The organism is Paenibacillus sp. FSL R5-0744, assembly GCF_037972555.1.
Taxonomy (GTDB): Bacteria; Bacillota; Bacilli; order Paenibacillales; family Paenibacillaceae; genus Paenibacillus_AQ.
This window is the reverse complement of sequence record NZ_CP150228.1, coordinates 230686-288356: the sequence shown is the minus strand read 5'-3', so window position 1 is coordinate 288356 and position 57671 is coordinate 230686. Positions and strand designations below refer to the sequence as shown.

The following is a 57671-nucleotide window of genomic DNA, read 5'->3' as shown; positions in this document are numbered from 1 at the left end:
TCATCTGCCCTACCTCCGTGCTGGGCAACTGGCAGAAGGAATTGCAGCGCTTCGCGCCTTCTTTGAATGTGATGCTTCACTACGGAAGTCGCCGTCTGGACGCAGGATTCTTCTATGGCGCTGCTTCGCAAGCTGACGTGGTACTCACCTCTTATGCGACTGCAGCGCTTGATCAGGAGTTGCTGAAGGAATTCACTTGGGCGGCGATTTGCCTGGACGAAGCACAGAACATCAAAAATGCTCAAACGAAGCAGTCGGTAGCTGTGCGCAGCTTCCCCGCTTTACACCGGATTGCGCTGACAGGAACACCTATAGAGAACAGATTATCCGAGCTGTGGTCCATTTATGATTTTATAACCCCAGGTTATCTGGGTAGCGCCAAAGCCTTTAACGACCGATTCAGTAATGCCATTGAGAAGGAACGCGATGAGAAACGTACAGCGGACTTACAGAATCTCGTGAAGCCGTTCATGCTACGCCGTAAGAAAAAGGATCCTAACATTCAGCTCGATCTTCCAGATAAAAACGAGATGAAGACCTATGTCCATCTGACAGCTGAACAAGCTGCGCTCTATGACCAGACCGTAAACGGACTGCTCGACCGTATGCAGAAGTTGGAAGGTATTGAGCGTAAGGGCGCTATTCTTGGGGCTTTGACAGGACTTAAGCAGCTATGTGATCACCCGATGCTTGTGACTAAGGAGGCCCTCCCTGAAACCGATTCGGATAATAAACTGGATACCAGTCTACTCATTAACCGTTCCTCTAAACTTGAAAGACTGCTGGATATGGTTAAGGAACTGCGTGCAGAGGATGAGCGCTGTCTCATCTTTACGCAATATGTCGGGATGGGAAAAATGCTTCAGGCTGTTCTACAGCAGGAGCTTGGGGAGCCTGTCCTTTATTTGAACGGAAGCACCTCCAAACAGGCGCGTGACCGAATGATTGAGCGATTCCAGACGCCTGCACCTTCCGCGGACGAAGGGTCCAGACGTCCAGATGCACCACCGTCTGATCAGCCGAATGTATTCATCCTTTCTCTCAAAGCCGGAGGTGTCGGTCTGAACTTAACCGCAGCCAATCACGTATTTCACTTCGATCGCTGGTGGAATCCGGCCGTTGAGAATCAGGCGACAGACCGCGCCTATCGGATGGGCCAGACGCGTGATGTACAGGTGCATAAGTTCATCGCTCTCGGGACGCTCGAAGAAAAGATTGATGAGATGCTGGAGAGTAAGCAGCAGCTAAGCGATAATGTCATCTCCAGCTCCGAAGGCTGGATTACCGAGCTGTCTACTGAGGCTTTGAAAGACCTCTTTACATTACGGCGAGGCTTAACAGACTAATCTTAACGCTTGCAACGACCATCAAAAGGAACATTCGCATCTACGCGGATGTTCCTTTTTTCAATCACTAGAATTTATCTTCATTACTGGATTAAAGAACGCTCACCATTGCTCGGACATCTTAAAGGTGACTGCGAGATCATCATCACCTGAAAGTGAGTTAACCACCAGAGTAACCGGCTCATTCTGAAGCTCGTAAGAGAGTCGCTCGTTAAGCAAATTAACAGCCAAATTCGCATAAGCACCGGAGATTCCCGATCCTGTACCTTGCATAATCACCTTTCCACCCGTGACCGTAGTGCAGGTGTAATTCACCAGCAGTGCCGTGTCCGTGACAGGAATATCCGTAGTTGGTGTTGGGAAATTTTCGAATGTCCCATCCAGAGTGCCACCTGCGATGACCATATATCGCACAGGTCTTTTGGATAGAATATCTAAAGCCGCCGGTCTAATCTCAGCCGCAAGACCTTGTGGAATAGTAAAGGCAGAACTCCTCATAAAGCTAATCGCCGCGAAGTCAGTCGATGTAACCGATACGTTATCACGGATTTCCGAGGTTATACGGCTTACTTGAAACACTTCCAGATTAACAGCCGTCCAGACACCGTTCACATCCACAAGAAAAACCTGAATCTTCAATTGTTCCTGTGAATACACAAAATTAAATTGGAATAAATCCTCTACAATCGTGTAGGTCTTGCTTGACGTTTCCTGATATTGCAGCTCAAATAATTCTTCAATAAAGACTGTCTGAGGACTTGCACTATTGGCTAAACCCGTTAAATAACAAGCCGCGCCAGCTAATCCATTGTTAACCACTTTGATCACAACTTTATCTATTGGACGAGTACCGTCGACAGGTAAATTAATGATGGTGTTTGTAGAGAGGACAGGCAATGTCTTCACACCTCCTATTCATATCAAATTATATATATATGGTATGCAATCATTTTTTAGAATTCTTGGATTGATATTAAAATAGAGATGTGCTCCACCGAGCATAAAATATAGATTTGCCACCAAATAAAGGATGTGGTAAACTCGACTTAACTTTTTATGAACGGAGGGTTACGTGTGATAGACTTTATCCGAGTTAGAACTTTGCGCGGCTAATTGAATAGCGCTAAAGCTCTGCCCATGTGCAGAGGACTCAGGATAGGTCTACCCATTTAACTCCATAGAAGCCAACAAACCAACTGCTGCTCGTAAGGGATTAGGTTATCATTTCCCTACGCCCCAGCCGTTGTTTAATTCGATATATCTATGGAAGACCCTAATGTCGTAATGGAGATTTCTCCTTACACATTTGTTCTGACGTCCTCTAACGAACCGTAAGCACAGGCAGATGTCCTGTGTTTTTTTGCGTTTACTATTTACTACTGGAGGATGAATAAATATATGGAACAACTACGAGAAAAAGCTATTATAGTCGGTGTCCAGCTACAAAACGAAACAAACTTCGATTATTCGATGGAAGAACTCAGTAATCTGGCAGCTGCCTGTGACCTAGAAGTTGTCGGAGAACTTAGTCAGAAGGCAAGCCGGATCAACCCTTCCCACTATATCGGCACAGGCAAAATCCAAGAAGTATCTGCGCTCTTAGAAGCACATGATGCTCCTATTGTTATTTTTAATGATGAGCTGTCTCCTTCACAGATTCGCAATTTGGAGTCTTCTCTAGGCCGTCAGGTCATTGATCGAACGATTCTGATCTTGAATATTTTCGCAGAAAGAGCGAAGACCAAAGAAGCACAACTGCAAGTAGAAGTAGCCAAGCTGCAGTATATGCTGCCCCGCCTGACAGGTCTCCGAGAATCCCTCGGAAGACAAGGCGGTGGTGCTGGGCTGAAGAACAGAGGCGCTGGTGAAACGAAGCTGGAGCTGGATCGCAGAAGAATAGAAGAACGTATTTCAGCGTTACAAGTTGAGCTTCAACAGCAAGTAGCAAGGCGCCAAATTCAGCGGAAGCAGCGGCATAAGAATGAGATTCCGGTCGTCTGTCTCGTCGGCTATACGAATACCGGCAAGTCCAGCTTAATGAATGTGATCGTGGAGACGTATCATCCCGGCTCTAATAAGCAAGTGTTCGCCAAGGATATGTTATTCGCTACGCTGGAGACATCCGTTCGGAGCATTGAGCTACCGGATCACAAAACCTTTTTATTAACAGATACCGTCGGATTCGTCAGCCAGCTTCCCCATCATCTGGTCAAAGCCTTCCGCTCCACGCTCGAAGAGGTGACCGAAGCTGACTTATTGATTCACGTAGTCGATATTTCCGATCCGCAGCATGAGCAGCATATGGCCGTCACTGATGAGACTTTGAAAGCGCTCGGCGCGGACCAAATTCCAACGGTTTATGCCTACAACAAGGCTGACCTAACTGACTTGCCTTACCCTCACCTTGAGGGTGACAATGTCTATCTCTCTGCCAAACAAAATAGCGGAATAGCTGAACTTACAGATCTGATTCGCAGCCATGTGTTTACGGATTATGTACAGTGTGAAATTCTGATTCCATTTGATCGCGGCAATGTGGTCTCCTATTTCAACGAGCATGCCCATGTTCAATCCACTAGCTATGAAGAAACAGGCACACGGCTTGCGCTAGAATGTAGAAAATCTGATTTCGAGAAATTCCGCAACGACTTTGTTGAGCTTTAGGCTATTAGACACAGCAAAGGGGCTGTCCCATAAGTCATAAATGACTCAGGGACAGCCCCTTCTTTTTCTTATTGGTGGAGCTGAATCCGGTTAACTACCCAAAACATTTCACTTAGTGTGCAAGTAATTTATCCAACAAACGAATGATCATCGCAACCGACTCCGCACGGGATGCAGCATCATTTGGTTTGAACAATTCGTTGCCTTTACCAGTTACTATGCCAGCAGTTGCAAAAGCATTAATTTGTTCTGAAGCCCAGTTCGTAGCTACATCCAAAAATAGATTGGATGCGTTAGGAACATAGTTTGTCAGCCGAGCAAGCATTGCAACGATCTCAGCGCGGGAAATTTCTTGATTCGGATGGAAAGAACCATCACTATAACCTGTGATTACCCCTTTAGCTTGTAATGCTGCAATCGATTCTGAAGCCCAATGTCCTTGCGTGTCAGAGAAGGATGAAACACTTGAATTCGGTAGACCAAAAGCTTTTGCTACCATTGTGGCGAACTCGGCGCGAGTTACCTTTTGATTCGGATGGTAAGAACCATCACTATAACCCGTTACAATCCCCATCTTAGCTGCACGCTCCACTACAGAGGCACTCCACGATGATGCCGGAACATCCGTAAAGTTTATAGCGGGAGCAGACTTCTCTTTTTCCACGATAGCTTTAACTGCATCTAGATTTACCTTGTCGTTGAATACCGGTTTCGACGCTGTTGGCTTCGATGTCGATGTTGGCGGTGTTGGCATCGCTGTTGGCTTCGATGTTGATGTTGGTGGTGTTAGCGTTGCTGTTGGCTTTAGTGTAGATGTTGGTGGCGTTGGTGGCGCTGTCGGTGTTGGTGTTGGTGTCGGTGTTGGTGTTGGTGTTGGTGTTGGTGTCGGCGTTGGTGTCTCAGTTTCCGTTGTTTTCTTGACAGAAAACTCATCGATTAATGCACCCGCACTTGTACGTGCCTCCACATGAATCGCATCCTCAGTAATTTTAATAGCGGAGTATACAGGAACGTCTTCATCAAAAATATAATTCAAATAATTATATTGGGTGCCATCATAGAATTTCCAGCCTGAAGCACCACCATCAAGGTATACAGTACCCTCATTGGTAGCTTTATTTGGCTTACCATCCATCATTGGATAGGTGCGCGCATATACATGATCATGACCAACCAGAACCAAATCGACTTTTTTCTTTTCTAATATGGGTGCAAAATAGGTTTGGGTGTACTCAACAAGGGATTCTCGGCCATTCTCTGTATGATAAGCTGGACGGTGGAACATAATGACAGTCCATTTTTTATCATTCTGATCCAAATCGTCCTTTAACCATGCTGCTTGAACAACCATCTGTTCCTCTGTGCCTTCTGAGTTCAATACGACAAAATGAGTATCATCGACTTCATAGGAGTAAGCATATTGCAGTTGGGATTCTGGTCCGTTTTCCGGGAAATTCGCACCTTTGGTGAACACATCCTTCCCTTCACTCTTCACATCATGGTTGCCCAGTGTTAGTGCAGTCGGGAGTTTTGTTGCATAAACAGAAGATGCTAGCCAGAACTTTTGCCATTCTTCGAATGCGCCGCCCACATCAACCATATCTCCACCATGCATAATAAACTGTGTTGATGGATATTGTGTCAAAGCGTTAGTCATTAGCTCTTGATAGATTTGTAATCCTGGTAGTTGATTCGTATGGGAATCCGTAATAAACAAGAATGAGGTCGGTGTTGATTTATCCTGATCGACAGTAGAATATTCATGCCACTCCGACCATTGGTCTTCATAGCCTACACGATATTTGTAAGTGGTATCTGCTTTCAAGCCCTTAACCAGGACATTATGAAACCGGATTTCACCCTTCGTTCCATTTTCCTTCATACTAAGCACCTGCAGCTCACTCTCAGCTTGCTGCTGCTTTACTTTATTGTTGTCTGGGCTTGCACCTGCTCCCCATTCACCAGTTTCGATGTATTGAATATACGTAGAGGTTTGATCTGGTTTTGTTTGCCAGGCAGCACTCAGTTGTGAAGACATATCCTCTGCGACATAGGTTTGAATATATTGCGGTTCATTTATACCATACTGCTCTACAACTTCATAATTGACAACCTTACTGTTCTGATCACCGATGACTGCTTGTACCTGATAGGTTCCAAGTGCCAATGTAGTGAGGTCTGTTATTAACTGTCCTTTGGCATCTGTTTTACCAAGGCTGCCGCTCAATAACTGACTACTAACATCAGCTTCAGGGATATAACCTGTTGTTTGTCCGTCTGCGAGAATAACCTCGTAAAATCCATTCTTAGCTGCTGTTGAAGCATAGTAACGTTCACCATCATTTGCAACCATGATTACATTAGAAGATGTATCATCATCCTCATATACACTAGACGTAACAGTGTTAACTGTAGCGACTGAGCTTTGCTTTAATAATCCAGTGAAAACAATATCCGCACCTTCAAACGGCTTGCCTCCATGGTCTAACACTGTAAAGGTAGAAGGTGTACCCAAACCAACTCCCGTCATTTTCAGCTGATAGGGGAAACCGATTGTATAATGAATAGGCGCAGCTAATGGTGTACTCGTCTGAACGCCGCCAGCAATAAGACTCGCATTACTCATTGTTATGGTTTTATACGCTTCGCCACGCTCTAAAACGGCATGAGAGCTCACTCTGAAGTTAACAGTAACGACATTTTGAGCTGCTGCTATTACGTTATCAAGTGCTACTTGAACCATGCCGTGCTCATTATCAATATCTGAGGTTAGGGAGACTCCAGCCGCCTGAGTAATGCTTTCAACTTGAAGGGTGCTTGCATCATAATTTAAGCTGAATTTTGCCTGCTCTGCTTTCAAGTAATCTTTAATATTAATATGAACAGGATAGATTTCATTACTTATTGCTTCTTCGTCTGCAGTCATGAACAAACGCTCTCCTGCATTTATTGTGAAGGTGAGTTTTTTTGCTGCCGGGTTACCATCCTTGTCCTTCACTTCAATCACAAGCTCATGATAACCGCCATCTACATATTCTCCTGGGTAAGTTAATAAATTTGTATCTGGAGAATAGTGCACTTCATCCGTGATATCCGTTCCATCTAACTGAACAGATAAGGTACCCAAATCCAGACCTGATCCGTTATCTGTCAGCTCAACCTTCAATTCATCAAGTGGAGTGTTTAAGACTTCATTTTCAACAGGGGCTATAGGTTTAATGGCAGGAACGTCCTTATCCTCATCAACTTCATCATAGATAAAGGTAATATCATCTACCCAAATAGAGCCCTTGTTTTTCTTGCTCATATTCGATTGCTTCAATTGGAAAAACAATTCAAGAACAATCGGATCCGGTTTACCCTGCGGAATATCTGCCTCGATATATTTCCAGCCGGACCAGTTGATACCCACTTGATTTACATCATAAAATTCTGCCTGGAAAGAAGATCCGCCTATATCTCTAAATTTTGTCGTCAGTAAATGTCCTTCATTGTTTGCATAAACCCACATGCCTACTTTAGTAGGGTAACCTGTAACTGGGATATTCCCCGTTTTATACCCGACTTCAATTTGAGAGGGGTTATCTACTATGCCGATCATATCGTAATCAATTCTAGCCGAATATTGCCCATTTCTTACAAGCTTCTTGTTATCTTCCAAATGCAGCGTAGCATTATACATACGTTTAGGATTGAATTTCACATCATTGATTCCATCTTCAAAATCTTCGACCAGGATGGATGGCATAGTATCATCTGCTGCGTAGACATAATTATTCTGACTAAAGCCTGTATTAAACCCTCCTCCTAGCAACGTTATCGCTGATGCAATCACTATTGTCTTACGTAATGTATTCATGCGCTTATCCTTCCCCCTTGTTAGTAAAGCATTGATCAATGAGTACTATAACAGTTCAATGTAAAATTAAACCTTTGCTATTATTAAAGATTTAAATTGTATGCATGACGTAATATGCAAGAGTCACAAAGAGGTGCAATACAGCTGCTCAAGCTTTAATGACTACGAACTAGAACTATTGAATCCACACGAAAAAAAGACACCCTAGATGGTGTCTTTACTGAAACTACGTATGACGGATAAACGGATGGTGAAGTGATTTTTCAGGAAGATTACTCTTCTTGGGACCCTCTTAGCTGTTAAATCTTATAAATGTAACTTCTAGTCCCAATTCTTGAAAAGACAGTGCACTCAGAGCCTCTATTTTCCGCTCCGGGTAAGACAGAACCTGTAGATAGTCGCTGTAAATAATTAAAATCAGGATGTATCGACTCATTCGTAAGAAAAGCTGAGGTATTGCTTCCGGGCGATCTTTCCTCATTAAGTGAGGCTATGATGACTTCTGCAGTGGTTATCCCAATGCCGTGGCCATAATACAGGTCTTCTTCAAGCTTAACAGCATTCTCACCCTGCCATTCTGGCTTGCTAGGCGCATGATCTGGATTCCTGAAATACACAATATCTCCCCGCAGCATCTGATCCTTATTATAGTTCGTAACTAAGCGCAGATTCTCGTCGTAGTTCCAATCCCATAAGAATAAATCCTTAAAATACCTATTAAAGGCTTCTTCACCTATAGCTTCAATTGTCGCCCTGTACATAACAATGACCATCGCTGTCGCGCATTCGAAGGCATATAAATGTCCGTTCTGAAAAATGTCTTTAATCCCCACCGAAGGCGCCACACCAGCGTTCAGCTGTAGTCCTCCAATATCTGTACGCGTCCAAAACTGCGGGTTGCAGCGCGACTCATCAAATGTTGCAAAATCCGCTCCACTGTTATTTAAAGCTTCCGCCGATTCCACGATGCTGTCTCTCATTTTCCGTTCAAAGTCAAGGGCATCGGGTGAACGAACTTCCTTCACCATGCTTAGTCCCTCCAATATTATAGGTTCTAAATATAGGTTATTGTACGTGTTCGCTGCCCAGTTGGTGCTTAATTCATTTTATTCCCCTGACTCAACAAACCACTGATTGAGCTGCCTGGTCTCTTCCGTCAAAATATCCAAATATAAAGAAGTGCGGTATCCCGTATCCTTTAAGCTTTTTCCCGTAATCTCTGCTATGCGATTTAATCTGTACAGCAATGTGTTGGTATGAATATGTAAAAAAGCGGCGGATTCCTTCAAGTTTCCACTGAGTGATAAATAAACGGCAATGGTTTTTAGAAAATCACTTTTATGCTCGCGATCATGCTCTTTTAGGGGATACAGTAAAGGACTTTTACGGGTCCGACTACGTTTTTGCTCTATAATAGCCGGAACATACGCCCAAAATCCAATATCCTCATACAATAGTAACTCTCGGCCATGAAAAGGCAGCAGCTTCTTGATTTCCAGAATGGAACCCGCTTCCCAGTACGCAATGGCTGCCGACATATATTCAGTGTAATCCAGGCTACAGCCTGCAGCCAGCATACAGCTCTCACTCTTACGCATATCCTCGATAATTTTGTGCATGAACGAATACAGACCACCCGTACCTTCCATGCGAAAGCTGAATGAAAACAATATAATTAACCGATTGTGCTCAGCAGTCAGAAATAATAATTTCAGCCCCGGATAGGAGGTCATAGTTTGCCGAAACCGAAGTACGAAGTGGTCATTGATGACCTTGTCACTCTCAAACACGCTAATATAATATTTGTCCGGCAAAAGAATCGACCAAACTTCCGCGTCCTGCTTGATATTCGCTTCATTGTCATAATGGGAGGTGAGCAGCTTCCAGAAAAAATCCTCCTGCGTTTTCTCCTGCTTCGTCTTCCAACCCCGTTGCTTCAATATATAACGACCAACGATGGCCGCCGCTTTCTCTACAATATTCTCTGCGTGTCCTTCAACTAGATTGCCTGCATCTACTACCCATATGTACCCGAGAATTTCCTTCTGATGTTTGATGCAAATAGCGAGTCGGGGGCCAAGACCTACCTCCATGACCGCAGGAATCCGAATCGGACGTGTAGCGCTCTCAAGCTGCTGCATAATCCCCTTCTTACGCAAGCCAATAATGACAGCGTTAGGTACACGCTTTCCAATAATGGTCGAAATTCTCGCGGAATCACTCTCAAATTGATGGGAGCTGTATCCGATCACATGATGATTGCTGTCCTCAATCGTAACTTGGGATTGAAGAGATTCACTAATCGCATCCGCCAACGATTCCATACTATCGAAGAAACGATCAAACAATGGATCCTTTTCCGTCACTAGCCCCACCCCTGCCTGAAAAAATAGCCGAACCTTGTACTCTAGAGTGATTTTATTATAGTATGCGTGCTCCCAGCTGACTATAAGATAATGGGATGGGGCGAGATGGCGGGGTTATGGAATGGCGTGGGACGGAGTTGCAGGTTACGTTGCTGCGATTACGGGAAGCGAGGTGACGGAGTGGCGCGACAACACTTAAACCGCTACTTGATAGAGCCCCTTTAGAGTTTTTAGGGAATTCCTCCCTAAAATTCTGTATTTCAGGCTTGATATACTACTAATCAGGGAAAAACTCCCTAATATTCAACCGATCAGGTTATTATTGGGCATATTCTTCGTATTTTTAGGGAGAAATTCCCTAATTATAGCGTTTCAAGCTATTTTCGCGTAATTTTTAGGGAGGATTTCCCTAAAAATCTTCTTCAACAAATCTCTCACCGTAACAAAAAACCAAATACTAACTAAATTAAGCAGTAACTAGCCAAATCAAGCTGCACATAGTTGAAACTAGCTAGTTTTGATCGAATTCCAACCAACTTCTACGTTGTCTATCCGCCTTTAGCACAGCGCTAGTAACATCCACTGTATCTAGGCACACCACTATACAAACTCAGCTACTTTTAACACCCACCAACACACATCCACCCGATCCAACCATCTTCATAACGCAGTCCTACAACCTTTAACACCGAACTAGTAGACTTCTGCTGGATCTCTAGCCACACTGAAGCCGATTCTAGCTACCTCCTGGATCGAACTAGCAAACTTCTACCGGATCTCCCCCACATCGAAAGGAGCCAAAAATATTACTCCCAGAAACAACAAACAGCAAACTCCCATAGCAGGAATTCGCTGTCTATTGGTTCCCAAATATCACCACTCATTTGGAACGCATCTATTCATCTCAATTTAGCTCTATTTAGCTCATCGTGAACGTCTGCTCCATAGCTTGTTCTACCGTAAAATGTTTCTCGCCAAGTGCTTCAGCCACGGCTTGGCAGGTGATTTTACCGTTGGCGACATTTACGCCGCTTCTTAGGCCGGCATTATCCTGAATCGCCTTGATCACGCCTTTATTGGCAATTTGCAGGGCATATGGAACGGTGACATTGGTTAAAGCGATCGTCGAAGTTTTGGCCACAGCGCCCGGCATATTAGCAACAGAATAATGCAGCACGCCGTGCTTGATAAATACAGGATTATCATGTGTTGTCACTCTGTCGATCGTCTCTACGATACCACCTTGGTCAATGGCCACATCGACAATCACCGATCCCGGCTTCATGGTCTTGACCATTTCTTCTGTAACCAGCTTCGGTGCTTTCGCACCCGGAATCAACACCGCACCTACCAGCAGATCTGCCTCAGCTACCACTTTGGCAATATTATAAGGGTTAGAGATCAGCGTATTGATCTGTGCCCCAAAAATATCATCTAATTGACGCAATCTTTCAGCACTGAGGTCAACAATTGTAACATCAGCACCCAAACCGATAGCCATTTTTGCAGCGTTTGTACCTACTACTCCACCGCCGATAATGCTAACTTTGCCACGACTAACCCCGGGAACACCGGAGAGAAGAATCCCTTGTCCGCCATAGTTTTTTTGCAAAAACTGAGCGCCAAGCTGAACAGACATCCGGCCCGCCACTTCACTCATCGGTGTTAATAACGGCAAGGTACGTTCATGAACAACTGTCTCATACCCGATGGCAAAGACACCCTTGTCTTTGAGCGCAGCGGCCAGAGAAGGTTCAGGCGCAAGATGCAGATACGTGAACAAAATAAGGCCTGGACGGAAGTAAGGGTACTCGCTTTCGAGCGGTTCTTTCACTTTCATCACCATTTCGGCAGAGCTCCAGACCGTAGCTGCGTCCTGAATCAGCTTCGCTCCGGCAGAAGCATACTCTTCGTTCGGAAATCCACTTCCCACACCAGCCCCAGCTTCCACCAGCACTTGATGTCCTTCTTTAATAAAGCTAACTACACCCGCAGGCGTTATGGCTACACGATTCTCATTATTTTTAATTTCTTTAGGCACTCCGATAATCATCATTCATCTCTCCCGTCTAATGTAGATCCCTTATGTAAAGAATGATAACATACGTTTAGTATTCCCAATTTGGTAAAAAATTAAAATATTATCTATCATCATTGTGTTTTTACACAAAGGATTCGACTTAAACCGCCCAGTAACTTTATGTCATTTGGTACCCAACACAACCCTAATCATTATCTCATAAAAAAAGACACTGCTTAAAGTGTCTTTTTGACGATTTTGTATGAAATTAAAGCACTACTTCCATATTGGAATGTTATGTTTGGTGACGCGTATTACTTTGACAGTAATAACAACACCGTTTCTAGGATTACATTTACCCCTTTTTCACAGTCTTCATAGGAGGTAAGCTCCTCTTCACAATGACTTTTCCCCCTCACACTAGGTACAAACACCATCGCGGATGGCAGAAAGCTGGCTACGAACTGAGCATCATGCCCTGCGCCACTTGCGATCTTCCGTTTTGAATAACCCAAGGCTTGTGCCGCTTGCTCCACTAAATCACATATACCCCGGTCAAACCATACTGTTTCTCTGCCCCAAAGCTTGGTCTTACTCACTTTGCAGTCCTTTAGCATCTCCGGTAAACCATGGATAATATCTTCTACCTCATGAACAATCTCCATATCCTTATGTCTAGCCTCGATCGTGAAGATCACTTTATTGGGAATGACAGTATGAATATTAGGAAGAACGTTCAATCTGCCCATGGTATACACTAGCTCAGAGTCGAGCGCACTCAGCGCGCCTCGCAGCTCCGTGATCAGATCTGTGGCAGCGAACAAGGCATCCTTGCGCATCGCCATAGGTGTGGTGCCCGCGTGATCCGATTCACCCGTCACTTCTATCTCATAACAGGCCATACCAACTACACAATCAACCAAACCAATCGATAGTTCCTCTAATTCCAGCACAGGACCTTGCTCGATATGAAGCTCCAAATAAGCAGTGGCTTCGGTAATACGATTGCTCATTTCTCCCTTATACCCACTTTTCTCGAGCGCTTCTCCAAAAGTAATGCCCTCTGGATCTTTTTTATTCAGCATTGTCGCCTTATCGAACTTCCCGGACAGCACACCAGAGGCCATCATCGAAGGCTCGAAGCGAGCTCCTTCTTCATTTGTGAAATTCATAATGGTCACTGGTAACCTCGGCTTTATTCCGTGATCCACGAGTGTGCGGACTACCTCTAGTCCAGCGATTACCCCAAGGATACCATCGAATCTGCCTCCTTTTTTCACAGTATCCATATGCGAACCAATTACGATAGGAGGCCCAGATGCTACACCCGCAAGCGTAGCGTACATCGTGCCCATGTCGTCCATCTTCACAGACATCCCCAGCTCTTCACAGCAAGCGCAAAAATAATTCCGAACCTTAACATCCTCTTCCGTCAGCGATAACCGGGTCACGCCATCTTTATCTGTACGCCCAAAATTCGCAAATGCCTCAATCGTATTCTTTAATCTCTCACCGTTCACGAATATTTTTTGCAATTGCATCGTAGGTCCCTCCGCTTCGAGCGTTCATGATTTTATAGACTTTCTATATATGTTATACCAATCGATATGATTGTCATTTTACATACTGTAATAATTATTATTCGCGTAATGTTACAACAAAATAGAGGTAGCAATAAGTAAACTAAAGTAGTATATACAATCTTTTGAGACGGAGGGTAAGCTTAAGATAGCTATTTATCCAGTTCTACCAAGGAAAGGAGCAGCACATGAATCTAAGCATTGTGGTCCCAGTATACAATATAGAACATTATATAACCCCTATGTTTAATTCACTCCTTACCCAAAGTGAACCGCATTTCGAGGTTATTATCGTTGATGACGGATCTACGGATAACACTTACAACGTTATAGCAAATATTCTCGCACTTCACCCCACCCTTTCCTGCAAAGTCATTCGAACAGAGAATCAGGGGGTTAGTTCGGCTAGAAATAGAGGCCTAGCAGAAGCCACAGGGAATTATGTGTTGTTTCTGGATGGAGATGATTATATTTCTGCAGACTTAGTGCGGACTATTCATACCTATATCCATGACGCTGGCCCCGAGATTATCTGCTGGGGTTATAACCATGTTTCAGAGGATGGAGTCACTACTTTGAGTTATACATCCGCTTATAGCGACATAACAGGCAGTGAAGCGCTGACTCATATTTTTGTGGACAAAAGCTTACGAATATGGACAGGGAGCATTGCGTACAAACGGGAATTGTTACTCCTTCATGATCTCCAATATACGGAATGCTGTGTGAATGGAGAAGATCAGGAATTCATCTACAAAGCCTTATCCAGAGCCGCCAGAGTTGTCACGCTTCCGGATATTCTATCGTTTTATTTACAAAGAAACACGTCAATTTCCAACAGCTATAATGTGAAAAAATTTGATGTCGTCGATGTATTCAAACGGGTCGATGCCTACTTTCAGGCACATCCCTTTGAGCAGTTGGATACGATATCCCCTTATATAAGAAATCGTGAGCTGATCGAGAATTACTTTTTCAACATAAAGACCTGTCTAAATGAGACAGAAGGGGTAAGCATTCAGGAGTTACTTCGTGACATCGATCATACCTATCCTGAACTAAATCAAGAAATGTATGAACTCATAAGATGTTATAGGGGCAATGATCGAAGATTAGCCCTTTATATCCGAGCATTCTTAATCTCCCCGCTTCTATATCACAGATTCATTTCTGTGGAGAGAAGCTTATCCAGGTTCAAGCGAAGGGAATCTAGAATATGAAAAAGATGCTGATCTATGCCTATACCGAATTTAATTTGGGCGATGATTTATTCATAAAGGTGTTGTGTGAGAGATATCCGGATACGGAGTTCAGAATCTGCGCTCCACGCCTATACAAGCTATGCTTCAAAGAGATCAGGAACCTCAAAGTGTATCCTTCCGATTCCATTTTCTTAAGAGGCATTGCCTATATTTGCAGAAGGTTAAAGATACATAATCTGGCGCAAAAATTCATGGCAAATCGCTCGGATGGTGTTGTTCATATCGGCGGCTCGATCTTTATGCAGGCAGAGCATTGGGAGGAGCATTTTAAGAACGCAGAAGCCATCCGGAATAAGAATAAGCCCTACTATTTATTAGGATCGAATTTCGGCCCTTATACAGATAAAGAATATTATGAGGAACACAGGCGGATATTTAAGGACTATACAGACATCTGTTTTAGAGAAAAGTACTCTTATGATTTATTTGAGGATCTGGATCATGTCCGTTTAGCACCCGATATTATTTTTCAGCTTAACCCGTCAGATCTTCAAACCGAACCAGAGGATTATATCGTCTTATCCGTCATTAAGCCTTCTGCTAAAGGTCTGAACGGTTTTGACAACCTCTATTATGAAAAAATGAAAGAACTCGCAATTTATTTCATTGAAAAAGGCTACGCTGTTCATTTTATGTCATTTTGTGAACACGAAGGAGATCAGCTGGCGATTGAGGAAATCCGGAGTCTTATGGGTCCCTCCTATGAGGATGCCACCCAAGTGCATTTATATAAAACGAATATGGAAGAGGTCTTGGCCGTTCTAGCCCATTCCAGCTTTATCTTAGCTTCAAGATTCCATGCGATGATCCTCGGCTGGGTATTGGGTAAACCAGTGTTTCCCGTCGCTTACAGCAAAAAAATGATCAATGTAATGGAAGATGCCCAGTTCAAAGGGCTATATACCGATTTCACTACACTGGAGCAGCTCCAGCCTGCGCAGGTTTTTGAAAGTATGACTACTCACTATATGGATGTCACGCCGCAAGCCAAACATGCCGAAAGGCATTTCGAGCATCTGGATACGTATTTATCGCTTTACGAAAGGAGGATACGTTATGAGAGCCAAGCGGAGCATTCTTAACTTATCTTTTGGACTCGGGAGCCAGCTCATCACGATCATCCTCGGTTTTTTTATCCCCCGGCTGATTATGGTCAACTATGGCTCAGAGGCCAATGGTTTAATCGCTTCTATTGTACAAATTATTAGTTATTTGGCACTGCTGGAGGCCGGCGTAGGCGCCGCTTCGATCCAAGCCCTATATAAGCCAGTAGCTTCGGATGATAAGAACCACATCAACTCTATTTTGGCCGCCACCTCTAGCTATTATAAAAAAACAGGCATTTATTATTTCTTCGCCGTCCTTCTAATCGCCACCGTGTATCCATTAGTGATCACTTCTGACATCGATCGATTATCGATTATGCTCATTATTTTACTTACAGGGATGGGCGGAGCGATCAATTATTATTTTCAAGGGAAATTCAAAGTGCTTCTCGCTGCAGAGGGAAAAAGCTATGTAGAGACTTCTATAGTCACCGTAGCTAATATTCTGAACAATGTAATTCGGATTCTGTTATTACTTCAAGGCGTTAACATCATTGCTGTGCAAGCTTCCTATTTCATATTGACCATACTTCAAATCGTCGTCTTCTATATTTATATCAGTAAGCATTACAAATGGATCAACCTAAATCTTAAACCAGACTATGAAGCCATTGGTCAAAAAAATTCCGTCTTAGTCCATGAGATCTCCTACTTAGTGTTTAGAAATACCGACGTGCTGATCCTGACTATATTTACGAACTTAAAGATCGTCAGCATTTATGTCATGTACAACATGATTTTTACGATTGTAGATAACATCGTCCAAACCATAAACGGAAGCGTGAAGGCTGCTCTCGGTCAGAGCTTTCACGAGAGTAAAGAAGCCTTTATTAAATTTTATGATGCTTACGAAGTATATTTTATGGGGCTCATTTTCTCGATTCTAACGGTAGCTTACATTCTAATTCTACCTTTTATGAAACTGTATACTGCTGGGGTAAATGACGTGAATTATATCGATATGTGGCTGCCGATCCTGTTCGTAGTCATCAAATTATTAACCAATGCCAGAGCTTCCTCCAATAATGTGATTACGATCGCCGGACATTTCAAGAACACACAGAACCGTTCCATTCTAGAATCCGCTATCAATCTAGTCGCTTCTATTGTCTTCGTTATCTTTATGGGGATTTACGGTGTATTGATGGGGACGATAGCCGCTCTCTTGTACCGTTCCATAGATATCGTGGTCTATGCTAGCAGACATCTGCTGGATCGGAGCCCTTGGGTCACTTTTAGAAGATGGCTAACGAATGCAGTAGTTTTTGTGGGCATTATTCTGGTCTCCAGCGCCATCGACATCCCTATCCATTCCTATGCAGGAATTATGTTGTGGGGTGTACTGTTAGGGCTTGTGATCCTGCCCGTATATTTCGTAATTGCCTCCTTAATGGAACGGGAAGTATTCCTATATACATGGGGGCATCTCAAAACGTATCGATATAAACTCAAAAGTAAAATTGCAGCTAGACCTAAGGTAAGTGGTTTATCCAAATAACACAGCAGGAGGCCCCCAAATGGATCATAGCGAGGTTTTGCAGCAAGCCTGTTACGTCTTTCTAAATGACCTTAATGATGAAATCAACCATTCATCTGCCCTTCAATTGGATGATCAAGAGATATTCCAACGATGCCGCATGATCATGGATAAAGAACAAAATCCGCAAGTTAAAACCTATCTAGAAATCTTATCTGAGGTGATCCGTGCTTATCTCACAGGGAGAGCTTCAGAAGATGCATTAAGGTTCTATCTGTCAGAGCAATTCAGTATTGTGAACGAAGAAATTGACGGGTTAATCCATGGGATCGTTGCAATCAAACATCAGTCCTCCCATACGGATACTTCACACTCAGCACTCCTTTCCTTTGCCGATTATCCCAAGGTTAGTGTCATTATCACTACTTACAATAGAAAGGCATTTCTATATCAAGCGATCCAAAGCATCTTAAAGCAAGACTATCCTTATATAGAGATCACAGTTATTGATGATTGCTCTACAGATGGCACGGAAGAGTTAATGCATCAAAGCTTCGGAGGCGAGTCACGGGTAATCTACATGCAGAACGAAAAGAATAGCGGGCCGGGAAATAATCGCCGTAAGGCTTTTGCTGCTCATGGTGATGGTGAGTATGTTCTTTTTCTCGATGATGATGACTATCTGATTGACATGAATTATTTAAGTAAGGCTGTGGACTTTCACAATCACCATCCCGAAATAGCATTCGTGGCTGCTAATGTGTTTCTTGAATTTTCAAAGGCCAAGCAACTGAAGATCAGTAGCCTACAGCTAAGCAGGATTATTAAGAAACAGGATTATTTCATGAATTTCGAGAAAAAAGGATATCCGAAGCCCTCCTCCACCTTAACAACTGTCTTTAAGCGTGAGGCTTTAATGGCTATGGATATCCTGAATATGAACATGGTTAACGATGCTTCTATTTATCTGCGTTCCTTGCTCATCGGTGATGCTGGCTTCATAAATACCCTTGCCGGTGTGTACAGATTACACGGGGACAACATTACTTTTAATTTGAGTCAGAGATTCTTAATTGAGAATCTGGAGGAGAAGCTGTTAATTAAGAATATGGCCGTTCAGAAATATGGCTATCACGAGCAGGAAATGACGGAATGGTTTAACCATAATGCATATGATACGATCTCATACTATTTATTAAATTCTGCGAAAGACGCCACAGACTTTAAATTCATGTATCATTGGGCCCTTAACCATTGCCCGCCGATCTACAATCAATTAAGAAATGAATTCCGTACAAAGCTTATTAAAAAAAAATTATTACAGATCTCATTACTTCGAACGCTGCTCGGAAGATGATTCATGCATTAGCTTATCGAGCAGCAGTAAAAATCCTTTTACCTCTTCTTTAGGGATGTCTGCGTACTTGTCTCCAATACTGATCTCGCAATAAGAACTATGTTCTCCCGTTGGTCTTATCGCTGCGCTTAAACCGATTCCTGTTGCCTCATATGCAGAAGACAGGATCGGTTCAATGCTCTCCCTAGACATTTGAAAATGCATATGAAACATGTTGGAGACAGGCTCAGCAGGTAACGTAGACACCGCATGACATTGATTAACTAAAGCAGCAAGCTCTTTAGCCCCTTCATAATACTGCTGCATCTTATCTACTCTTTGCTGGTAGTAATAATCAGAGGAAATAATGTATGGATACAGACTGATTAGGTCGCCACCATGCCGCCGTTTCCATATCTTCGATTGCTTCGTAAACTCCTCACTGCCTGCAAGAATCGCGCCAGCAATTCCTCCGATTCCTTTATACAGTGAGATATAGACACTATCAAAGAGGGCGCAGATCTCAGCAGCCGTCTTTTCATAATAGGGAAGCGTCTCAAGCAATCTTGCGCCATCCAAATGCAGCTTAATTCCCCGAGCACGGCAATGTGCAGAAATCGCTTCAAGCTCCTGATACTCTGGTAACTGTCCGCCAATCTCACGCTGTGGCAATTCAAGCAGCAGACAAGCAATATCATCCTTCATTTGTAATACATCATCCAAGGTAATTAGTCGATTCTTATCCGCAAGTAGGACAGGCTCGATATGATGCAATTCCTTCAACCCATCCTGCTCATGGATCTCTAAATGACATAAAGGGTGATAGGCGACGCTCTTGAGTCCTTTTTCATCACACCATATTCTTAAAGCGATTTGCTGTGCCATCGTTCCACTCGGAAAGAAGACTGCTGTTTCTTTTCCCAAAAGCTTCGCCATTTCCGACTGGAAATCCTCAATCACCTTTCCCGATCCATAAATATCAGATGGTGTACTATTCTCTACAGCTTCAAAGGCTTCCTTCAAGACTTGAACATCTCGATCCCCATGACCTACGATTCGATAAGTCGTTTCATTAAACGCCTCTTGCACTGATTTTTTTCCGTTCATTGGTAGAATTGCCCCTTCCGTGTTTGCCTTGTCCCTAATATAGACGAATTTCAAAAAATCCCATCTTAATTTTACCCGATCTAAGGTGAAAAAACATGAGCGCTGTGCTACAATATTGGAATTGCAACGGCAATCTTAGGGAGGGTTATTGAATCACATGCTCATCATTGGTATCGCCGGCGGCACCGGCTCGGGAAAAACAACCGTAGCCCGCTCCGTCATTGACCGTCTTGGAACGGGAAAGGTAACTTTCATATCTCAAGATAACTACTATAAAGATCATTCACACCTCAGCTTCGCTGAACGTGAATCCATCAATTACGATCATCCTTTCGCTTTCGATAACGAGCTGCTTATTGAGCATCTTAAATGTCTGCGAGAAGATCAGACTGCATATGCACCGGTGTATGACTTTACAGTTCATGCCCGCTCCACTACGGAGACTGTAGAACTGAAACCCAACAATATTGTAATCATCGAGGGACTCCATGTTCTATCCGACGAGAACCTCCGCGATATGCTTGATATCAAAGTCTTTGTTGATGCTGATCCTGATGTACGCATCCTCCGCCGGGTACTCCGCGATATCGAGGAACGCGGTCGGAGCATTCAATCGATCCATCATCAATATTTGAGCACGGTTAAACCGATGCACGAAGCTTTTATTGAGCCATCCAAAAAATACGCCGATTTGATCATCCCTGAAGGTGGCCATAATGAGGTCGGTATCCAGTTGTTGTCCATCCTAACTGAGAAACATTTATATAACGACTGGACGTCCTAAAGTTCTTAAATACCTAGTTCTAACCCTAGCTGTCGAGATTCTCTCGACGGCTTTTTTGCATGTTCATCCCCAAACCTGCAGTTGACTATTCAAAGAATAATCCCACCGCATTTTGGTAATAGCTAATTTCACAGCAGTTTGCGGAAGAGGGATAACAACTATGGGATTTCTAAACAGAACAATAACTAAAATATTCAAAAACCCTACATTAGGGCACCCCAACCCCACTAGAGAATTACCTAAAGAACCTCTCAAAGAAAACCTTCAAGATAATATTGAACATATAAAAAAGACGCTCGGCAATAGCACAGACCTTGTGGTCAGAGATTTCTTCATTGGCTCCAAACATAAGATTAAAGCCGCTATTTTCTATACGGATGGACTTGCTGACAGTAAAGCTATTCAGGATTTCATTCTGGAGTCTCTTGTCTTAGAAATTCCAGATTTGAGCTTAGTACCTGAGAATGACAACTATTCCTTATTAAAAAATCACATGCTTACCGTAGGTGATATCAAAGATGCGACCGAGTTCCATTCTTTGTTAACCTCCTTATTATCCGGAGATGTGATCCTTTTACTAGATGGATACGCTAAGGGTTTCACGATTGGCATGCGTGGATGGAAAGATCGAGGTGTATCAGAAAGTGCCACCGAAACGGTGATCCGCGGACCTAAGGAAGCCTTCACAGAAAGCTTGCGTACCAACACTGCATTAATCCGGCGGAAAATAAAAGATCCAAATCTGTGGTTAGAAACACAACAAATCGGACGTATGACCCAAACCGATGTATCCATTATGTATATCAAAGGAATTGTAGATGATGGGATTGTACAAGAAGTACATACACGTTTAGATCGAATCGACATCGATGGCATCTTGGAGAGTGGTTATATCGAGGAATTAATCGAGGATGAAACCTATACTCCATTTCCAACGATCCATCATACCGAACGACCTGATGTTATTGCAGCTGCGCTAATGGAAGGAAAAGTAGCTATTTTAGTAGATGGAACGCCTATAGTCATGACGGTTCCTACTACATTCGTTTCCTTCATGCAGACCGCTGAGGATTACTACCAACGTGCAGATGTTGGTACCTTAGTTCGGATGCTCCGTTATTTCTGTATATTCATTTCTCTTCTAGCCCCATCCTTATATGTAGCTATTACTACTTTCCATCAAGAGATGTTGCCTACAACCCTACTTATTAGCTTAGCTGCTCAACGGGAAGGCGTACCGCTTCCAGCATTTATTGAAGCCCTCTTAATGGAGCTTGCTTTTGAGATTCTAAGAGAAGCTAGTGTACGCATGCCCCAAACCATAGCCCAATCTGTCTCTATAGTAGGAACGCTAGTCATTGGAACAGCTGCAGTAGATGCTGGCATTGTTTCTGCCGCCATGCTCATTGTCGTTGCTGTTACGGCGATCTCCAGCTTTGTTCTGCCGGCCTTTGATCTCGCCTTGACGGTCAGAATGCTTCGTTTCCCAATGATGTTTCTAGCGGCTTCCTTTGGATTGTTCGGTATCATCATTGGTGTTATCGCAATAGTGCTTCACATGTGTAGCTTGCGCTCCTTTGGAGTTCCTTATATGAGCCCCTTTGCTCCGTTTAATCTTGCTGATCAAAAGGACACCTTTTTCCGAATGCCCCGTTGGGCTATGTTTACCCGCCCTAAGCTGATCAATCAAAAAAATATGGTTCGGGTAAAGAGTACACCACCGGAAAAACCGGGAGATCTAACGGAGGAATAAACTATGAAACGAAGAGCACTTCTGCTGTGTGTAGTTATACTTATACAACTATTCGTAACAGGCTGCTGGAGTCGCCGGGAATTAAACGATCTTGCGATTGCTGTAGGAATCGGAATCGACAAAATCGGAGATCAATATCAAGTTTCTGCTCAAGTCGTATTACCCAGTCAAATCGCAGGCTCAAAGGGTGGTTCTCCTCAATCACCCGTAAACCTTTATAAGGCAACCGGAAATACCGTATATGAAGCTCTTAGGAAAATCACGACCCTTAGTCCACGTAAAATTTACATCTCTCATCTGCGAATCTTGGTCCTCGGCGAAGATTTGGCTAAAGAGGGAATCAGCAGTGTTCTTGATTTCATGTCAAGAGATACCGATACGCGAAACGATTACTTTATTGTGGTGGCAAAGGATACCAAAGCAGAAGACACTCTGAAAATATTAACCAGCCTTGAAAAGATTCCTGCTGTGCGATTGTTTTCTAGTCTGGAAACATCGGAGAAGCAATGGGCACCCACCTCTACTGTGACATTAGGAACACTAATTACAGAACTTGTGAGTAAGGGTAAGAATCCAGTCTTAACAGGGGTTGTCATCAATGGAAATGTAGATGTAGGACAAACCCAGAAGAATGTTGAAACGGTAGACTCTCCAACAGAATTGAAATACTCCGGATTGGCTGTATTCAAAGAGGACAAATTAATTGGTTGGCTAAATCCAGAGGAATCAAAAGTGTATAACTATTTAACCAATAAGGTAAAGAGCACCGTTTTCTATATCCAATGTCCCGAAGGAAAAAAGGTTTCGCTTGATGTATTTGAAGCCCATTCCAAAATAAAAGGCAGCATGCATAATGACAACCCAGAAATCAGTATTGAGCAACATATAGAATCAGATATAGGAGAGGTTCAATGTAGAAATCTAGACCTGACCAATCCAAAGACCATCACCGAATTAGAACAAATCGCTAACCAGAAAGTAGTACATTTATTCGAGACTACGATTAAAAAAGTACAACAAGAATTCAAATCCGATATTTTGGGCTTCGGTGAGGTCATACATCGCTCAAACCCACAGGCATGGAAGAAACTGAAAGACAATTGGGATCAAACCTTTGTAAACCTGCCTGTAAGCGTAAAGACGGACATTAAGATTCGCCAATTAGGGAAAGTGACTAACTCTTTCTTAGAAGAGATGAAGTGATACATTGGAGGGAACGAAGCTATGCTCGAAAAAGGTAAACTAAGTACTCGTCAGCTAACCATATTGGTTATGCTTCTTACCATCGGGGATTCCATTCTCGTAATCCCCCCTTCCACTACACACTACGCCAGACAAAATGCTTGGATTTCCACTTTAATTGGGATGGTAATAGGTTTGCTAGCCATCTATATGTACAGTAGGTTCATAAAGTTATATCCCAAATTAACGCTTATTGAGGCTATTCAAAAGGCTTTTGGAAAATGGCTAGGTACGGTTCTATCGCTTATGACTTTAATGTTTTTTCTTATCGTTACCGTTGGAAGTATGCGTGAGGTCAGTGATTTTGTGATTGCAGAAATGTTGCCAGGAACCCCTATTCCGCCCATTTTAACCCTATTTATACTTATCGTGATTATGGCAACGCGACTTGGTATTGAGGTCTTAGGACGAACTGGTGAGATCTTTACTCCAATGATTATAATCCTATTCCTGATCCTGACGGTTGCCATTGTTCCTCAGATGGATATTGTCAGAATCCTGCCCATTTTGGAGGACGGAATAAAACCAGTACTGAGAGGATCTATCTCCATTACGGCTTACACCTTTTTAGAACCGGTTGTCTTTCTAATGGTACTCCCTTATGTAAGCCAACAACAGAAGATAACAAAAGGCTTACTACTGGGCTGTTTACTAGGTGGTACTATCATCTTCCTGACACTGACTGTTTCCATATTAGTGCTAGGTCCGGATCTGACGACCAGAGATATATATCCCAGCTACAATATAGCAAGACGTATATCCATTGGTGGGTTTTTCGAGCGGGTGGAAGCCCTGATAGCTCTACAGTGGATGTTAACCCTATTTATAAAAGTAACTTTGTTCTTCTATGCTTTCATTCTGGGTTTATCCCAATTATTAAAATTAAAAGAGTATCGCGTGTTAACCTTACCCACAGGGTTGATTTTGGTGTCACTAGCGCCTATTATTGCCCCCAATTTCACATATTACAACACAGTTTTCGATAATTATTGGGTGTATTATGTTATAACCTTCGGGTTAGTTCTACCCTTGGTGTTGTTAGGTGTGGCAATGTTTCGAAGAGCACTGAGTAAGGACTTGAAATCTCAAAACTAAAGATGGTTTGGGAGGTCGTAAATATTGGATTTAGTAGTGATCCTCATCGTTGTGGCTGTTATTATAGCTGTTGAAGTACCCCTTATGTGGAGGAAAAAATTAATCAAGGAGCTGTGGGTGTTCTCATTTCTTCTGTTGTTGGGAACCTTTTTTGGCGTAATTAACGCATTCCATATCCCAGTCTCTAACCCTTTAGGCTGGATGATATTTATCTATAAACCCGTAGCCGACATGGTAAATGCCTGGTTAACTTAACAATGAGACTAAACCCATTTAACATATCAATCCGAATCCGAGTAAGGTCACCGAATGCGGCGAGAGACCGTGTGATGTTGCTGATTCATTAAGTTTAATCTCCTGCGGCTCTATCTCCCCACCCCGATTCGTAAATAAACATAAACCTATAAAATTTTTTGACACTAAAATATAGATCTCGTAGATTCTCTAACGATTAATTCTGCAGGGAAAATCTGATGCGCATGATTTACCTTCTTATTAATGAGATCAAACAAAATCTTAATCGACGCTTCCGCAATTTCTACTACTGGCTGTTTGATGGTAGTAATAGAAGGATTATAATAGAAGGAAATATCCAGTCCGTCATAACCTGCCACAGAGTAATCTTCAGGAACTCGCTTGCCTGCTTCAAATATGGCTTTACAAGCACCGATGGCCATACTATCTGACAAGGTGAAAATAGCAGTAAACTCTTCCCCTGACTCTAGCAACTCTTTTGTAACCGCATATCCATTTTCCATACTATAGCTGTCAATATTCTCTTTCATCCGCCGTACTAGCCGTTCATTATAAGCTATTCCATGATCAGAAAGAGCCTTTTTATATCCTTCATATCTTAATTTACCGATACTCACATCATCTTCAGGCGCGGTAATAACTGCTATTTTTTCATGTCCCAGATTACATAAATAGTCTACAATTTTATAGCTCTCATTAAAGTCATCTACAGATACGGAGGAATAGTTACTTAGATCAAACTCTTCCGTCATCCCAATCGTGCTGAGGACAAATGGAACCGTCAATTGCTGTAATTTTTCTTGAGAGTGTGAGAATAATCCCCCCAGGAACACAATTCCCTTCAGGCGCTTTTCTTTCTCCAGCTCAATTGCCACTTCGATCTCATCTTGATTCTCATCGACTCGCTGTAGGATAAAGGAGTACTTCTTTCGCTGGATCTCTTTTTCAAATACTTTAATCATCGGGCTGAAAAATGGATTTGATATCCCTTTGATCAATACTGCAATCGTTTTCGAATCGGAACGTTTTAAATTTCTGGCACTGTTATTCGGTACATAATGGTTTTCTTTGATGACCTTCATAACCATCGCTTTTGTTTCTTCATTAATATCCGGATGATTATTTATAGCTCTAGATACTGTAGTCACGCCAACCCCACATAATTTGGCGATATCTATGATAGTCAATCTCTCCATTTCTACCTTTCCTTTACACGTTAAATAAGAAAGTAGGGGATTCTTGAAGAGAAGACTCCACAAGAAAAGCACCCTACTCGCTTCTACATACATATTCTATTTAACCCTTAACGGCTCCTGCAACGACACCTTCGATAATATATTTTTGGCAGGTGAGGTAGAAAATGATGATGGGTACAATAGCTAGAACTAGCATCGCCATCATAGCTCCCATATCAATCGATCCGTATCCACCTTTTAGGTACTGTATCGCAATAGGAATGGTTTTGTATTCAGTACCGATCAGTAGGTCGGGCAACAGGAAGTCATTCCATACCCACATTACATTAAGGATCGCTACGGTTACAGCTATAGGCTTAAGGATGGGCAATACCACTTTAAAGAACGCCTGCGGTGGATTACATCCATCAATCATAACCGCCTCTTCAACCTCCAGTGGGATGGACTTCACAAATCCACTAAACATAAATACCGATAGCCCTGATCCAAATCCCAGATAGATCAAGATTATCCCAATCGGATTGTCGAGATGCAGTACATTGGCTGTCTTAGTCATTGTGAACATAACCATTTGGAACGGTACGATCATCGAGAACACAAATGCGTAATACATCAAGTTCGTGAATTTTGATTTCACCCGAGTAATATACCATGCGGTCATGGAAGTGAATAACACGATTACAGCAACCGAACACACCGTGATAAACAAGGACATTCCAAAAGCACTGAAGAAATCAATCTTCGCTATACCGCTAGTATAGTTCTTCAAACCAACAAAAGTAGTTCCATTAGGGAATAAGAAAGGTGTATCACTAATGTAGAACTTACCTTTAAAGGAGTTCATCAGAACAATAAAGATCGGAGATAAGAACGCAATGGCCAAGACCAACAAAATAGTGAATATGGAATAGTCTTTTGCTCTAGTCTGATGCATTAGTTCTCAACCTCCTTTCTTCTAGTAATGACAAGTTGTACTAAGGCGATTAAGGCTACCAGTGCAAAGAATACGACGGCTTTCGCTTGACCAACACCTTCCCATCCTGTTTTTCCGTAGAAGGTATTGTAGATATCCAGTGCTAACATCGAGGTCTGCTTAGAAGGAGCACCAGCGGTCAACGCTAGGTTTTGGTCAAACAATTTGAATGAATTCGATAACGTTAAGAATAAACAAATGGTAATGGATGGCATTACGAGTGGAATCGTCACATTACGTAAAATCTTTGAACGTGAAGCTCCATCAATTCTTGCGGCTTCTACTATATCCTTAGGCACATTTTGAATACCTGCAACATAGATAATCATCATGTAACCTATCAATTGCCAATTCATAAGGATGATTAATCCCCAAAATCCATAAGTTGCGTCAGAGGTCAAAGTAACTCCAAATTTATACAGAATCCCATTAAAGATCAGCTGCCAGATATACCCTAATACGATACCGCCTATCAAGTTAGGCATGAAAAAAATAGTTCTAAATACGTTAGTCCCTTTTAGCTTTCTAGTTAACAACATCGCCAGTATGAAGGCGAATACATTAATCGTAAGAACAGATAGAACTGTAAACTTAACAGTAAAGCCTAGTGCATTTAGAAATTCTTGATTTGAAAATGCTTTAATGTAATTGCCAAACCCTATCCATTTTGCATCATTAACGGTAGTAAACTCTGTAAAGGATAAATATATACCTAGCAGAAAAGGTACAACAAATGCGATCCCAAAGGCTATTATGGTCGGTAATGCAAAAAGAGCAAAATATTTTCTTATCGATTTTTCCATGGAGTCTTCTCCTATCTCAGGATGGAAAATGATGAAACAGATGAATTCACTCGAATTGTTGCTTAGTGCCACTGAAATTCCAACGGGAATCCAGTGGCACTAAGCTTTTATCTTTATAACAACTGAGAGTTATTCAATCATTTTTCCATGCATTTATTATTTTGCCTTTTCAGCCTTCCAAGTGTCCTTAAAGATGGTTACAACTTCATCCCAGGTTTTATTGCCTTGAGCATATTGCAAGAGCGCATCACCAAAGACATTTTTGAACTCTTCACTTGGGAATGCCGCAAATGTCCAAGCTACGGAAGTCAGATCTTTTTCCATCCAAGCGGATACTTCTTTAGCAAGTGGATCTGCTGGTTTTTCGCTGTCTTCAAACGTGTTGAATGGAGCGATAAAACCTAAGTCGTTCGTTACATAAGCTTTACCTTTTTCACTGGAGAACAGCCATTCCAAGAATGCGATAGAAGCTTGTTGGTTCTCAGCAGAGGCTTTGCTGTTGATTGCCAAATAGTTTTCTGTACCTACAGCCAGACCTTGTTTTTCTTCGCCTTCCATACCTGTGTAGATAGGCAAGAATTTGATGTCCTCAGCTTTAACTACGTTACCATCTACATCATTGATTTGTGACCAAGCCCAGTTACCGTTTTGAACCATCGCTGCGTTACCCAGTGCGAATTCAGCCATGGAGTCCGCTACAGATTTACTACCCAGAAGGGATTCTTTAGTCACAGAGTTTTTGATGTAAAGATCAAAGATGTTTTTGAATTTATCGTTATATTTGAATTCAACTTCCTTAGAAGCTAGACCGGCAAGAACTGTGTTATCAAACTCAGTGTTGTCTTTGAATTCATAGTACAGTGGCAAGTTAGCCAAGTGAGTCTGCCATCTCCATTGTTCACCCGCAGCGAGGGAAGTCGAGGCGAATACACCTTTGATGCCCAGTTGATCTTTTTTAGCGGTCATATCTTCTACTACTGCTTTCAAAGTCTCGAAATTATTGATTTCAGTTGTGGAAGAGATCGAAACAGCTTTGTCAGCTAAAGCAAAGTATTTCTTCATAATGGCGTCGTTGTAGATAATACCGTATCCTTCAACTACGTAAGGGATACCATACACGCCTTCGCCTTCAGTTACAGCCAAGCTTTTGTCGGACAAGTAGCTGTATAGCTTAGTATCCTTCAAATCCAAGGTGTAATCTTTCCAAGCTTGGAAACCAACAGGTCCATTAATTTGGAAGATCGTAGGTGCATCGGACTTAGAAATTTCGGATTTCAATTTGGTTTCGTACGTACCTGCTGCAGCTGTTACGACTTTTACTTTAACGCCTGTCTCCGCTTCGTAATCCTTAGCGATTTTTTCATATATCTCTGCAATTTCAGGCTTGAAGTTTAAAAAGTAAACCGATCCATTTTTACCAGATGAAGCGTTTCCATTATTGGTTGCTGTATTGTTCTCTTTATTCCCACACCCTGCTGCCAAGACTACAACCATAGACATTACCAACATGAGCCCTAGATATTTTTTAATATTCTTCATTTTTCTTCCCCCTCGAACTTTTTATTAAATTACTTCTCTTAAAGACGTCTCCGAGCTTGCTCACCGAGAATAATGTCAGCGTTTTCATTTCACTTAAATATTCTCCGCTCTTTTTCCGGTATCCTTATCGGTAACGTTTTCAATTGAAATATTAGCACACCGTTTGGAACATTTCAATAACCATTTTATTGCAGAAACTCGCCATTACAAATCTTCAAACGTTATAATAGACAAGTATAAACGCCTTCGACTTTCTTATATTTTTAAAATAACTATGAATAGGTGATTGCATATCTTATCTCTGATCGAAAAGTATGAGTTACAATTCTCTAATAATAATTATTTTGGCGATATCGGGGTAGAGCCCTCTTACTCCATTGTAGAAGGTACTCTTCCTGTCCTTGTGTCTGCTCCGCATGCCATTAACCACTATAGAGAACATGCTGTAAAACCTGCAGATATGTATACAGGCTCTCTTGCGCTGCTGTTACAAAAGCTTACCAATTGCTACTGTATCTATTCCAATAGCTTCTCCAAAGAAGACCCCAATTACATCCTTGGCGGAGAATATAAAGCTGCACTTGGAACAATTGTCAAAGAACATCAAATTAACTTTGTTATAGACTTGCATGGTGCCTCTAAGGATAGGGAATTTGATATTGATTTAGGTACATTACACGGAGCTTCCATACAAGAAAATAACATAAATGAAGTCGTACGTATTTTTTTCAATAATGGTATTACCAATGTTCATCAAAACCATACATTTTCTGCATCTCATCTGGGAACGGTCACATCGTATTCCGCCAAAGAGCTGTTAGTTCAAAGTATTCAAATTGAAATTAATCGAAATTATCGTAACCCGAAATCATTTGATTTATTCCAAAAAACCATTCATTCCCTCGAACAAATCATCAATCAATTGGGAGGTGCCTAACATAAATATCGAGCAGACCTTCACCCTATTGAACAAACAAAGCTATACTGCCCGGGAAGAACTCACGATGAACCCCGATGAGCTGGCTGAATTAGGCTTAGTCCACCATATCTTTGTCGAGCTTAAAGCAGAGAATGATGCTCAGGTTAGCTGTTTGCTTTTATCTAAAAGTGATATCCCTAGAGGCAGTATTCAATTATCTAAAAGAGCAAAGGACAAGCTAGGAGATTGCCCCATAACAGGATTAACCATTACTAAACCTGAGTACAACACGATTTTTCGGGGAATTCCTAAAGTGGACGAGATTGCCAAACCTTATGTCAAAGCTTGTCCAACGCTCGTCCGCAAGTATTCGAACCATGTAGAGCTGATTAATCCTAAGAATGGCTTTCGGGTAAACTTAACGTTAAAAGAGGATGACACAGCCAAGCCGAATGCACTATATTTCAACAGATATATCATGTTGTTACTTGAGACTCATGCCACTGAGGATGATCAACTAATTATTACCCGTGCAAGAACAAGTCCTCAGTCCAAGCCAGGCATACATAAACTTATACATATGGGAATCAAACATCCCTTAACCGCATTAGGAAATCTTTTTATTGGCAAAAGAGAGCTTACGCTAAGAGTAGGACATCCCTACCCTTTTGATGAGCACCAAAATCTATGCCGAATTCACCCCAATGTTAGAAAGCTACTGGGCATGGAAGAGACCGATAAAATCGTCATCACCTATAACAACAAAGAAATCACCGTCCCCATCTTAGATATAGACACTGAGCATATTGCCCAGTTGATCAAGCTAAATGAGGAGGATGATCAGCTCAAATTTATCGACAGCCACTTATTTATAGGAATCACCGCTTTGTCACGAAATCAACTAGAAATCCCCAGTATCGGCACATCGGTCACCGTAAAGAGAAGCATGAACTCCCTATTCTTAAAACACTTAAACAAGCTGGTCTTGCCTGTAATTGCTCTATTGTTTACAGTAGTACAGTTGTATAAGGATTTGAGCTGGAGCATCGCTCTGACCGTTGCTATTTCTCTGATACTACTTCCGATAATCATCTACACGACGCTATCTGAAGAACGAGCAAAAATTAACTAAATGGAGCGATGATCGTGGAATTCACTTCACAAGCCCAGGTAGAAGATATGATCTACAGCTCTTATCTAAGAGCCATTAACAACATCACAGAAACTTTGGATGGACAAGTTAGACGACCGGAATTAACCAGAGAATTGCTGGATCTAGTCGGAAATCCGGATCGAGATCAACAATACATACTAGTCACAGGCAGTAAAGGTAAGGGCTCCACCTCAAGGTTTATCTCTTCTTTGTTAAGTCACCTAGGCTATAAAGTGGGCTTGTTTACCTCCCCTCATCTGGTTGATTTCAACGAAAGAATACGGATTGACGGGCGGGCCATATCCACAGAGGATTTTGTACGATTAGGAAATGTGGTTCGTGAGGGATTTCAAACGATTGAAGATCAGCTTGCCGCTGATGAGTATCAAGGTCCTGTTGGGGTGGGTCTGGCGATTGCGACGTTGTACTTCAAGGAGAATCATACCGATTTCAATGTAATTGAATGTGGAAGAGGCGGAAGGTTTGATGACACGAATGTCCTGAAGAATAATTGGGCTGTCATTACTCCGATTATGGAGGAACATGTAGCTAATTTGGGACCTGACCTGAACAACATTACACTACATAAACTGGGCATCGTCAAAAACAAGGCTACTAACGTCTATATCAGCAAACAGAAATCGAGCGTACTTGCGACTATAAAAGCGAACCTCACTTCCAACGCTGTGCAGTATTATGAGGAGCAGTTCCGGGCTGACTCTATTGCAATAACATCCGTTGGAACTACTTTTAATGTTCAGACAAATCAAGCGGTTTACCCGTCCTTAACGATTCCGTTATTGGGGCAATTTCAAGCTCTAAATGCAGCCACTGCAGTCGCACTATGTGAGGATATTACAAGTGGTCCTCTGAATAGGGAACTCGTTCTCAAATGCTTTGCACAATTACAATGGCCGGGTCGCTGTGAAGTGATCTGCCATGATCCATTAACGATAATTGACGGAGCAATTCATAAAGAATCGGCACGCTATTTGGCTGAGCTTATTCAACTTGTGAATCCTGACCGCAGCCGAGCTGTAGCTTCAATTATCGGTGTCCCAAAAGATAAAGATTACCCAGGGGTTATCGAAGTGATGAGTTCGGTCTCGGATCAATTAATCATCACAAAGCCCGATATTAGTCATCTTTCTTTTCCTACAGATGCACTCCATGTTGCCAACCGATTTATCGAACAAAGTTACGAGTTCCCCTATTTAGAGGACGCTCTAACGCACATACAAACCGGCTCGTCTTCCGAGATTATTGTAATTGTCGGCACGCAAACCTTTATCGGAAATGCCAAAAGATTATTCGGACAATCGCTTCTCGATATCGGCTTATAGCTTCTCAAAGCGCTGAAGAATGACTTCCTGATAAAGATCAGATAGAGCTGGCACTTCACTTGGATTCTGCTTACAATACTCATCTAGCATAACCTTATGATTCACTTCGATCACCCTGAGGCCTTGATCTGTCTCCAAAATATCCACGGAGCAGAAATCAAGGCCCATCGCTTTAGAGGTCTCGGAAGCAAGCGCCGCAAGCGCCGCTCGTTTGGCCTGATCGCTAACCTCAATAGCAACAGCCCCGTTAATCAAATTGTGCTTCCAAGAGCGAACTCTTTTTTTGCCAAGGAATACACGCGCCTGGTGATTAAAAGTTACGATTCTATACTCAATCTCCGCTTCATAATAGGGACCTATTGCCCCATTAAGCTGTAAAGAAAATAATAAATCGAGCTTTTCGTGCAGATCGGCTATCTCATTAATTTTGTACACATGATTTCCCTGTGCCCCGTTATCCTGCTTCATAACTACCACCCCATTGAGCGTTTGGAAATAACGTTCAGCCAATGAATAAGGATTCAAGTTGTTAAATTTGGAGTCAGGATGTGGCAAATAGATATGTTCTACCGCGGGGATATTCGCCTTATGCAAAACGTCATAAGTTAGAGATTTACTCATAGCAATGATCGTAGAAGCACTGTTGTTTAGTCCGATCTCAGCGTCTACCATCACAAATGATTTCAATCCATCCGTAGCTCTATATACGAAATTCGGTGTAACTTCCTCAAAGGTAATCCCTGAGGTTGTAACAGAATGCTGGATCATTTTTAAGTAAGGTCTAGTCGTCATCCAGTTTCCTCATTTCTAACAAAATATGACCAAACCTAATCATAGCATGAGAAATATCAATCGAAAATAACATTATTACGTTATAATTACTATCATCAAAACCTTATAAATCTTTTTCGAGGGACTTTCCAAAAAAAATAACAGGGTTAATGTTATGTTTAGTGACTGATAGCGCTCTTATAGTTAAAAATAAGTATTGATTATTTAGTGATCATCCTCTATGATAAGCTTATCAAGCGAACCAAAAAGTTAAAGCGATTAAACTTTAATCCCAAGGTATCTATTATTATTGCTAATTAATAGTATTAGTACGACCAAAAGTTAAAGCGCTTATACTTTAAAATGAGAGGTTGGTGTGTCATGATCAATCGCGAGAACAGGCGGCAGACTTTCTACATGTATCTGTTCATTTCTCCTTGGATTATCGGCTTCCTAGTATTCGCCCTTTATCCTATCTTATCATCGCTTTACTTCAGCTTTACTGATTATGACATCATACACCCGCCTAAGTTTATCGGGCTCGCTAACTACACAGAGATGTTTCACAATGACCTATTCTGGAAATCGGTGGTTGTCACACTGAGATATACCTTCATCGGTGTACCTATCCAGCTTGTTCTCGGTCTTGGATTTGCGCTATTGCTTCACCAGACCATTCCCCTGCGCGGCTTTTTCCGAACGGCCATGTATTTTCCAAGCATGGTATCCGGCGTGGCCATGTCCCTCCTATGGTACTGGATCTTCAACCCGCAGATCGGGCTCTTCAATTACATCCTTTCCTGGTTCGGTATTCATGGACCGGCTTGGCTGATGAACCCGGACACTGCACTATATGCCTTGATCATCATGACCTTCTGGACAGCAGGCTCAGGAATGATTTTATTCCTCGCAGGTCTGCAAGGCGTACCGGCTAGCTTGATCGAAGCCGCTAACCTTGACGGTGCCGGACGCTTCAGAATTTTCTTGAACATTACCTTACCGATGATCTCTCCCGTGCTGCTTTTTCAACTAATTATGGGACTGATCGATTCCTTCCAAGTCTTTACCCAAGCTTTTGTTATGACTCAAGGAGGTCCAAATTACTCTACCTGGTTCTATGTCTATAATCTCTACACCAGTGCTTTCAAAGAATATCGTGCCGGTTATTCCTCAGCCTTGGCATGGGTGCTCCTCATCGTAGTTATGCTGTGCACCGCACTAATTATGAAATTGTCTAACCGTTATGTTCACTACGAAGGAGGCGGACGCAAATGAGTACAGTCAGAGCGCTAAGCCCCCAGACTAAAGGAACCAAACGCCGCCGGAAAGTGGAGCCTGTTAAGATTTTTAGCTTTATTACTTTAGTAGTTACAACATTTCTGATGCTGCTTCCTTTGTTCTTCATGGTCTCCACTTCACTTAAGTCCAAACGTGAGATGCTGAAGTTCCCACCCACCTTTCTTCCAGAGAGCTGGCAGTGGAGCAATTACACAGAAATATTTGATACCCTGCAGTTCGGTACGCTTTACAAAAATAGTTTAATTATCGCCGGTCTCAGCGTTGTAGGCACCTTGATTTCTTCAGCGCTGGTCGCCTATGGATTCGCCAGATTCAGAGGTAGAGGGAATCAGATATGGTTCATCCTATTGTTGAGCACAATGATGTTGCCTTATCCAGCCATTATGATTCCGCAATTCGTACTCTTTTCACAAATGAACTGGATCGACACCTTCCTACCCTTGATTGTGCCTGCTTTTTTCGGCTCAGCTTATAACATTTTCCTGCTGCGACAATTCTTCTCCACGTTGCCTGAAGAGCTGTTTGATGCCGGACGCATTGATGGATGCGGCGAAATACGGATGTGGGCTACTATAGCACTCCCACTCTCCAAACCCGCCCTTGCAACTGTTGCTATCTTTGCTTTTATCTACAACTGGAACGATCTGCTTACACCGGTGCTTTACCTAAGCTCGTCAGAGAAGTTCACGCTACCCGTCGGGATGGCTTCTCTCACCTCATCGAGATTCCGCATTCCACCTTGGCATTTGCTGATGGTCGCTTCGGTTCTAGCTATGGTTCCTATCGTTACGCTGTTTGCTGTAGCACAGAAACAGTTCGTCGAAGGGATTGTACTTACAGGGATTAAGTAATAATCCGCCACCCGGGCGGCCAAATATACTTGAAATCATGGAGGGTTTAGCTAATGAACAAGAACAGGAAAAGTAGTGCGCTTTTACTTGCAACAACCATGCTTGTTGTTCTGGCATTGTCAGGCTGTAGCGGCGGCAAATCGGCAGGTAACACTCTATCTGAAGGAACTGGTGGCTCGACTAATTCAGGAGGCAAAGCAGAAACGGTAACCATCACCCATTACACAATAGATTCAGAAGACCGGACATTTGTTGAGAAATTAATTCCTGATTTCGAAAAGCAGCACCCGAACATTAAAGTAAAAGTGGAAAAAGCACCTTATGAGCAGTTCGACAGCAAGCTGCAAACGCTAATTGCCGGTGGCAAATCACCCGATGTGACAAGTCACTGGGGTTATGGAGGTTTCGCAGAATACTACAACAAGGATATGCTGCTCGATTTGACCGACCTTTTAAAAGAGGATGGTTTCAAGGCAGCGGATTACAACATCCCAGAGAACCTGATGAACATTTATAAGGTTAAAGATCACACATATGGTATCCCAGTTAATATGTATGTCACCTTGATGCTCTATAACAAAGACATGTTTGATGCTGCCAAACTGACTTACCCAACAAGCGATTATGAAGATAAGAGCTGGACGTTTGAAAAGATGGTCGACCAGGCTAAACAAATGACTCTCGTCTCCGATGATATTGCCAAAACACAATATGGTGTAGACTTCACCTGGTCTGAACGCGATATGCGGCCATTATATTTTGGAGCGCAGCCTTATTCAGAGGATACATGGACGAATGGCGGCGTGCCTTCCGAGACTTATTTTGATTCCCCTGAAGTGATTGCTGCCTACAACAAACTCTTTGATCTCGTCTTCAAAGATAAAGTCTCTCCTTCCTCCGAGTGGAGCAAAAGCGTAGCTGGACAGAACGGTGATCCCTTTGTTGCAGGCAAAATCGGGATGTCTATCGGTGGCTCATGGAACCTTGCAGGTGCGAATGACTTTCCCTTCAAAATCGGCGTAGCCGCTGTACCATGGGGAGGCAACGATAAGGTACGCAGCACACTTTACGTCGATCCGCTGCTGATCTTGAAGGACTCCAAACATCCGAAGGAAGCTTTGGAATGGATCAAATATTTGATCACTACCGAAGTGCAGGAGAAATCCATTGAGCTTAGTGGCGGTAACCCGCCAGTCAACACCGAAGCTGCTGAAGCTTACTATAAACATTTTGATGGCATCGATCCACAAGATATCAAAAATGTCTACGAGGGCGCTGTGAACTATGGCTTCGAATCCTACAACCATTTGATCACCAACTACTCACAAATTAATGACATGTTCATTAATGAATTGCAGCCAGTAGAAACTGGACATAAGACAGTGGAAGAGGTGATGACGACGATTCAGAAAAAAGTTACGGAGATCATTCATCGTTAATATTTGGCAGATATGCCGTCCCTTTAGGGACGGTATACCTGTTTGAAATCATACGTTTAGCGGACAGTCTGCCAACCCTGTATACTAAAGGTAGAAAACAGGATCGGAAAATCTGCCGCGAGGAGAACTAGAGATGAAAGTGAGTATTTTTGATGTAGCCAAAAAATCAGGATTATCGGTTGTAACCGTATCCCGGGTCTTAAATGGGGCCGAATCGGTACGCGAGAATAATCGCCAGAAGGTGCTGGAGGCCATTAAAGAGCTGGATTATCGCCCTAATGCAGCTGCACGCAGTCTGGCAAGCGGTAAGACGGGAATTATCGGGATTATTGTCACAACCCTGCAGGATTCTTTTTTTGACGCAGTGGTCAAAGAGCTGAATGAAGTCTTAGCGATGCATGGTTATTTTTTGGCCATCTCCATCTCAGCAGGCATCGAATCGGATGATAGCCATTATTTAATCCAGGAGGATCGTGTAGACGGTTTGTTTCTACTCTCTCCGATGGAAGAGGATAATTATATTGTGGAATTAAAACGGCGCGGCATTCCCTATGTGCTGATTGATAACCAAAAGCCCGAGAATGACACCTACTCTATCACGATTGACAACTTCAAAGGTGGCTACATGGCTACCAGTCATCTGTTAGCGCTCGGTCATACGTCAATTGCTCATCTATGTGGACAGGAGATGTTCCGTAGTACGCGGGAGCGGCGTGCCGGATTCCTACAAGCGCTTGAGGAAAAAGGTCTTACTCCATTTGAGATTGTACATGGTGATTTCGAAATTGGAATGGGATACGAAACCTGCAAGCGTTGGCTGAACGAAGGACAATTACCTACTGCGGTATTCGCTGGCGATGACAATATCGCCCTTGGCGTCATCAACGCGTTAATGGAAGCTGGCATTCGGGTACCCGAACAAGTAGCTGTGATTGGTTATGATGATCATTATATTGCTTCACAGCTTCATCCATATTTAACAACGATCCGTCAGCCTTCGGACAAAATTGGATTAGCAGCTGCCGAAATGCTCTTAAAGCGTATCTCTGGAAAGATGAAGCGCGGAGCTGGAGTAAAGATTGATCCAGAGTTAATTGTACGGGAATCTACTACTTCCAATTAATTAAATCATATAAACAAGGAGTGACAACCATTGACTTACTACTTGGGGATCGATGGTGGAGGCACCAAAACCTATGCTCTGCTATGCGATGAACATGGCAATGTTCTTGGTAAGGGCAGGAGCGGTAACGGCAACCACCAGACAGGCGCACTTGAGGCAGCCAACAGCATTCGAGAGGCCACATTCGGGGCACTAGATGAGGCTGGACTCCGATTGGAGGACATCCAACATACCTATCTTGGGCTTGCCGGTGCTGACCGAGAGGCCGATTATCTCATTCTCCATCCAATGATTCGCGAGATCGGATTTATCAATTACACCATTAACTGTGACACCATGATCGGATTACGTGCAGGGACGACTCGCCCTTATGGAGTTGCACTAATCTGCGGCACAGGCACCAATTCGGCAGGCAGAAACACGCAAGGAGAGCACTATCAGTGTGGTGGCTTTGACTACATGTACGGTGACTTCGGCGGTGGCGGTGCACTCAACATTGAAGTCTTTCGTTCTGTCATAAGAGCTTGGGATGGACGGGAGCAACCTACCCTCTTGACCGGACTTCTACTCAACTTGCTAGGTTATGAGGAAGTTGCAGATATGTTTAATGATTTCCTCAATCATTGGAAAAGGGTCCCTGTTCATGCTGCTCGTTTGCTTTTCGAAGCAGCAGCTGAAGGAGATGCTGTAGCCTTAGAGATTCTAAATCGGCAAGGCGTTGAGTTAGGGAAGTCCGCTGCTGCAGTCATCCACAAGCTTGGGATGGAGCAGGACACCTTCGATGTGGTTCTGGCGGGAAGTCTGCTAACCCGTGGGGATCGCGGCTGGATTCGCGGACCTATTGAGAAAGCTGTACAAGCCGCAGCTCCACAAGCAACTGTGGTGACTCTTGCCACAGAGCCTGTAGTAGGTGCCGTATGGTCCGCGATGGATCAAGATGGTATGACCCTTAGTAATGAAGCGTATGAGACCATGCGGCAATTTCAAGATTATGAATCGATCCAACAAACAAAAAAGACAGGAGTGGTTGATCTTGGCAACTAATCAAGGATTAAAGATCGCAGTTATCGGTGGGGGTTCTTCGTATACACCCGAATTGGTAGAGGGATTTATTCTTCATTACAAGGAGCTTCCTGTTCGTGAACTATGGCTCGTAGACATCGAACCTGGACTTCGCAAGCTGAATATCGTTGGAAATCTCGCTAAACGCATGGTTGAGAAATCCGGGCTTCCGATTGAAGTTCATCTTACAACAGACCGCCGGAAGGCTATCGAAGGTGCAGACTTCGTCAGCACTCAGATGCGTGTCGGTATGCTTGACGCCCGCGCACGTGATGAATCGATTCCTCTTAAATATGGTGTCATTGGTCAAGAAACGACAGGTCCTGGCGGAATGATGAAAGCACTGCGTACGATCCCTGTCATTCTGGATGTATGCCGGGATATCGAAGAGCTGGCTCCTAACGCATGGCTGCTCAATTTCACCAATCCTGCAGGAATGGTCACTGAGGCTGTTATGAAATACTCCAAAGTAAAGAGTATCGGTCTCTGTAATGCACCTATCGGTCTGATCAAACAAGTATCCTCCAAATATAACGTAGCTGCCGACCGTGTTTATGCCGAATTCGTTGGTCTGAATCACTTACACTGGATTACTCGAATCGACGTTGAAGGTGAAGATAAGCTGGATGATATGCTCACAGAGGGCTACAGTGCCAAGAACGTGCCAGCCCGAGAGTGGAATCCAGAATTCCTAAAATCTCTTCGCGCCGTGCCTTCCTACTATTTGAAATATTTCTATATGACGGATGCCATGCTCGAAGAGCAGATGGAATCGTTTAAGCAAGGTATCAACCGCGCTGAAGTCGTCAAACGCGTAGAAGAAGAGCTATTTGAGCTATACGCCAACTTAGAGCTGAGCGAGAAACCGAAACAGCTAGAACAACGCGGTGGTGCTTTCTATTCAGAAGCAGCAGTTAATCTCATGAGATCGCTCTATAACGGTTCAAACGACATCCAGACCTTGAATGTTGCTAACCGTGGCATACTGGACTTCTTGCCAGATGATGCAAGCATTGAAGTGAACTGTGTTGTCACCAAGAACGGACCACTACCTCTACCACTGACTAAGATTCCACCGATGGCCAAAGGGCTTATTCATGCTGTAAAAACCTACGAGCAGCTGGCCATTGATGCCGCTGTGACCGGTGACCGTGCGCTTGCCCTTCAGGCAATGGTGCATCATCCACTCGTTCCATCTGTAGATGTGGCGGTTCGTATGCTGGATGAAATGCTGGAAGCCAATAAAGAGTTCTTGCCGAACTTTTTTACTAAATAACCATAGAGATGAGGCGTCAATATGTCAGCTAAAGCGGTTTGGAAAGGCGATGTGAACCAAGCCATCTGCGCGTTTACATTTGATGATGGGCCTTCCCAGCTTCCCGTTGAATTATGGCTTGATGTTTTGGAGGAGGAAGGTGCTGTCGGCACCTTTTTCTTCACTGGGGAATGGATGGATCGCTATCCAGAGAAGGCGAGATTGATCCTGTCCCGTGGTCATGTGCTTGCTCCGCATACGTACCATCATCGGCGAATGGCCCAAGTGCCAAAGGCAGTATTCTTAGAGCAATTGAAGCTGACTGAGCTGGCCTATCAGGATGCAACGGGTCTCCCTTCCCCCAATTTCATGCGTTTTCCATATTGCTCATTCCGGGAAGAAAATCTCGAGTGGTTGACAGAATGGGGCGATTATCTAGATATTGAAGGCGTTGACTGCGGAGATTGGTCTGGTATTTCTGCTGAAGAGATCGTTGCCAGAGTTGAACCTACGCTTGAGAATGGAACCATTGTAGTCATGCATAGTAATGATGTTGCAAAAGGTTCACCGGATGCACTGAGAGCACTTATTCGGATCGCCAAGCAAAGAGGCTTGGAAAGTGTCGGCGTACCTGAGATCCTTGGGTCCATTGGCGTAGAAGCAAACCACAGACCCTGGAAAATAGTCGTAGACGTTCCCGCAGAGTTAGATCATCCCTTGGAAAATTGGATCCCTTTAGAAAATAGTAAGCAGCTTGCCGACCTCGCGACCCAGACAACTGAGTGGAACATTCCGCAATATACACTGCATTTCACTTCTGAAAAGGAGTGGCTGGAGCATCTGGAGAGTCCACTAGAAGAGGTTGGAGTGACAGAGGATCGCGAGTTGTTTACCATACGGCAATTTGATGGCAGCTATTGGGGATATGTACGCGCGGGTGTCATAGACAATACCCTTGTATTATTAGATTATGCGGCTAAAGAAGCGCAGGCCGATACCTTGGTGTACTTACTTCGCTGGGCTGCGGATACTTCGATCAGATTGGGACTAACTAAGATTGAAGCCAGACTCAATATTCGTAAAATGAGCGAGATGTGCAGACAGTTAAGCTGGCAGTCAGAGATAGTAGAAGATCAATAAGAGACATCATCTATACTGATAAATAGTTGCGGTAAAAAACAGCGCTCCCCCGTTTTTGGTGGATCGCTGTTTTGCGTTATGGGAATGGTAAACATCCCAGCAGTAAACGCCGTAATCCCAGTTTGCTCTACTATCATCCAAATGTAAGCTCTAATTGAAAGCTGTTGTTCCTTTCAGTACAATCAATTGCAACATCGTATTATTCCATCAGAAGGGGTGATTTCTTGCGTAAAGATACCAAAACCATCGGCGAGGTGGCTAAGCTGCTGGGCACAACCATTAAAACCATCCGTTATTATGACGACATTGATCTTTTGAAACCATCGAGTCACAGCGAAGGTGGACACCGGTTATATACTCCCGAAGATATTTCCCGCCTGCGGCTGATCACAACACTGCGTTATTTGGACTTTGGCATTGACGAGATCCGCCAAGTCATCGCTGGAGAGATTCAGCTCAATACAGCACTCAACTGGCAAATCGAAGCACTGGAGACGCAGGTTAATACGCTGACTAATATGATTTCGATTCTGCGCCAAGCCCAAGCGCATGATTCATCAGGCAATTCCATGGATTACATGAATGAGCTGGCTGACTCCTTGTCCATGAATACCGCTAAACGAAACGAGTTCATCTCCAGCAAAATAGAAGAAATGCAACCGTTCAGTCAATTGCCATCCGAATGGCAGAATACTTTTTTATATTTGTTCAATAAATATATTATCAATGAAGTCAAAGTGACAGCTGGGCAAACCGTAGCTTGGAATGAGCTGCAAGCGCTAATGAATGATGCGCAATACATGGAGGAGCTTGTCCGATTCGAACTGCCCTTCCTCAATATGGTCAGACACCCTCGTGTTCCCGCAGCGTCCTGGATCAGAACGCTGGAGAGTATCCGAGTCCGGGTGGAAGCAGCCCTGCAACACAAATTATCAGCAGACAGCGCTGTTGTACAGGCTATTGTTGAAGATTTTGTGATGCTGTATGCAGATCCAGAGCAGTTCCGCGATAAAGCTGCCTTTTTCCGTCAATATGCTCAATGCATGCACACTGCTCCTACCGAACGGATAGAACGCTTTAATAAACTGTGCTTGCTTCTCAATCCCAAATGGGATGTTATTGTAGAAGGAAATACCTTGCTGATGCAAGGATTACAATGGAAACTCGGGCAGGAGAACTCTCACTCTGCGCCTTGTTGAAGTGTGAACTTCGGATGGTCTCCCAGGTTGATGTTCAAATATTGCAAGGGCTGCCCTTTTAAATAATGGTCAAAAAAATCAAGCGTGTACTCATTAATCAGCTCATGCGTTCCGCTCACATCCACACCCTCCATCCATTTAAACAACGGGGTGAGCAGATATAGATCGGAGAAGCTCATATGAGTGCTTTTTTTGAATGTCATCCAATAGTTTCCACCTGCGGTTACTGGCTCATAACGGGCAAACAGCTCATTATAGTAGGCTGTAATTTCTTCTCTGTTCGTCCCAAGCGCGGTGATTTCTGCATCAGTGGTTTGGTCTACTCCTTTTAATGTGTCATCGGCACTCATGAGCAGAAAAGGCTTCTTTAGGCCGTCTGTAGGAATCCGCTTTTCACCGTAAAGTACCCCATCCATATCGATGCCTGCTTGTATTCTCTGATCATCCAGCAGCATTTGCACCGTCGTGGCTCCCCCAAAGGAATGCCCGAACATGCCCATATGTTCAAGATCGATCCGGTCAGTAAACAGACCACTAGGGTCGTTCGCAGACAAGGCCTCCATTCGATTAAGCACAAACTTCGCATCTTCTACCCAAACTTCATTACGCCGATCCATAAAAGAATACTTCATTTGCTCATAGCCCATTTTTCCTTCTGAATCAAACTTCACCACAGGCTTATCTGGAAATACCGAAGCCACGCTGCTATAAGCATGTTCAATCCCTACGACAATATAACCGTGACTTGCCAATTGCTCGACTTGAAACATGTTCTGATTCTTGTAGCCCATAAATCCATGCGAAAATAGAAGCACAGGATATTTAGATTCTGTATCCGCTAATCCGGCATTCGCAATAGCATGGGTGTTGACCAGCTTAAACCCTGAGAATAAAAACTCCGGCAGGTGCAAAAATTCATGCAATCCCTCTATATAGGGAGCAGGATCAGATAAATAGGGCGCCTTTTTTCCAGTAGCCTCCGAACTTGCCGGATACCAGATTTGCACCGCTAATTCGCGGGAATCACCGGATGTTTTCGTAAATTTTTCTTCTCTTGCAGAATCGGTCCAATGGTAGGTAATGGTTCCTATCTTGTAAGGACCTGTGGGCTCCGCAAAAGAAAATACAGGGAATAGGAGCGGCAGCGCAATGGACACAGCAGCATAAACCGCTCCAACTCCTCCAATAATTAGTGTCTTCCAGCGCTGTCGCGACTTTCTTTCTATCCTTGCTGTGGATCGGAAGAAAGGTCTTACCCCTCCTACAATCGCCCATAGTGTGACCAGATACATTGGGATCATCGGCCACCGCAATCCTTCCACGAAAGCGTGGACAAGCAGTAAAACAGTAGAAATTCCGCCGCCTATCAGCCACCCGCGTTGTGATTTAGGGCGTCCTAGCATTAACCCACCCAACATCCATACATTAAATAAGACAAGCATGATCTCAATCCATCTCATAATCTATAATCCTCCTTGGATTTCTCTTCTGGCCGCCGACCTGAACCAAGTATAAAACCTCCTGTTAGAGGAGAATCAAACACCTATTTAATTCACTGAATGGAGGATAGAGAAAAACTATGGGTTACGAGAAATGAGGATTGGGGCATAATTGAGGGGAAGATAACAGCTTGGAGGTCGCCTCTCAACTGATGGATCTTATTAAGATAGAACATTCATAAGATGCTACTTCAGCGTATTTCTCGAATCACCTGTGCAATGCCAGAAGAAATATCAGGCTCTTTTACACTAGATACGTTGAGCTTTAGAATTCTCTCTTTTTTCGCAAAATAGGAAAGGTAACCGCTATCCGCCATCTCCACTCGAATGAACTTTTTTTGCAGCCGTTTGATCATCTGCTCTGCTCTAATACCATCCTCCAATTTCAGATACGTATGCACGCCTAGCTGACTAGCTGGAACATAGGAATAATGCTGTTCGGACGCTGCATTTGCCTCCCTCATAATCGAATCATGGAGGAGCATGGATCTTTTTCCGTAGCAGGAACGCATCTTTTTTCGGTGGCGCTCGAACATTCCACTTTTTAAATACAACTCCAAGGCAGCTTGTGACAGCATAGAACTATCTATATCCATCAGTCTTTTGAATCGGTTAAAGGACTCACAGAGCACCTCAGGAAGTACAGCCACACCAACGCGCAGACCTGGGAATATAATCTTGGAGAAGCTTTTTAAATAGATAACGTGTGATGTATTGTCATAGGCATAAATCGGATCTTGCTTCGTATCCTGCTCCAGATCTGCCATGTAGTCATCCTCAACGATATACACATCGTATTTAGCTGCAAGCTGGGCGATCGCCTTCTTCTGGTTGCGGGTATAGGAAACGCCAAGCGGATTATGAAACCGCGGCACGGTATAGAAGAACTTGAAATCGCCCGTCTTAAATAACCGCTCTAATTCATTCAAATCTACCCCGTCATCCGAACGCTGTATCCCCTCTGTCTCGATGTCGTACGTCTTCAAATACTCCATAAACAGTGGGTAACTCGGCTGTTCAATCAACACACGCTCCCTGCCATTCGGAAAAGGAATACGGGTTAAGAGTCCAAGTGCTTGCTGCACACCAGAGGTGATAAAAATCTGTTTGGAATCAGCAAATACCTGATAAGAGGCCAGTTGCCGCTGCATTTCACGGATCAGAGACGGCAACCCTTGCGGCGTTCCATAGATAAACAAATCCTTACGGTACATATCGATCGCCTTATTAATACAATGTTGAAAATCTAGATACGGAAAAATATCCGGGTCCGGTGCAGATGCTGTAAAATCAATCCAGTGCGCGCCCTCTTCTTTTCGCTCCCCACTGCGTTTCATGACATAATATCCACTCTTTGACGCGGCATAGATTAGATGTTTGTCCTGAAGGTCTTGGAGTGCTCGAATAACCGTGCTCTTATTGCAGTCATAACGTAGCGCTAGCTCTCGAATAGAAGGTAACTTGTCGCCCTCACGATATGTATCTTCAGCGATTTGTAATTCTAGATCGTTGATTAACTCCGAATACTTATATATGCCCTCCACCTACCTCCGAGTCTATTTTGTACCGGTACAGATGAACAATAATTACATTGTAGCATAGCTGTTCTAGCCTTAGAATAAAGAGCATAACAGGACCGGTCCTAAATGCGCGCAACACTTTGGAGGTCTTATAGATGAATACATCTTCTACTCAAAAAGCGATAGTAGCTGCTGTCTTGAATGCTATTATTGTCGGGTTTTCTTTTATATTTGTAAAAATGGCTTTAACCGTCTCGGACCCATTCGATACGTTAGCTCACCGCTTCACGTTATCTTTCCTTGCCGCTTCATTATTTACTTTTCCAGGATGGGGGCGGGTGAAGTTTGGTATTTCCAAGGCAGCAGTGGTAATCCCACTTGCTCTACTATACCCATCGTTGTACTTTACACTTCAAGCCTTTGGACTTCTGCATACAACATCTGCTGTAGCGGGTATTATTCAGGCGACCATGCCCATCTTTACCATCATTTTAGCAGCGATGTTCTTGAAAGAAACTACAAGCGGATTCCAGAAGATCTCCACCTTAATCTCGGTTGCAGGCATCATTCTTATCTTTGCCATTCCGGGCGTGAGTATTTCTTCCTCTAGTCTGTGGGGCGTCTTACTCATCCTTATCTCAGCGCTATCCCTTGCCGGCTATAATGTTGCGGCCCGAAAGCTGACACGAACTTGGAGTCCTAAAGAGCTCACTTATATGATTACTTTATTTGGATTTATATTTTTTAATGGATTGTCGATCATTAAACATGGTTCGGCAGGAACCTTGAATCAATATTTCACACCTTTTCAGGAGCCAAAATTCATATTCTCCATGATTTATCTCGGTGTGCTATCTTCCCTCGTGACCTCCTTCCTCTCCAACTATGCTTTATCCCGAATGGAGGCTTCACGCGTGAGTATCTTCGGCAGTCTTTCGACAGTTGTCTCTATTCTTGGTGGTGTACTCCTACTGAATGAACAGCTGGAATGGTATCATTGGACCGGCACGGTGATGATCATTGCCGGGGTGATCGGAGTGAATTGGCGGAAAAGGGCAAGGGTTCAAGCAAAACGCGAGATTGGGTTGGACTAGATACATTTACGTAACAAAAAGACACCCCTCGAGGTGTCTTTTTGCTTTTACCTTTTCATTCTCTCTATTCTGTATCAAGCTGCGGTTATCACTGTTACTTCGACGTTTCTAACGCCTTGATTTTCTCTTTATATTGATCCAATAGTTTAGTTAAAGCTTCCTTAATCACAGTGGAATCTTTGGTTTTAGCCGCGCTATTCAGATCCTCTTGGGCTTTGAAGAAGGCTTTATCAGCCTCACTAAGTTCTTGAATTGAAATCGTAGCTCCAGTCGCTTCTACAGCCGCAATTGCCGCTACACCTTTAATTGAAGTAGAGACAACACTCTCCATCTTCTGAGCTTCAGGTAATTGGATATCAACGCTGCGACCCGCTTCAATGTAACTCACGGGCAGAGCTTCAGCTGATCCAATCTCTTTCGATAATTGAACTCCCTCCGCCTGCTCAGAAGGTACAAGCTCAGAAACTGCGGTAATGCTAAATCCAGCAGCCTTATAATATTGATCCAAGGTCTTCTTCCAGTCTTCCAGGGTATTAGGTGCGTATGTTTTAGCCAGTTCCAGGGGATCTACCCAATCAAAGCTTATTAAGCTTGCAGAAAGTGATCCACTATTTGCTGGAGTACCCACGGCTGCTGCTGTTGTCTTCGCACTTTGATCGTTTGCTCCACTAGCTGCGTTCACTGCAGTCGGTGCGGCAACTGCGGACACCAGTAGGGCGGACAACGCTAACTTTTTAAATATCATTTGTTGATTCATAAATACAACACTCCTCGTCGATTTGAATGATCTTACAAGTCCAAGCTTACAAAATGGGTGTGGCATAACATTGGTTAATTTGTGGAAAAACGATGGCAGACCCCTATACCCACCTATGGATTGATATAATTGCAGAAGAATACTCTGGAGGTAACGAAATGAATACCAACTATCTCATTGCCGTAGTAGACGATGATCAGCATATACGTAATCTTGTAGAAGCCTATTTACAAAAAGAAAATTACCGCACGATCGGCCTTGGCAGCGCTGAGGAAGCATGGACCTTATGGCAGACAAGCCCACCCGATATGTGGGTGCTCGACGTAATGTTGCCTGGCATGGACGGGTACGAGTTTTGTCGGCGGATCCGCAATGAAGCCGAGGTACCGATTATTATGATCTCCGCAAGAGATAATGAAGTGGATAAAATATTAGGCTTAGAGCTTGGCAGTGATGATTATCTGGTCAAGCCATTTAGCCCCCGGGAGCTAGTTGCTCGCATTAAACGCCAGTTACAACGCTGGTATAAAATGAGTAATCCCGTGGAACCCGCAATTAGTGCCCCACACCCATCGACGCAAATTGAAGTTAGCCACCTACAGTTATTATTGGAGGAAAGACGTGTGTTCTGGCACGGAAATGAAATTGAACTTACCAGCAAAGAATTCACCCTTCTAAAAGTTTTTGCAGCTTCTCCAAACCGCGCATTTACAAGAGATGAGCTGTTAACCTATGTTTGGGGAGATGACTATTTCGGGAGCGACCGCGCCGTGGACCATTTAATTAAACGAATGCGGAAAAAACTAGACCTGCTGCCGATTGAAGCCGTTTGGGGACATGGCTATCGTATGCGTATTGAGGAGGGAATGGAGATCAATGAAGCTAGCACATCAGATTAATATAGCCTTTAGCATCGTATTGGTACTGCTCCTGTCTATTACCGCTGTCGTGATCCACTTTGTACTGCTCAATCATTTTGTCGGTACACAAAAGGCAGAATTGCGAACCATTAGCTCTGCCATGTCAGCCACTATGATTGAGGGAAGCACGTACAAGGGCGACATGGGGACTGAACTCCATGCGTTACCCGTGATCATGCCTTCTACTGTTGGTACTGCAGGCGTCGAGGCCATTCTTAGCGATGAGACAGGAAAAGTATTGTCCACCTCATCGAACATGAGTTCAATCGCGGTAAACTCCAATACGCAGTTTGTCGCAGGTCAAACCTCGGATCTCCAGAACATATGGAATGGAACAGATGCAAGATATATAACGGAAGTGAAGTCCACCCCGATAGGCACGCTAACTCTGCTTACACCTATGAGCGCAGTTACAACAATTGAACAAGCTCTGCTCAAAAGACTTCTAATCGTTTTCGGTGCAGCAGGGGCATTCATGCTCCTATTTGGTCTTTTTATCACGAAAAAGCTAATTCAACCACTAATGAAGCTGCAGCAAGAGCTGAAAAAGGTAAAGGAACGCCACTTTTCAGATGTTAAGCTAATCAAAGCTGGGGGAGAGATTGGCGCTGTTGCTAAGTCGGTATATGACATGGCTGGCGAATTGAATCGTTTTAACCACGTACAGAAGCAATTTTTCCAGAATGCCTCACATGAATTAAAGACCCCACTAATGTCTATCTCTGGGTATGCTGAAGGGATTAAGGATGGTATCTTCGAGGGGGAAGGGATCGATAAAGGTCTGGATATTATCATGAGTGAGAGTAGTCGTCTGAAGAAGCTCGTTACTGAAATGACCCTGCTTGCGAAGCTGGATAGTGAGGAGGATATATTTAGAACTAGCGAGCTTTCTCTGGACGATTTAGTCATAGAAACAATTGAACGCATGAACCCCCTTTTGATGAAAAAGGGGCTGACTCTACATGTATCCTACGATGACTGCGAGCCACTTACGATCCGGGCCGATAGAGATAAGCTATTACAGGCGCTGCTTAATGTAGTTTCCAATGCCACTCGTTATGCTAACCAGCATATCTACATTCATGCTTCGGTTAAAGATGATCAGGTTCTGCTCTCCGTTAGTGATGATGGCCCTGGCATATCAGAAGATCTGCTTCCATACCTTTTCCACCGGTTTGTAAAAGGAAAAGATGGCGAATCAGGGCTAGGACTAGCCATATCCCGTGCGATCGTTGAGCGCTCCGGAGGTCTGATTTCGGCAGGGAACCGTAAGGATGGCGGTGCAGTGATCACCATGGGATTCCCTACACTCTCCCCTACCTAGACAGTTTTATGTCGAGCGAACACCAAAAAGCGATCCTCCTAAGCACCTCGAACTCAGTTCTTTCATTGTTAAAGAAGGTGACAAGGTAGCTATATTGACCATCAAGAGATTTCCTTTAGAGGAGATCTCTTTTTCGTCTTCAAATCTCTTTATCGTTCGTTTAATGGCCTTCGGATTTAGGGTAATAATAAAGCAACATGCTATTTAATGCATAATTTAAAACATCCTGTGTGACCCGGAGGTATTAAAATGAACAAGTTCGACGCTATTATTATTGGTTTCGGTAAAGGCGGAAAGACCCTTGCCACAGAACTAGCTAATCGAAAATGGAAAGTAGCCGTGATTGAACGCTCTAAGAAAATGTACGGTGGAACTTGCATTAACATCGCCTGTATCCCTACGAAATCCTTAGCTTATCAAGCCCATCAAGGGGAAGATTATATAGAAGCGGTCCATAATAAGGATCAGCTTATTTCAAGTCTACGCCAAAAAAATTACGATAATCTAAATCAGAACGAGAATATAGAAGTTATCAATGGTGAAGCTTCCTTCTTATCGGATCACGAAGTCCAAGTAAAGGATGCCGGTGAGACGAAAATCTTGACCGCCGATAAAATCTTCATTAATACGGGCTCTGAAACCATCATTCCTACTATTGATGGGATACAAGATAGTAAGTTCGTATATACCAGCACATCCATTATGGATCTTAAGGAGCTCCCAACTAAACTAGCCATCATTGGTGGTGGTTATATTGGATTGGAATTCGCGTCGATCTACAGTCAATTCGGCTCACAGGTTACGGTGCTGGAGAGTTCCTCGAAATTCATTCCTAAAGAAGACCGCGATGTCGCGGACGCCATCCTCCAAACCTTTACCAAGAAGAACATTGAGGTCAAACTGAATGCAAAGGTTATAGGACTGAAGGATGTTAAAGATGGAACAGTTATCTCCTTTTCGATAGATGGTGCTATTCAAGAATTGAAAGTCGATGCTGTTCTGGTTGCGACAGGTAGAAAACCAAACATTGAGGGATTAAATTTAGAAGCAGCCGGTGTAGAAGTTACAGATCGGGGTGCTATTAAGGTGGACCCTTTCCTAAAAACCACCGTTCCCCATATATGGGCCCTCGGAGATGTCAAAGGCGGATTACAGTTTACCTACATCTCATTAGATGATTATAGAATTGTACGAAATGATCTCTTCGGCGATCATTCCCATACCACAAATGACCGTGACGTTGTTCCATACAGTGTATTTATTGATCCCCCGCTATCCAGAGTAGGAATAAGTGAAGAAGCAGCCGTCGAACAAGGACTTGAAATTAAAGTCGCTAAGTTGCCTGCAGCAGCTATTCCACGTGCTCGCTTAATTAACGAAACCGAGGGCTTCCTAAAAGCAATTGTGGATGCAAAAACCAATAAAATCCTAGGAGCTACATTGTTCTGTGCGGAATCTAGCGAAGTGATTAATATCGTGAGCATGGCAATACAAACAGGGCAAGATTTTACCTTTTTGAGAGATCATATCTTTACTCACCCTACAATGAGTGAAGCTTTGAATGATTTGTTCTCACAGATCAAAGAATAATACTACATGCATGGCAAACAAAAAGACACCCACACGGGGTGTCTTTTACTTTTACTATATAACACGATGCTGAACCCACTTCTTACCCATGAAACGCCGTAGAAATATGAATCCTCTTATTCCCCACTCACAGTTCATAGCTAACCAAACCCCAAGTAGACCGAAATCGAGAACAATACCTAAGATGTATCCGAGTACTACACGGAACAACCACATACTTAACATAGACACCATGGATGTGAACTTGGAATCACCCGCCGCTCTAAGCGCTGACGGTGTTATGAAGCTAACAGACCACAACGGTATTTGTACGATTGTATTGATAAGTACAATTATGAAAATATCCCTCACAATCTCCGCAGGTGGATGAAACATCGACACTAGCGGATGGAAGAAAGGCATAACTAACAATCCCATCACCACAAAGGAAAGGGAAGATGCTACGAGAAACGATTTAATAAATTTCCGAGCATCCTTAACATTATTGCTTCCCATACATTGTCCGACCACTGTAATAATCGTCAAAGACAACGCATTACCCGGAATTTGCATAATCCCCGCAAAGGAAGAGGCGATAGCATTTGTAGCAAGCGCGTAAGTACCGAGACTGACGATAAAGACTTGCGTCAGAATCTTACCACCATTAAAGAACATCTGCTCCGCCGCAAACGGCATACCGATGAACATTATTTTTTTGAGCATGGAGAATTGAACCACCAGTAAGTCACGAATTCGAATATGCAGTTCATTGTCCATCCGGAACAGATAATACAGAGCGCATATCGCGCCCAAATATCGAGCTATATTTATAGAAATGGTCATTCCTAGAACGCCCATATGCAAAAGGTTAATAAATACGAGATTCAAGAGGACGTAAACTAAATTCATAATGAGCGATAGCGCAAGCGAGGCTCTCGTCCTTCCGATTCCCCGAAGAGCACCACACACCGCCTCTACCACAGCTATACCAAGATAGGAGATACAGCTCCCAATCAAATAGATTCGGGCGTTGTGCATTACCTCGGGTGAAGCTGCTCCAAATAGTAAGTTCAACAGCGGATTATGAAAAAGAATACCAAACATACCAATAACAAAAGCCATAAGGGAAACCGATGAAGTGGCGCCTGCGGTAGCTTTTGATACCATAAGACTATTACCGCTTCCTTTGTACTGCGCTACGACAACCGTACCACCTGTTGATACCGCGATAAACACACTAATGAGAAAAAGATTAAGAGAATCAATCATGTTCACCGCACTGATAGCCGCCACACCAGACGAACTGATCATAGCCGTGTTCACTAGATTTAGCCCCACTATAAAGGCTTGATCTACCAGAATAGGGATAAATAAAGCAATCATATGGCGATAATCTAACGATTCTCCTGAAAAATATTTTTCAAGAAACCGCACACTTCGCTTCGTATTGACATTTACATTAGGTTCCATCTTCGCTTCACTTCTTTTACATTAGAGTTATCCAGATCTGAAATATCCTTATAAATAGAAAAAGGCTCTTCAGGTTGAAGAGCAATTCAAAAGTACAGCTAATTTATAAGCACTTAGGTATGCGGTCGAGAGGACTCGAACCTCCACGGGGATTAACCCACACGGACCTGAACCGTGCGCGTCTGCCAATTCCGCCACGACCGCACAAAATATAAAAGAATCATGCAGTGCAGAACTAAATTATCATATATTAGCGCAAAGGGCAATACCTAATGTAAAAAGAAAAAGTGTACCGAGTCCCTATTAGGGATCATCGATACACTTTTTAGAAGAACTATCGGATTATGAAGCTTGTTCAAGCATACGGTAGATAATGACTGCCGCTTGAGCGCGGTTAGCTATGCCCTTAGGTGCAAATTTACCACCCTCAACACCGTTAACAATTCCCAATTGGGTCAGTTGTGCTATAGCGTCCTGTGCGTAAGGAGCAATACTGGACTTGTCTGCAAACTTACCCAGCGCTGCATTCTTATCAATCGGCTGTAGTTTATCTTTCAATGCATTAGCAATCATAATAGCCATTTCTTCACGAGTCACTTCACGACCCGGTTCGAATTTACCATTTCCAGAGCCTTGTACAAGTCCGGCCTTCACCGCAAGGGCGATAGAATCCGTGTACCAAACTCCTTGCTTAACATCGCTGAATGAACTGGTTGTTGCCGAACCCGTCAGATTCAGTGCGCGTACCAGCATTGTAATAAATTCTGCTCTAGTCACTGTTTTAGTTGGCGCAAAAGTATTTGCATCCAATCCTTTTATAATGCCCTTAGCAGCCAATGCTTGAATAGCTTCTTGCGCCCAAGCTACCTTACCCAGATCTTTGAAGCTTGCTGCTGGAGTAGTAGTTGGCGCTGGTGTTGCTGTTGGTGCTGGTGTTGCTGTTGGTTTCACGGTTGGAGTAGGTGTTGGAGTTACAACATTTGGACCTCCATCGCCACTGCCCGATCCCGTATCAGCCTTCTCTTTGTTCGTAATACGACCTTCAATGACCGCCTTGATCTCTTTGCGATCAAACGTCTTCACAATGTAATCGTAGAATACATCCAAATCAATCGGACCAGCCAATGAATTCTTACCTTCAGTCAGAACCTTGTAGTTATCCCCTCCAGCAGCCATAAAGTTATTGACTACTGCCGTATATTTCTGCGTAGGATTAATTGGTGTTCCATTATTTAACGTAAGACTCGTAATACGATCTGCCACTGGCAGATTCATAATCGCTGTATATTTCAGTCCAGAAATTTGTAACGTCTTGATATCTGGTTTTCCGTCAGCTGTCACATTCCATTGCTGCTGAAGTAATGTTTTGATCTGTGCTCCAGTTAGCGTCAGCTTCACTAGTGTATTACCGAATGGCTGGATTTTAGCGAGATCGCCAAAGGTTACAGGGCCTTTCGGAAGATCTGCACGGATACCACCTGGGTTCATAAAGGCAAAATCAGCAGCACCTGCTTTGTCATCGAAGTCAGCAGTACGCATAGCGTCAGCGATCAAATTACCAAGTGCGCTTTCTTTGGTGTAAGCATCGGTACGAGTGATAGTTCCGTCTGTTGTACCCACTGGTTGGGTAAGTTCAGGATGCTTCTCAAGGTAAGCATTTACCAGTGCCACACTTTCCGGATCTGGTGTTACACCATCGTGATTGGTGTACGTTACTACAGCAGACTTGTCCTTCACATCACCCGTTTTAGGATCAATGGTCAGCTTAATATCTTCAAATGCCATACCGTAAGAATACGCTTGTACAATCAGCTTACCGTTTACAGTTCCGTTTGCCAGACCATGGTTGTCACCAGCAACGATAACATCAACCGGAGAATCAGCAGGAAGTGCTCTGGCCAGATCAGCAGCTTCACCTGTAGTAACTCCATTTTTAGTAGTGGCAGGATCATGTGCAAGTACGATGATCGTTTCTACACCTTTAGATTGAAGCTCCTTCGCATATTTCTCAACAGCCGCTACTTCCTCCTCTGGAGAGAGGAAGTGTACGCCCACTGTTCCAGAAGGTGCAACCTTGCTTGGTGTGGATTTGGTTACAAGACCTATAAAGCCGATCTTCACACCACCGACTTCTTTGATTACATAAGGATTGATAATGGGTTCGCCGTTTTTGGCATACACTGCATTAGCATTCACATAATCAAAATTCGTACCTTTATGGGTAACGTTCTCGTTCTTAGGGTCCACACCGCCTTTCAATTGTGTCATTAATGCATCGACACCTTGGTCAAATTCATGGTTCCCCAATGATCCAACATCAAATCTCATCATGTTCATCCACTCAATCGTTGGCTCATCGCGCTCAAGTGAAGATACTGGAGCTGACGCACCAACAGAATCCCCATTATGAAAGAGCAAGGAGTTGTCATATTTAGCCTGTGCTTCATTCAGATAAGTTGCAAGAATTGCAGCTGTTCCCACATTTTTGTCATTCACAACAGAAACTGTATCCAGTTGTCCGTGGAAATCATTGATTCCGAGTAGGTGAACTTCAACATCCTTAGCTGGGAGAGCAAGCTTATAAATACTAAACCCCTTAATATCTTTTTCGCCAGTGTCTTCAATGTTGGCTGGCATAGTAACTTTTGCCGCTTCTGGTGATGAAGTAAAGGTGATATTCACATCTTTTAAAATAGGTGCCAACGACCAGTTACCATCCGCAGAAGGATCAATGGTACCTACTTCTCTGATGTAGTCCATAAGGATCTGACGATTTTCATCCTGAGAATCGACTAGAATCTCTGAACCTTTCACACCCGGAAAGTTCCCTCCACCACTTGCGCGGTAGTTGTTAGTCACAACAATAAAATATTGGTTCGGATCCAAAGTTTTACCTTTATAAGTAATTTGCTTCACACGACTCGATAAGGCATCATTAATCTCACCAGAAGGAGTGTATTTTGCAGCTTTGGTTACATCAATTGTGTACTTAATGCCATCAATAACATCGAAGTTATATACAGCAAATTTGTCATTAAGCAGGCTTTGTGGTGCTGCACTCTCCACTTTGATGGTATTAAACGCACCCGCACTCATCTCAACCCATTCCTTAACAACAGAGCCTTTAACTTTAATAGCTTTCAGCGTGTTGTCATACAGATACAAGTCACTTGCACTGCGAATCGTCAGTGGACCTTTCTCAATACTCGTGTACTCCGAAGGACCGTTACGTCCAGCCTTGAAAGGAGCACCTACGCTAAGAATCGGAAGATTTTTATACTGTGGAAGGTTAGTGTTAATATACTTCTCCACATACCACTTTTGGGCATTGGTAACGATTTGCACTGTAGGATCGTCCTGAACCATTGCAAAATAACTATTCATCGAAGCAGTAGTAACGCCTAGCTCTTGACCTGTGTAGTCAATAGTTGCCTGGTGGTCTGCTGCAACAGCAGCATCTATAGCAGGATCTGGTTTTGTATCGGCTATGGAACGGGTCGAGGCTTTAGAGTTTTCTTTGTCGACTTTCCATTTGCCGTTCTCCTTCACTAGGTTAAGATCAATCAGCCCCAGATAACCTCCACCATAACCTGCTTGCACAGCTGGAGTACTATTAATGTGGCCGTAGACATTATCAACAACAGATTGAGCGCTATTATACGGCAGTCCCGTTAGTGGGTCCTTGAAAGAAGCATCGAGGGATTTATTATCACTTGTCGGGAACACTTTGTGGGTGTGTGAGAAGGTAATCGCATCGATGCCGTCAACTTTACTTAAAAGATTAATAGCATTTTCTGCATTAGTACCCGCAACTGCAGTTGCATCGAAGCCGGTATGTGCCATTGCTACAATAACATCGGCACCCTCTGTCTTCATAATAGGAACAAACTTTGCTGCTGTTTCAGCAATGTCCTTGGCAATGACTTTACCTTCCAGATTAACCTTGTCCCATTCCATAATCTGAGGGGTCACAAGACCAAGTACACCGACTTTAATATCCCGGGGTTGGTTATCGCTATCCAATATCTGCTTTTTGATAATAACAAACGGTTCAAAAGCATTTACGTCATTATCTGGATTGTCATCTTTATCATCAATATATATATTTGCATTCACATAGGGGAAATCGGCACCAGTCAATGGATTATTATCATAGCCTTTAATAGTACGATTTAAGAATTCCAACCCGTAATTAAATTCA

General features: G+C 43.3%; 43 protein-coding genes and 1 tRNA gene (2 of these 44 only partly in view). 26 read left to right on the top strand and 18 right to left on the bottom strand.

Annotated features, from left to right (window positions below; all coding sequences use genetic code 11):
* A protein-coding gene (locus MKY19_RS01335) for a DEAD/DEAH box helicase (RefSeq protein WP_339799787.1) crosses the window boundary here: on the top strand, positions 1-1346 show its end. 1675 nt of this gene lie to the left of the window's left edge; only the last 1346 of its 3021 coding nucleotides appear in the window; the start codon falls outside the window, past its left edge; it ends in the stop codon at positions 1344-1346.
* Between the two features lie 102 nt (positions 1347-1448).
* Here the strand turns inward: MKY19_RS01335 and MKY19_RS01330 are convergent, their stop codons facing one another.
* Entirely contained in the window at positions 1449-2252 is an 804-nt protein-coding gene (locus MKY19_RS01330) for a hypothetical protein (RefSeq protein WP_339799785.1), read from the bottom strand.
* 492 nt (positions 2253-2744) lie between these two features.
* Here MKY19_RS01330 and hflX point away from each other — a divergent pair, with 492 nt between their 5' ends.
* Positions 2745-4010 carry a GTPase HflX gene (gene hflX / locus MKY19_RS01325; RefSeq protein ID WP_339799783.1) on the top strand — a complete coding sequence of 422 codons (1266 nt, stop codon included), beginning with the start codon at positions 2745-2747 and terminating at the stop codon, positions 4008-4010.
* Positions 4011-4122: 112 nt separating this feature from the next.
* On the opposite strand, the gene MKY19_RS01320 is transcribed toward hflX, so the two are convergent.
* The 5 genes from MKY19_RS01320 to MKY19_RS01300 form a co-directional block, all read right to left on the bottom strand.
* Positions 4123-7869, bottom strand: coding sequence for an S-layer homology domain-containing protein (locus MKY19_RS01320; protein WP_339799781.1), 3747 nt, complete (start codon positions 7867-7869; stop codon positions 4123-4125).
* A gap of 299 nt (positions 7870-8168) precedes the next feature.
* Complete coding sequence (locus MKY19_RS01315; RefSeq protein WP_339244344.1) at positions 8169-8897, bottom strand: protein-glutamine gamma-glutamyltransferase; 729 nt, start codon at positions 8895-8897, stop codon at positions 8169-8171.
* A 78-nt stretch (positions 8898-8975) separates the two neighbouring features.
* Positions 8976-10235: a helix-turn-helix domain-containing protein gene (locus tag MKY19_RS01310; protein WP_339244343.1), complete on the bottom strand. Its 1260-nt coding sequence runs from the start codon at positions 10233-10235 to the stop codon at positions 8976-8978.
* 919 nt (positions 10236-11154) lie between these two features.
* Positions 11155-12288: an alanine dehydrogenase gene (gene ald / locus MKY19_RS01305; protein ID WP_339804098.1), complete on the bottom strand. Its 1134-nt coding sequence runs from the start codon at positions 12286-12288 to the stop codon at positions 11155-11157.
* Positions 12289-12569: 281 nt separating this feature from the next.
* The gene (locus MKY19_RS01300) at positions 12570-13796 is read right to left on the bottom strand and encodes a Zn-dependent hydrolase (RefSeq protein WP_339799778.1); all 1227 of its coding nucleotides are present in this window, start codon (positions 13794-13796) and stop codon (positions 12570-12572) included.
* Between the two features lie 227 nt (positions 13797-14023).
* Here MKY19_RS01300 and MKY19_RS01295 point away from each other — a divergent pair, with 227 nt between their 5' ends.
* Genes MKY19_RS01295 through MKY19_RS01280 form a run of 4 tightly spaced genes read left to right on the top strand, consistent with a single transcriptional unit; the run spans position 14024 to position 19037 of the window.
* A complete protein-coding gene (locus tag MKY19_RS01295) occupies positions 14024-15055 on the top strand; it encodes a glycosyltransferase family A protein (protein ID WP_339799776.1) in 1032 nt (343 codons plus the stop codon).
* A complete protein-coding gene (locus MKY19_RS01290; RefSeq protein WP_339799774.1) occupies positions 15052-16179 on the top strand; it encodes a polysaccharide pyruvyl transferase family protein in 1128 nt (375 codons plus the stop codon). The genes MKY19_RS01295 and MKY19_RS01290 overlap by 4 nt, the downstream gene beginning before the upstream one ends.
* Positions 16154-17701 (top strand): sugar isomerase, encoded by a 1548-nt coding sequence (locus MKY19_RS01285; protein WP_339799772.1) that lies wholly within the window; start codon positions 16154-16156, stop codon positions 17699-17701. Before MKY19_RS01290 ends, MKY19_RS01285 begins: the two co-directional genes overlap by 26 nt.
* A 19-nt stretch (positions 17702-17720) precedes the next feature.
* Positions 17721-19037 (top strand): glycosyltransferase family A protein, encoded by a 1317-nt coding sequence (locus MKY19_RS01280; protein ID WP_339799770.1) that lies wholly within the window; start codon positions 17721-17723, stop codon positions 19035-19037.
* On the opposite strand, the gene MKY19_RS01275 is transcribed toward MKY19_RS01280, so the two are convergent.
* Positions 19011-20123, bottom strand: a complete 1113-nt coding sequence (locus MKY19_RS01275; protein WP_339799768.1) for a beta-eliminating lyase-related protein — start codon at positions 20121-20123, stop codon at positions 19011-19013. The genes MKY19_RS01280 and MKY19_RS01275 overlap by 27 nt on opposite strands.
* A gap of 157 nt (positions 20124-20280) precedes the next feature.
* Here MKY19_RS01275 and udk point away from each other — a divergent pair, with 157 nt between their 5' ends.
* From udk to MKY19_RS01250, 5 genes are all read left to right on the top strand, one after another.
* A complete protein-coding gene (udk, locus tag MKY19_RS01270) occupies positions 20281-20907 on the top strand; it encodes a uridine kinase (RefSeq protein ID WP_042184138.1) in 627 nt (208 codons plus the stop codon).
* Positions 20908-21067: 160 nt separating this feature from the next.
* A complete protein-coding gene (locus MKY19_RS01265) occupies positions 21068-22660 on the top strand; it encodes a spore germination protein (RefSeq protein WP_339268235.1) in 1593 nt (530 codons plus the stop codon).
* Positions 22661-22663: 3 nt separating this feature from the next.
* Positions 22664-23863, top strand: a complete 1200-nt coding sequence (locus MKY19_RS01260; protein WP_339799765.1) for a Ger(x)C family spore germination protein — start codon at positions 22664-22666, stop codon at positions 23861-23863.
* A 21-nt stretch (positions 23864-23884) separates the two neighbouring features.
* Positions 23885-24997: an endospore germination permease gene (locus MKY19_RS01255; RefSeq protein ID WP_042184134.1), complete on the top strand. Its 1113-nt coding sequence runs from the start codon at positions 23885-23887 to the stop codon at positions 24995-24997.
* Positions 24998-25021: 24 nt separating this feature from the next.
* Complete coding sequence (locus tag MKY19_RS01250; RefSeq protein WP_339799763.1) at positions 25022-25252, top strand: hypothetical protein; 231 nt, start codon at positions 25022-25024, stop codon at positions 25250-25252.
* A 164-nt stretch (positions 25253-25416) separates the two neighbouring features.
* On the opposite strand, the gene MKY19_RS01245 is transcribed toward MKY19_RS01250, so the two are convergent.
* The 4 genes from MKY19_RS01245 to MKY19_RS01230 all read right to left on the bottom strand — a co-directional run bounded on the left by MKY19_RS01245 (position 25417) and on the right by MKY19_RS01230 (position 29763).
* On the bottom strand, positions 25417-26448 hold the full coding sequence (locus MKY19_RS01245; RefSeq protein WP_339799761.1) for a LacI family DNA-binding transcriptional regulator: 1032 nt from the start codon (positions 26446-26448) through the stop codon (positions 25417-25419).
* Positions 26449-26548: 100 nt separating this feature from the next.
* Positions 26549-27382: a carbohydrate ABC transporter permease gene (locus MKY19_RS01240; protein WP_339799759.1), complete on the bottom strand. Its 834-nt coding sequence runs from the start codon at positions 27380-27382 to the stop codon at positions 26549-26551.
* The gene (locus MKY19_RS01235; RefSeq protein ID WP_042184126.1) at positions 27382-28224 is read right to left on the bottom strand and encodes a sugar ABC transporter permease; all 843 of its coding nucleotides are present in this window, start codon (positions 28222-28224) and stop codon (positions 27382-27384) included. The genes MKY19_RS01240 and MKY19_RS01235 overlap by 1 nt, the downstream gene beginning before the upstream one ends.
* A gap of 156 nt (positions 28225-28380) precedes the next feature.
* Entirely contained in the window at positions 28381-29763 is a 1383-nt protein-coding gene (locus MKY19_RS01230) for an ABC transporter substrate-binding protein (RefSeq protein ID WP_339268228.1), read from the bottom strand.
* Between the two features lie 286 nt (positions 29764-30049).
* On the opposite strand from MKY19_RS01230, the gene MKY19_RS01225 reads away from it, so the two are divergent.
* Genes MKY19_RS01225 through MKY19_RS01215 form a run of 3 tightly spaced genes read left to right on the top strand, consistent with a single transcriptional unit; the run spans position 30050 to position 33178 of the window.
* Positions 30050-30700: a hypothetical protein gene (locus MKY19_RS01225; protein ID WP_339799757.1), complete on the top strand. Its 651-nt coding sequence runs from the start codon at positions 30050-30052 to the stop codon at positions 30698-30700.
* Positions 30693-31814: a hypothetical protein gene (locus MKY19_RS01220; protein WP_339799755.1), complete on the top strand. Its 1122-nt coding sequence runs from the start codon at positions 30693-30695 to the stop codon at positions 31812-31814. Before MKY19_RS01225 ends, MKY19_RS01220 begins: the two co-directional genes overlap by 8 nt.
* Positions 31815-31822: 8 nt before the next feature.
* Positions 31823-33178, top strand: coding sequence for a Mur ligase family protein (locus MKY19_RS01215; protein WP_339799753.1), 1356 nt, complete (start codon positions 31823-31825; stop codon positions 33176-33178).
* Here MKY19_RS01215 and MKY19_RS01210 read toward each other — a convergent pair.
* Positions 33173-33970, bottom strand: coding sequence for a hypothetical protein (locus tag MKY19_RS01210; protein ID WP_339799751.1), 798 nt, complete (start codon positions 33968-33970; stop codon positions 33173-33175). The genes MKY19_RS01215 and MKY19_RS01210 overlap by 6 nt on opposite strands.
* Before the next feature lie 360 nt (positions 33971-34330).
* On the opposite strand from MKY19_RS01210, the gene MKY19_RS01205 reads away from it, so the two are divergent.
* The 8 genes from MKY19_RS01205 to MKY19_RS01170 all read left to right on the top strand — a co-directional run bounded on the left by MKY19_RS01205 (position 34331) and on the right by MKY19_RS01170 (position 43317).
* A complete protein-coding gene (locus MKY19_RS01205) occupies positions 34331-35224 on the top strand; it encodes a sugar ABC transporter permease (protein ID WP_042184117.1) in 894 nt (297 codons plus the stop codon).
* Entirely contained in the window at positions 35221-36099 is an 879-nt protein-coding gene (locus tag MKY19_RS01200) for a carbohydrate ABC transporter permease (RefSeq protein ID WP_042184115.1), read from the top strand. The genes MKY19_RS01205 and MKY19_RS01200 overlap by 4 nt, the downstream gene beginning before the upstream one ends.
* A 53-nt stretch (positions 36100-36152) precedes the next feature.
* Entirely contained in the window at positions 36153-37538 is a 1386-nt protein-coding gene (locus MKY19_RS01195; protein ID WP_339799748.1) for a sugar ABC transporter substrate-binding protein, read from the top strand.
* A gap of 133 nt (positions 37539-37671) precedes the next feature.
* Entirely contained in the window at positions 37672-38661 is a 990-nt protein-coding gene (locus MKY19_RS01190; RefSeq protein WP_042184112.1) for a LacI family DNA-binding transcriptional regulator, read from the top strand.
* 30 nt (positions 38662-38691) lie between these two features.
* Entirely contained in the window at positions 38692-39705 is a 1014-nt protein-coding gene (locus tag MKY19_RS01185) for a BadF/BadG/BcrA/BcrD ATPase family protein (RefSeq protein ID WP_339799746.1), read from the top strand.
* Positions 39653-40999: a 6-phospho-beta-glucosidase gene (locus tag MKY19_RS01180; protein WP_339799744.1), complete on the top strand. Its 1347-nt coding sequence runs from the start codon at positions 39653-39655 to the stop codon at positions 40997-40999. Before MKY19_RS01185 ends, MKY19_RS01180 begins: the two co-directional genes overlap by 53 nt.
* A 21-nt stretch (positions 41000-41020) precedes the next feature.
* Positions 41021-42118, top strand: coding sequence for a polysaccharide deacetylase family protein (locus tag MKY19_RS01175; RefSeq protein WP_339799742.1), 1098 nt, complete (start codon positions 41021-41023; stop codon positions 42116-42118).
* A 224-nt stretch (positions 42119-42342) separates the two neighbouring features.
* Complete coding sequence (locus tag MKY19_RS01170; protein ID WP_262495650.1) at positions 42343-43317, top strand: MerR family transcriptional regulator; 975 nt, start codon at positions 42343-42345, stop codon at positions 43315-43317.
* On the opposite strand, the gene MKY19_RS01165 is transcribed toward MKY19_RS01170, so the two are convergent.
* Complete coding sequence (locus MKY19_RS01165) at positions 43299-44777, bottom strand: acetylhydrolase (RefSeq protein ID WP_339799739.1); 1479 nt, start codon at positions 44775-44777, stop codon at positions 43299-43301. The two genes, MKY19_RS01170 and MKY19_RS01165, sit on opposite strands and share 19 nt — an antisense overlap.
* A gap of 230 nt (positions 44778-45007) precedes the next feature.
* Complete coding sequence (locus MKY19_RS01160; protein WP_339804096.1) at positions 45008-46351, bottom strand: PLP-dependent aminotransferase family protein; 1344 nt, start codon at positions 46349-46351, stop codon at positions 45008-45010.
* Positions 46352-46491: 140 nt separating this feature from the next.
* Here MKY19_RS01160 and MKY19_RS01155 point away from each other — a divergent pair, with 140 nt between their 5' ends.
* Positions 46492-47430 carry a DMT family transporter gene (locus tag MKY19_RS01155; RefSeq protein WP_339799737.1) on the top strand — a complete coding sequence of 313 codons (939 nt, stop codon included), beginning with the start codon at positions 46492-46494 and terminating at the stop codon, positions 47428-47430.
* A gap of 94 nt (positions 47431-47524) precedes the next feature.
* On the opposite strand, the gene MKY19_RS01150 is transcribed toward MKY19_RS01155, so the two are convergent.
* Positions 47525-48187, bottom strand: a complete 663-nt coding sequence (locus tag MKY19_RS01150) for a hypothetical protein (protein ID WP_339799735.1) — start codon at positions 48185-48187, stop codon at positions 47525-47527.
* Between the two features lie 158 nt (positions 48188-48345).
* On the opposite strand from MKY19_RS01150, the gene MKY19_RS01145 reads away from it, so the two are divergent.
* The 3 genes from MKY19_RS01145 to MKY19_RS01135 all read left to right on the top strand — a co-directional run bounded on the left by MKY19_RS01145 (position 48346) and on the right by MKY19_RS01135 (position 52021).
* A complete protein-coding gene (locus MKY19_RS01145; RefSeq protein WP_339799733.1) occupies positions 48346-49086 on the top strand; it encodes a response regulator transcription factor in 741 nt (246 codons plus the stop codon).
* On the top strand, positions 49064-50431 hold the full coding sequence (locus tag MKY19_RS01140) for a HAMP domain-containing sensor histidine kinase (RefSeq protein ID WP_339799731.1): 1368 nt from the start codon (positions 49064-49066) through the stop codon (positions 50429-50431). Before MKY19_RS01145 ends, MKY19_RS01140 begins: the two co-directional genes overlap by 23 nt.
* Before the next feature lie 249 nt (positions 50432-50680).
* Positions 50681-52021 carry an FAD-dependent oxidoreductase gene (locus tag MKY19_RS01135; RefSeq protein WP_339799729.1) on the top strand — a complete coding sequence of 447 codons (1341 nt, stop codon included), beginning with the start codon at positions 50681-50683 and terminating at the stop codon, positions 52019-52021.
* A gap of 54 nt (positions 52022-52075) precedes the next feature.
* On the opposite strand, the gene MKY19_RS01130 is transcribed toward MKY19_RS01135, so the two are convergent.
* The 3 genes from MKY19_RS01130 to MKY19_RS01120 form a co-directional block, all read right to left on the bottom strand.
* The gene (locus MKY19_RS01130; RefSeq protein ID WP_042184093.1) at positions 52076-53470 is read right to left on the bottom strand and encodes an MATE family efflux transporter; all 1395 of its coding nucleotides are present in this window, start codon (positions 53468-53470) and stop codon (positions 52076-52078) included.
* 120 nt (positions 53471-53590) lie between these two features.
* Positions 53591-53674: transfer RNA gene (locus MKY19_RS01125), tRNA-Leu, on the bottom strand.
* 138 nt (positions 53675-53812) lie between these two features.
* Positions 53813-57671: the 3' portion of a bifunctional 2',3'-cyclic-nucleotide 2'-phosphodiesterase/3'-nucleotidase gene (locus MKY19_RS01120; RefSeq protein ID WP_339799727.1), read on the bottom strand. 437 nt of this gene lie beyond the right edge of the window; 3859 of the gene's 4296 nt are visible here — the last part of the coding sequence; the start codon falls outside the window, past its right edge; it ends in the stop codon at positions 53813-53815.

Excerpts from the sequence above, each read along its gene's own strand:
- hflX (WP_339799783.1), top strand. The coding sequence starts at position 2,745 with ATGGAACAACTACGAGAAAAAGCTATTATAGTCGGTGTCCAGCTACAA.
- MKY19_RS01320 (WP_339799781.1), bottom strand. The coding sequence starts at position 7,869 with ATGAATACATTACGTAAGACAATAGTGATTGCATCAGCGATAACGTTG.
- MKY19_RS01315 (WP_339244344.1), bottom strand. The coding sequence starts at position 8,897 with ATGGTGAAGGAAGTTCGTTCACCCGATGCCCTTGACTTTGAACGGAAA.
- ald (WP_339804098.1), bottom strand. The coding sequence starts at position 12,288 with ATGATTATCGGAGTGCCTAAAGAAATTAAAAATAATGAGAATCGTGTA.
- MKY19_RS01300 (WP_339799778.1), bottom strand. The coding sequence starts at position 13,796 with ATGCAATTGCAAAAAATATTCGTGAACGGTGAGAGATTAAAGAATACG.
- MKY19_RS01295 (WP_339799776.1), top strand. The coding sequence starts at position 14,024 with ATGAATCTAAGCATTGTGGTCCCAGTATACAATATAGAACATTATATA.
- MKY19_RS01290 (WP_339799774.1), top strand. The coding sequence starts at position 15,052 with ATGAAAAAGATGCTGATCTATGCCTATACCGAATTTAATTTGGGCGAT.
- MKY19_RS01285 (WP_339799772.1), top strand. The coding sequence starts at position 16,154 with ATGAGAGCCAAGCGGAGCATTCTTAACTTATCTTTTGGACTCGGGAGC.
- MKY19_RS01280 (WP_339799770.1), top strand. The coding sequence starts at position 17,721 with ATGGATCATAGCGAGGTTTTGCAGCAAGCCTGTTACGTCTTTCTAAAT.
- MKY19_RS01275 (WP_339799768.1), bottom strand. The coding sequence starts at position 20,123 with ATGAACGGAAAAAAATCAGTGCAAGAGGCGTTTAATGAAACGACTTAT.
- udk (WP_042184138.1), top strand. The coding sequence starts at position 20,281 with ATGCTCATCATTGGTATCGCCGGCGGCACCGGCTCGGGAAAAACAACC.
- MKY19_RS01265 (WP_339268235.1), top strand. The coding sequence starts at position 21,068 with ATGGGATTTCTAAACAGAACAATAACTAAAATATTCAAAAACCCTACA.
- MKY19_RS01260 (WP_339799765.1), top strand. The coding sequence starts at position 22,664 with ATGAAACGAAGAGCACTTCTGCTGTGTGTAGTTATACTTATACAACTA.
- MKY19_RS01255 (WP_042184134.1), top strand. The coding sequence starts at position 23,885 with ATGCTCGAAAAAGGTAAACTAAGTACTCGTCAGCTAACCATATTGGTT.
- MKY19_RS01245 (WP_339799761.1), bottom strand. The coding sequence starts at position 26,448 with ATGGAGAGATTGACTATCATAGATATCGCCAAATTATGTGGGGTTGGC.
- MKY19_RS01240 (WP_339799759.1), bottom strand. The coding sequence starts at position 27,382 with ATGCATCAGACTAGAGCAAAAGACTATTCCATATTCACTATTTTGTTG.
- MKY19_RS01235 (WP_042184126.1), bottom strand. The coding sequence starts at position 28,224 with ATGGAAAAATCGATAAGAAAATATTTTGCTCTTTTTGCATTACCGACC.
- MKY19_RS01230 (WP_339268228.1), bottom strand. The coding sequence starts at position 29,763 with ATGAAGAATATTAAAAAATATCTAGGGCTCATGTTGGTAATGTCTATG.
- MKY19_RS01215 (WP_339799753.1), top strand. The coding sequence starts at position 31,823 with ATGATCGTGGAATTCACTTCACAAGCCCAGGTAGAAGATATGATCTAC.
- MKY19_RS01210 (WP_339799751.1), bottom strand. The coding sequence starts at position 33,970 with ATGACGACTAGACCTTACTTAAAAATGATCCAGCATTCTGTTACAACC.
- MKY19_RS01205 (WP_042184117.1), top strand. The coding sequence starts at position 34,331 with ATGATCAATCGCGAGAACAGGCGGCAGACTTTCTACATGTATCTGTTC.
- MKY19_RS01200 (WP_042184115.1), top strand. The coding sequence starts at position 35,221 with ATGAGTACAGTCAGAGCGCTAAGCCCCCAGACTAAAGGAACCAAACGC.
- MKY19_RS01195 (WP_339799748.1), top strand. The coding sequence starts at position 36,153 with ATGAACAAGAACAGGAAAAGTAGTGCGCTTTTACTTGCAACAACCATG.
- MKY19_RS01190 (WP_042184112.1), top strand. The coding sequence starts at position 37,672 with ATGAAAGTGAGTATTTTTGATGTAGCCAAAAAATCAGGATTATCGGTT.
- MKY19_RS01180 (WP_339799744.1), top strand. The coding sequence starts at position 39,653 with ATGAATCGATCCAACAAACAAAAAAGACAGGAGTGGTTGATCTTGGCA.
- MKY19_RS01175 (WP_339799742.1), top strand. The coding sequence starts at position 41,021 with ATGTCAGCTAAAGCGGTTTGGAAAGGCGATGTGAACCAAGCCATCTGC.
- MKY19_RS01165 (WP_339799739.1), bottom strand. The coding sequence starts at position 44,777 with ATGAGATGGATTGAGATCATGCTTGTCTTATTTAATGTATGGATGTTG.
- MKY19_RS01155 (WP_339799737.1), top strand. The coding sequence starts at position 46,492 with ATGAATACATCTTCTACTCAAAAAGCGATAGTAGCTGCTGTCTTGAAT.
- MKY19_RS01150 (WP_339799735.1), bottom strand. The coding sequence starts at position 48,187 with ATGAATCAACAAATGATATTTAAAAAGTTAGCGTTGTCCGCCCTACTG.
- MKY19_RS01145 (WP_339799733.1), top strand. The coding sequence starts at position 48,346 with ATGAATACCAACTATCTCATTGCCGTAGTAGACGATGATCAGCATATA.
- MKY19_RS01140 (WP_339799731.1), top strand. The coding sequence starts at position 49,064 with ATGAAGCTAGCACATCAGATTAATATAGCCTTTAGCATCGTATTGGTA.
- MKY19_RS01135 (WP_339799729.1), top strand. The coding sequence starts at position 50,681 with ATGAACAAGTTCGACGCTATTATTATTGGTTTCGGTAAAGGCGGAAAG.
- MKY19_RS01130 (WP_042184093.1), bottom strand. The coding sequence starts at position 53,470 with ATGGAACCTAATGTAAATGTCAATACGAAGCGAAGTGTGCGGTTTCTT.